Here is a 57671-nt window from a genome sequence, read left to right on the forward strand (position 1 = left end):
AGACCTCTTGCAAAAGTAGTTGTCAGACACAACGTATATTATTGAACTCTACTTACTTAATAGATATGCCAAACATAGATAAGCTACTCAAACAAAGTGACGCTGGTTTTAAACGCTACACTGGCATTCATAAAGCCACTTTTTATGACATGCTTGAGGCCATGCAAAAGCATGAAGCATCTAAGACCAAATCAGGTAGACCAAGTGTGCTCAGTCTTAAGGAGCAGATACTACTAGCCCTGACTTATTGGCGTGAATACCGCACGCTTTATCATATCAGTATGGACTTTGGTATTCATGAGTCTTCTGCTAGCCGTATCATTCGTAAAGTAGAAGACACACTGATTAACTCTGGCAAGTTTGAATTGCCCAAAAAGCTGCCTAGTCGTGTCGATGAGGACATCAATTGGTCAGTCGTCATTGTCGATGCCACCGAAACCCCAATTGAGCGTCCAAAAAAAACCAAAGAGACTACTACAGCGGCAAGAAAAAACAACACACCTTAAAAGCGCAGGTTATCGTTCATTGGCAAACCGGTTTGATACTTGATGTGCAAACCTGTAAAGGGTCCATCCACGATTTTAAGCTGTATAAAGATACTTGTCCTGATTGGTTACCTGAGAACACTAACTATCTAGCAGACAGTGGTTATCAAGGGTTAGCAAAGCGACATAACCAAACTTTCACACCATTTAAGAAACCTCGTGGTGGTCAGTTATTGGAGATATGCAAACAAGCCAATCAGTATCTGGCAAAGTTCCGTATTGTGGTTGAACACAAAATAGGCTTAATCAAGTTGTTTAAAATCGTGGCTCATAAATATCGCAACCGTCGTCAGCGCTACGATCTTAGAATGAAGCTATTTGCTGGTATCATTAATTCCGAGCTTAAACTATGACTTTTGCAAGAGGTCTACTTTATAGTTATTTTCTCAGATAAATATTTACAATATCCATCTGTGGCAATGAGCAATTCCTTGTATGCTTTTAAATAAAACCTGAATAAAAACCACAACCATATTATTTCTAGGAAGGATTATGTATCAGACTGGCTTAATGATTGGGCATTTTGAGCCGCTACATTTGGGGCAGATGCGCAGTATTCTGGATGCTGCAGGGCATGTACAGACCTTACACATCGTCATCACTGCTCACCCCTCACCACATCCAGACTTTAACATCACTCTACAAGACAAGGCCCGTTGGCTCCAGATGGCCTGTGCTGATCTGCCGTTTATTCAGATCCACACCTCTGATGAAGTCGATTTGCCCTTTCATGAGCGCTTTGCAAAAGTCACTATCGATGTGCCTGCTAGTGATGCTAAATTACAGCGTATGATGGCGACGCTAAACTTGCCCAACGATACCGTACTAGTCGTTGCAGACAACCATCCGCTGGCCTATGACGCTGCTCAAAATCAGCTGACCATGAGCGTGTTAACAACAGCCTTACATCCGGAGTTTGACTCTGACGCTATCATGCAAAACCCAGTGGCTCACTGGACAGCCATTCACCCTGAAGCACGCGGCGACTATACCAAGACTGTCGCTATCGTTGGCGGTGAGAGCTCAGGCAAAACGACTTTGGTACACAAGCTTGCAAACTATTACGGTGCTACCTTTGCGCTGGAGATGGGCAGACTGTATGTCGGTTCTGATTTGGGTGGCACAGAGGTTGGGCTACAGTATAGCGACTATGGTCCGATTGCATTGGATCATGCTCAGGCTATTCGAGAGGCAACCGCTATGGCAACGGCGCCGGTGACTATCGTTGATACTGACTTTGTGACGACGCAGGCGTTTTGTGAGGAGTATGAAGGTCGTACACATCCGTTTGTAGCGGCATCTATCGATGAGTTTCGCACTGACCATACCATCATGCTCGATAATAATGTGCCTTGGGTCGCTGATGGTATGCGCTCTTTGGGCACGCCGGATGCGCGTGGGCGTTTTGAGCAGCGTTTACTGGATATTTTCTCACGGCACAATATCAAACCGCACCTCATCGATGCCCCTGATTATGACACTCGTTACAAAGAGGCCCTTTTGTATATCGATCAGCATATTTACGGTAAAAAACCATAAAATAAAAATAACACAAGAAGGATAAGCGATGCGCATTAAACTACTGGACAATATCACTGGAAAATGGGCACTGCAATGGATTGTCATTTGGTTCATTTGCGGGGTTTTAGCGTTATCGGCAGGATTTTGGTGGACCACTGATCATACCACCCTTGATGTGTTTTATTTGGGCGTGTCATTCATTGGTTTAATTTGTGTGGTATCTCTGTCCTTCCGGAAAAACGTCTTAGGCAACGGCTTTGGTATGGCAGCAACTGCTGGAGAAGTGGTCGTACAGGCTACCTCAGGTGCTGTAGGCTTGATGCTGGCACCTCTTTTTAATTTCTTTACTCATGTTTACGGTATATTTTACTGGTCAAAGCATACCGATCTTGATGGTGATATGGTGCCCAAATCTGCTAGTAAATGGGTTTGGCTGATCACTGGCGCCTTTATCATTATTGGTCTGGCGTTATTTCCTACAGTAAACGATATACTTGCCAGCTATGGTTACGCAGTCGTAGAAAATGACAGTAGTTTGTTTTTGGGCTTTATCTCCTTTTTTTGGATTAACGTGATTGCTTTTGTTCTCTCTATAACGGCTCAAGCTGCCATGATTTTGCGCTATTCCTTCAACTGGTGGTTATGGATTGTTGTCAACTTCGTTTGGCTGCTGGTCAATCTGATGTCTGGTAACTATATTTTTGCCATTCAGACCATGATTTACCAAATCAACTCTTTTATTGGGCTTTATGAGTGGCACCGTAGTGAGCAAGACTCTGTAGAGGTATAGTCAATATAAAGAAAGCGACGACAGGCTTAGGCAGACTACTGTATATGACAACTCGCAAGAAATGACTATTAAGAAGTGACCCGCAAGAAATGACTATCAGGTTTATCGGATAAGTTGGTAGTGTGGCTAAATTAGTGCTACAACTGATAATAGGAATAAAACGCACTCATTCACTAACAAGGAGGTTAGTATGTCTCGTACGTCGCAAAAACGCCTGTCTAAGCGCACGCTAGAACAGTGGCTCAGTGAATATGCCGTTAGTCATCAAAACTTAATCAATAAAAGAATTCACTGGTTAGCAGTACCTACCATTTTTGTCAGTATCCTTGGTATGGGTATGTCGCTGTCGGTCTGGATAACACTGGTACTGAGCGCTTTGGTGCTCTTGTTTTATATACAGCTCTCCACACCATTGTTTTTGGCGATGGGTATTTTTATGCTTATCTGTTTGAGTGTGATGACACTGTTCCCGATTGGTTTTAAAATTTGGGCAAGTGTGTTTGTCGTTGCTTGGATTGGACAGTTTATTGGACATAAGATAGAAGGCAAAAAACCCTCGTTTTTTGAGGATTTACAGTTTTTGTTAATCGGTCCTGCTTGGGTAGCAGACAGTTTGATGGGTGGCAAAAAAAGGCAGAACGCCTAGCCCTGTCAGCCAAGCAGGCTACAGCCGCTCTATTTTAGACTAATTATTTCGTATTGAATGAAAAAACGTCAACCAAGGACATCTTGATTGACGCTTTTTTGTATTTGTGATTATAGAGCATGGCGATAATGTATGTATTTTATGTGATACGGATGATATCCCTACTCTAGTGTTTGCACGCCACCACCGTTGACAAATATAGTCTGACCGCTCACCCACTCTGATATTGGCGATGCAAAATACAGCATGGCACCAGCGATATCATCAGCCTCACCCAAACGCTTAATTGGGGTATGCGATAGCATTTTTTTCTCAATCTCAGGCGTTAGGACACTCTCAAGCGAGGCGGTACGAGTTGCCCCAGGACCCACCGCATTGATACGGACTTCGGGGCCAAAGTCGTGAGCGAGGTTGGCGACCATATGGTTGACTGCCGCTTTTGAGCCGGCATACCCGCTCATATTTGGGCTCTTATTGACGCTAGACATAGAAGTCGTAAAGACGATAGAACCATAGCCTGATTTTTTCATATGTGGCACACACAGTTGGCATAAACGCCAGCCACTAAAGACATTGAGCTCAAAGTCGCGGCGAATCTCATCTACTGCTATCTTTGCTGGGTTTTCACGACCTCCGCCGCCGCCACCTGCATTATTGATTAAGATATTGACTGTGCCCAGCTCTTCTACCACGTCGTCGACCATCGCCACCAAGTCGTCTTCTTTTAGGATGTTACACTCCACTGCCAAACCCTTAACGCCTAGCGCTTCTATGTCTTTTATAGCGGCCTTGGCCTCATCAAGTTTTAGATCAGCTATGGCAACATGAGCACCCGCTTCCGCTAAACGTATCGCAGTGGCTTTACCAATACCGTTAGCACCGCCTGTGACAATGGCAACCTTGCCTGACAAGTCAAACAGCTCATTAAATTTTTTGTGTTTATACTGCTGCATAAAAGCCTCTTATTCATTATTTATTTGGCGCAGGTAAAACATTTACTACTGATCAAGTGTTTCATACCTGCCAAGGCTTTATATTATGTTCGAGTAACAAAAACCTAGTATGACCCGTCAGCTACTTTTTTGTAATTAATGCCCCGCCGCTTAGTCATTGCGATAAAAAGCCGTAGAATAAAATGAAGGCGAACACTATTAATTTTTCCATAAAAAAAGCCCCACAATAAAGTGAGGCTTTTGCGCTTATTCAGCTGAATTTGGAGCGGGATAAGAGATTCGAACTCTCGACCCCAACCTTGGCAAGGTTGTGCTCTACCACTGAGCTAATCCCGCTTAGATCAAATCGTAGTGTGATAATCGTTTACCACGTCTCGATAGGTTGGCTATTCTAGCAACTATTCTGGCAGTGTCAATCCCTTTTTTTACTTTTTATCATTATTATTATTCATTATCGTGATACCAAGCACTAAAAAACACGGTACAGCATTGATATAATTACAAATTTACTAACTCTCTCGTTAGGTTATAAAATTTATAATTTATGGTCAATGGCGACTGCTATTTCACACTTTTGTCATACTGCACTTACAATCGTACTTATTATTGTTACTTTTACGGCACTGGTTTTGTGAGAGTATCGGATTTATAATTATTTACGCATTGTGCGTATGAGAGGTTTTTGACAGCGTGTGCTAAGTTTTTGTCTGATGGGTTTTTCTCACTTATCTATGCTTGGCTTAGTAGTGGTTGTGTCTGTGTTTACTTTGTTCAACTTTTATTTTTAATAATTATAGCGAGGAACTCCATGAAAAAACAACTTACTACGGCCGTGATGGCGGCATCACTGTCCGCTCTGGCTCTCGTTGGCTGCAGCAGCACCACGAGCACAGGCGCTGTCGGTGTCGATCGCCAGCAGCTACTGCTGGTATCAAGCGAACAGGTACTGCAGTTGTCCGCACAAAGCTACAATAAGAGCATCCAAGAAGCCCGTCAACGTGGGGTGCTCGATACCAATAAAGCACAAGTGAACCGTCTAAAAAATATCTCCAACCGTCTTATCGGACAAGTCGGTGTGTACCGTCCAGATGCGGCTCGCTGGCAATGGGAGGTCCATACTATTAAGTCAGACCAGCTCAACGCTTTTGTCATGCCAGGCGGTAAGATTATGTTCTATACGGGCATCATTGAGCGTCTTAATTTAACCGATGATGAAATCGCAGCTATCATGGGCCATGAGATGTCGCACGCCCTACGTGAGCACTCACGTGAGCGCCTGTCACGCGAGTATGCAACTCAGACTGGCATTGGCATTGCTGCCAGTGTTTTTGGCTTCTCCGAAGGGCAGGCAGAGCTTGCTAGCTTAGCCGGTGACTTCGGCCTGAGTCGTCCACACAGCCGAACGCAGGAATCTGAAGCAGATCGCATCGGTCTTGAGCTGATGGCACGAGCGGGCTATAACCCACAAGCTGCCATCACTCTATGGCAAAAGATGCAACGTGCCAGTCAAGGCGAGCCACCACAGTTTTTGAGCACCCACCCGAGCAGCACCAACCGTATTGCTGAGCTGCAGACTCTGATGCCCAAGGTCATGCCCCTGTATCAAAAATCACGTCGTTAACTTGATGGCTCTGCCTCTTTATTAGATATTCATTAGTAGATATTCATCTACTTTAGTAGTCGGTAGTGACAAAAGCAAAGTATGATAGACGGTTCATACTTTGCTTTTTTATGCTTTGTATTTCAGTTGGCTTGGCGTCTGCTATACTACTGACGATACATTATCGTCACCCCTTGGTATTTATCTTATTTAGGCTTGTATTAAAAAGGATCGTTATGACTACTTCCTCTGCTACCCCTACTGCGACTGCTTTATATACTGCGCTCGAAACCTTACAACCACAGCATATTGAACTGATTAATGAATCTATGGATCATGCCGGTTATTTTGAGGGCAAAGAAAGCCATTTTAAACTGACTGTCGTCAGTGAGGCGTTTACTGGTAAACGTTTGGTTGCTCGTCACCAGCTTATCTACGACTTAGTGGCCTCACTATTGACAGCACAAGGTGGTAGTGTTCATGCCTTAGCTATTCATGCCTATACCCCAGAGGAGTGGCAAGGACAAAGCCCTGACAGCCCATTGTGTGCAGGTCAAAACAAAGGTTAGGCGTGGTCGTATTTAAGCAATTTAACAAGAACTATGATTGAGCGAGGATTGGTATTTAATGAAACACTTACATATGCTGATGGCCGTATTGGTTATTGGGCTGTTTTTATATCAAAGCTATTTGGTATTAAGCTCACATAGACGAGCGCCACGAGTCGTCAAAATCTCGACCCATGTCGTTTATGCGCTGGTTATTCTCTCAGGTGCCGCAATCCTCATGAAGCTTATGAGTGCCAATGCACCGGTCCAATGGGTATTTGCGAAGATAATTTTACTCGTAGCGGCTATCAGTGCCAGTATGAAAGCCTTTCACAATCATGCTACCCCTGCCCAAAGCAAAGCGGGTATTTTTATCGCTGGTTTGGCTTATATTGGTATTTTGATATTGGCTTTTGCAAAACCTGATAATTTATTTTAAAACGGTATGACAAGGTCGATTCAAAGTACAGCAGACCCTATACATTAGACTCTAGATGCTGTATTTTTAGTAGGGCGTGTCTTCATTTTAAAATGGTCATAAAAATGAGATAAATTGCTGTCAGACAAGAAAAATAACGCAGGTAATATCGGGATATTAATCAGTTATTTGACGCAGTATGACAAAATTTAGCCATTTTTAGCCCATTTAGATATCATCATTTGAATTGAAGACACGCCCTATGGTTAGTTCTTTATTTTTGGTATCTTAATCACTAGCACTTTAGACTTATGGAGCCGTTATGAAAGCTTTTACTGCAGCGACCCTATTAGCAGCGACTGGCCTATTAGGTCTTGCTGGCTGTGCCTCTACTGGTAATATTACGCCGCAATACGTGCCTCCAAGTAACTATCAAGGCTACGACTGCCAGACACTTAGTCAAGAGTATAATCGTGTCAATCGTTATGTTGATGCCACACGCAATGAGCAATCGACCTTATCTGCCTCAGGCGTAGGCATTGGCGTCTCAGCAGGACGTTGGGGCGTCTCTCCCAATATTAGCTTTGGCGTGGGAAAAAGTAATAACACCAAAGCGCGCGATGCTAAGCTTTCACGCTTATACGGTGAACGTGACGCCATTATTCAAGCCGCTCGTGTGCAGCGCTGTCCGTTTGTGAATGGCATTAAAATCTATGGTGAGTAACACCAGCAAAGATAAACCCAGCCGCTCTAAAAAGAGCATGAAAAAAGCCAATATGTGAACTGAATACCACATATTGGCTTTTTATTATGTCCATAAAAGTCTACTAAGACGATAAGCTTTGTACCCATTGTACGATTTGATGACTTGGTAGCGCACCTGACTGTCGGGCGATCTCTTTTCCGCCTTTAAAAGCCACCATCGTCGGTAAGCTACGTATATTGTAAGGGGCGGCGGCTTGTTCGTGCTTATCCGTTTGTAGCTTGGCAAATACCACTTCTGGCAGTTGCCCTGCCGCTTCTTTGAACTGCGGCGCCATCATGATACATGGCTGACACCAACTGGCCCAAAAATCAACAATCGTTAAAACCTCATTTTTTTGGATGACTTTATTGACGGTTTGTGCTGTGAGCTCCTGCGGAGTGGCTGACAGTAACTCCTGACCACATTTGCCACAGTTGGGCTTGGCACTTAAGCGCGCACTTGGCACACGGTTGGTCGCTTGGCAGTGTGGGCAGACTAAATGCATACTCTGTTCACTCATAGAATCATTTCCTCTTAATCAGTAGCGGTCAGCTATCATCAATCAAAACAGTGTCTTTTATCAGCTCAATTAATGATAGCTGTTTCACTTAGCGTTTGCAGGTATTGATACCAAGCATCGTGTATAAAGGACAAAAACGCAACAATCCTGTAAATAAAGGTATTAAGCCAATTGCGCCCCATAAGCTTTGATAATACACACCCAACGCAATAATAATGATACCGGCTGCAATACGTAACACTCTCTCAGTATTTCCAATGTTTGCTTTCATCACTAACTCCTTCAGTTTTCTTATTGAGGGCTTATTACAGACCAGTCATGAGCTTTGCAGCCTAGACCGGTATTGTTGTAAATGGTCTATCTATCACACTACTATTACGTAAGCGCATTAATCGGTACTTTTAGATAGCGCACGCCATTGTCTTCAGGCTGTGGCAGATGCCCTGCATCGATGTTGACTTGAACAGACGGTATGATCAGGCGTGGCATCGCAAGTGTGGCGTCACGGCGCTCACGCATCTGCACAAACTCAGCTTCATTGATGCCATCTTTGACATGGATATTACCTAGCTTTTGGGCAGCGACACTGGTTGTTGGGCAGTGCTTACGACCTTTACTTGGATAGTCATGACACAGATACATCACGGTGTCCTCATCAAGTGCCAGCAGCCTTTGGATAGAGTGATATAGTGTTTTGGCGTCACCACCTGGAAAGTCGCAGCGTGCTGTCCCTACATCAGGCGCAAATAAGGTATCACCGACAAACACCACTGTTTTTTCATCATCAGCAGCGATATATGCCATGTCGGCAGGTGTATGCCCTGGCACGTGCATAGCAGTAATGGTAATATCACCAAGCGCTAGGGTATCGCCTTCGTCTGTCAAAATATCAAACTGACTGGCGTCGGTACGAAAGCTGGTATCGAAGTTAAAAATTTGTTTGAATATTTTTTGGACTTCGGTAATATGACAACCCATTACCAACTGTCCACCTAGTGTCTCTTTTAGATGGATAGCACCTGACAGATGATCGGCATGTGCATGCGTCTCGATGATATATACCAACTCCCAATCATGCTCACGTACAAACTCAATCACTGTATCGACATCAGCCGTATTGGTATGTCCTGATTTGGCATCAAAATCCAAAACAGGGTCGATAACTGCGCATTGCTTATTTTTGGCGTCTACAAGTACGTGGGTATAGGTCTCTGTATCACTGTGCAAAAACGAATGGACTTCCATAGGTACCTCTCTATTTATATACTCTAATTTATTTATCTGCTTTAATATTTAGATTTAAATAATGATTGGTATTAATATAGCAACTACTATACACTTTATCAATTTATATAATGTAAATGAAGATAATTTGCTATATTCTGCTATACAATAGATAATTAACAACACATGATCATCAATACTATAATGATCACTACAAATCAAACACCAATGCAGCGATGCTTTTTGCCGCTGTATATAGGAGCTCACTATTATGACTTCTGTATCAGAACTCAGCCCAACCTCAACCAACGATGCACTTAGTGCAGAAACAGAAACTCAAGACATGACTGGCTTTGCGCCGACAGATCTTGCCAAACAAATGCAGCAAGCCTCCATGCAAGCCAGTCAGCTACTTAAGTCACTGTCACATCCGGATCGTCTACTGCTCTTATGTCAGCTGACGCAAGGTGAATACTGCGTAGGCGAGCTTGAAGACTTGGTCGGTGTCGGACAGCCAAGCCTGTCACAACAACTGGGTATCTTGCGTAAAGATCAGCTGGTCTCGACCCGCCGTGAAGGCAAGCAAATCTACTACAGTATCGCAAGCGATGATGCTTTAGCAGTCCTACAACTACTATATCAGCGCTTCTGTGCCAAGATAGACTAATCGCTTGCCTAATACTTGCCTAATAATAGTGATATTCGATGATAAACCTAAAGGTGCGCTAGTGATTGCCCATCTCTATGTCTGCCTTATTCCTTGATGTGATGATGAATTGATATGTCTTCTATCGCTGCTCGCTTGATTCCTGCTTGGCTGCGTCAATACCAACTGACTGACCTACCGACTGATGTCGTCGCAGGGCTGGTAGTGGGCGTATTGGTCATCCCACAAAGTCTAGGCTATGCTGTCCTCGCAGGTCTGCCTCCGGTCTATGGCCTATATGCAGCGATCGTCCCTGTCATCGTCTATGCGTGGGCAGGCTCCAGTAACATACAAGCAGTCGGCCCAGTAGCCATCACTGCTATCATGACCGCCAGCAGCTTGTATCCCTATGCTGAACAGGGCTCTGAGCAGTACATATTGATGGCCAGTCTATTGGCGTTGATGGTTGGTGCTCTGCTGTGGATAGCAGGGCAGCTCAAACTTGGCTGGATTATGCAGTTTATCAGTCGCGGGGTCACAGCAGGGTTTGTCAGTGGTGCTGCCGTATTGATATTTGTCAGTCAGATCAAGTATCTAACCGACATTCCTATCTCAGGCAGTAGCTTGGTCGATTATGTAGGGAGTATGATCACGCAGACCAATCAGCTGCATCCACAAACACTGATCATTGGTGTGATTGCTTTTTGTCTTTTGGTTGCCAATCGTTATGGCAAAAAGTGGCTTTGGCACTCTTGGTTATCAGCGTCTTATGCTAAGTGGGCGGAGCGCTTGTTTCCGCTCATTTTACTGATTATCGCCATAGTCCTTAGCATGAGCTTACAATGGGGTGCGCTTGGGGTGGCCATCATCGGTGAGATACCGCAAGGACTTCCAAGCTTTACGCTGCCGCCTATACCAGATGTTAGTGAAGCCCTAAATCTACTCCCAACCGCAGGACTGATGGCGCTAATTGCGTTTGTCTCGAGCAGTTCGGTCGCCAGCACGTATGCTCGTAAGCGTGGAGAGAGCTTTGATGCCAACCGTGAGCTAACAGGACTTGGGCTGGCTAATCTTGTTGGTGGGTTTTTTCAGAGCTTTGCCGTAGCAGGCGGGTTTTCTCGTACGGCCATCAACGTTGATTCTGGCGCAAAAACCCCGATCGCCAGTCTGGTCACTGTACTGGTCATGATAGCCGCTTTGGTAGCTTTTGGTAGCGCCCTTGCGCCTCTGCCCTATGCGTTACTTGGCGCCACGATCATGTCCTCTATCATCGGGCTGATTGATGTGGCGACATTAAGGTCGGCTTGGCAGCGTGATCGCTTGGATGCGCTGAGCTTTTTGGCAGCCTTTTTTGGGGTATTGATATTTGGGCTCAATACGGGCTTGGTCATTGGACTAATGGTGTCATTTGCCAGCTTGATTTTGCAATCCAGTCAGCCACATGTGGCTGTCGTCGGCCAACTGGGTGGCAGCGGACACTTTCGTAATATCAATCGTCATGATGTCGTTACTTTTACTAATTTATTGATATTACGCATTGATGAGAGTTTATTTTTTGGTAATAGCGAGTCTGTACATCGTCGTATCTTGCAAGCGACCAAAGACTATCCAAACGCCAAAGAGATCATCTTGATTATGGCGGCGGTCAACCACATTGACCTGACGGCACAGGAGATGCTTAGCACTCTTAATCAGGAGTTGGCAGAGCAAGACAAGCGCTTGCATTTTAGCTTTATTAAAGGCCCTGTCATGGATATTATTGGTCATACGCCGCTTATCAATGAGCTTTCTGGACAGGTCTACCTTAGTACCATAGAAGCGGTCAGAGACCTTGAAAAGGGCTAATCATTATTCAGGCTTATTAGGATTGTCAGCAGCGTGACAGTAAAACTGTACCAACTATAAACATACAATAGTTGTGGTCAGTAGGAAAATATCGTTATGATAAGTGTTATATTATGCTAGATTGGCACTCTATCGCTAGCGTTGATACTTGATAAGCTCAGCGCTTTATCGTAGATGGCTAGCCAACTATTGAACTTTTTTAAACTCATAACTGATATTACTTATGACTGATGATTTAACGATTTACAGGCAGATCTACCCCCATCAATGTATTAAAATTGCTGAGCTGGGGTATCGATCAGTACTGAATGTGCGCCCTGATGACGAAGCAGACATGCAGCCCAACAGCTGTGACTTTACTGTAGCGACTGAACGGGCTAACCTAACTTATCATTATCTACCATTCGATGATGAGCGCCTGAGTACGATGACTGTGGAGCAGTTTGCGACCTACTATCACGCCATGCCCAAACCTATATTAATGTTCTGTGGTACTGGCGCACGTGCAAAGCTGCTGTATCAAAGTGCGCTTATGCAAGGCCTATTGTAGGCTTTTATAGGTAAAAATAAGCCGCAGATATGTCTGACTGACACCGGAGTAATTGCAGCACATATATGCTTCTTACGCCCCACTATACTTTATAGGCCTTTAAGCTTTATAAGCACTTAAAAACAATAGATACTTAAAGAGAATAACGCTTTAAACGCTATAACCACCTTTAAATAAACTGATAAAAAAGGAGCTCTTATGAGCCACCAAGTGAGTATTGCTGGACAAATCACCCCTGATCAGGTGCCAACGATTGCTGAAAACGGTTTTAAAACCATCATCAACAACCGTCCTGATGGTGAGGAGCCAGGACAACCAACCAGCGCTGATATCGCTGCTGCTGCCAAGCAAGCGGGCATTGCGTATAAAGAAATATCATTTGCAGGTAGTGAGCTCAATCAAACGCATGTCGAACGGTTTGCTGAGTTTTTTAACGAGGCTGAGCAGCCTATCTTGATATTTTGCCGTACAGGCAACCGCTCATCAGGCATCTATGAAGCGGCTAAGCAGATGGACTTGTTGGATGACTAACTGATCACATGTCTTAACGATTGACTTTGCTATAAAATAGTAGGCCCATGTAATGATATGGGCTTTTATACTATTTAAGGCATATGGATTAAGGCATATTGAACCTACTTATGATCACTGCATTACCACAAGGAATGTGATCACTTAAAAAGTCACTTTATGATGACCTTTAATTTTACAAGGACTGTTTCATGAGTAATACCGTATTGGCTTTACTCCCATTGGCGCTCGCCTATATCATGTTTACTTTAGGAACAGGATTAAAACCTAGCGACTTCAAGGTTATCATTAATCATCCTAAAGCATTTTTTGTTGGTTTGATTAACCAAGTCATCTTCGTACCCTTAGTTGCTTTGGCCATAATTTTAGTGATGGGTCCACCGCCTGCCATTGCTTTTGGTATCTTGCTGATTAGCTTTTGTCCGGGTGGCGTGACCAGCAACATGCTGACCTATTATGCCAAGGGCAACGTTGCTCTATCCATTGCGCTGACTGGCGTGGTCAGTTTGCTATCAGTCATTACTTTACCTGTTTTTATCACTCTGGCATTTAACCACTTTATGCAAGATCAAGCGGGCTCTATTAGCGCAGTCAAGATTGGTATGGTGATGTTTTTGCTGACGACTTTGCCTGTTTCCTTAGGTATGTTTGCGCGGCATAAGTTCAATCGACTGATGATACGTAAAAGCGGTATGCTAAATGGTTTAGCCAGCCTATTTTTTGTGTTGGTCGTCCTCGCCGCTATGATCTCTAATTGGGCGCTTCTAAAATCACAATTAAACTCCATGGGACTTGAGCTGATGCTCATCATTATGGCTTTATTTGTATTGAGTATCTTGACGTCTAAAGCCTTTAGGTTGAGTTGGTTTGATACTAAGACCATCTCTATAGAAACCAGTATTCAAAACAGTACCACTGCGATTACTTTAGCGCCCATTATTATGGGTTCCACTGTAGGCTTACCGGCTATCGCTTTGCCTGCTGCTGTCTATGGCGTGCTCATGTATGTGATTGCGTTGCCAGTGATTGCGCTCATCCGTAACAAAAACTGAGTCTACCTAACGCAAAAAGCCACCTCTTAGAGGTGGCTTTTTAAACTAACATTAGAGCTGATTGGCTTACTGCATAACCAAGTATTCAAACGCTGACAATGCTGCTTTACTACCCTCACCCATCGCAATATTGATCTGTTTGAACGGTACAGTGGTCACATCACCACAAGCGAAGATACCTTTGCGATCTGTACGGCAGCGCTCATCAATCTCAATCTCACCAAAGCGATTTAGATCGACAAAGCCTTTGACAAAATCAGTATTCGGCATCAAACCAATCTGGACAAACACCCCTGACAAATCACGCTCATGCATCTCTTCTGTGCTACGATCTTGGTAGACGATAGAAGTCACCTTGCCATCAGTCGCCTTGATCTCTTGGGTTGCCGCATTAGTGATAAACTCGATATTGTCTTGTTCTTTGGCTTTATTGATCAATACCTGATCAGCTTTTAGCTCATCAGCGAACTCGAGTACGGTCACATGATTGACGATACCTGCCAAATCAAGGGCTGCTTCTATACCTGAGTTACCGCCGCCGATGACAGAGATGTCTTTACCTTTAAAGAAAGGCCCATCACAGTGTGCACAGTAAGCCACGCCCTTACCGATGTTTTCTTCCTCCCCTGGAACACCAAGCTTACGCCACTGTGCACCGGTCGCAAGAATAATACTACGGGTCTCAAATGTCTCACCGGTATTGAGATGGATGCTGTAGTTTTCTTCTACGGTTTCGCCGATCTCCTTGACACTGACATGCTCTTTTAGAGTAATGTCGTATTCATGCAAGTGTTTTTCAAAGTTGGCTGACAACTCATTACCCGTCGTCAAGGGTACAGAAATCAAGTTTTCGATATCTTGCGTGTCTTTGACCTGTCCACCAATACGATCAGCGACCATGGTTACTTTTAGGCCTTTACGCGCTGTATAAATTGCCGCAGCCACGCCAGCAGGACCGGCACCGATAATCGTCACGTCTTGCTGCTCTAACTGCTCAGCATCAGCGTCCGCCTCACTCAGTAGATCAGGGAACTGCTCTTGTAGCTTTTCAATCAGTTTAGCCGTATCGATCAAGCCATTAGCGAACGGTTCACCATTCAAAAATACCGCTGGTACACCTTGGATATTATTCGCCTCTACTTGCTCCTGAAACAGCGCCCCATCGATCATCTCATTACTGATGCCATCGTTGAGTAGAGAAAACTGGTTTAGCGCTTGCACGACTTCTGGACAGCTGTGGCAAGACAGTGACACATAAGTCTGAAACACTAACGGCTTTTGAATACGCTTAATCAGACTTTGAATGCCTTCGTCTAGCTTTAGGGTATGACCACCAGCCTGCAGAATGGCCAAAATCAGCGAGGTGAACTCATGACCACCTGGGATACCACTAAATACGATACCTGTATCAACTAAAGCACCATCGATATGACTAAGTACCGCAAAACTAATCGGACTTGGTAAGCTGTCATCATTGGTGTCGGCATCGAAGTTAATCTTATCGGTAGTGCCTGCGATTTTGGTTAAAAAATCAATCAGCTCACCGCGTTTTTCATGCTCACCACTGCCCAATACAAAGCTGATTGGGCGGGTCATGTTTTCGCTATAGCTTTTAACGGCGTCTAATAAACTTTGATCTATCATGTTTGTTCCTCATTATTACTGTATATGTAACGGCAACGGTAATATTGCACGTTCAAATCTGATTTATTTATTACTGATAATAGTATTAAAAATGTGATAGGCAGTATGCTTTTGCCTTTTGATGTCTCTATTATCATAGGTTTGAAGGGTTTGAGCAAGCTGAGAAATTTAAACCTTAAGTTTTATAAAACCAATCGATATCCTTGACTATTAATTAAAATTAAAACTATATAAAAACGATGGGCATGGTATCCATGGTCTTTTTTCGCTACAATCAAATGGAGCTAATAAGAAAGATTCTTATTTGTTTCGCACCCTCATTGATGCCAGTGTTTGAGTCATTCACTACCAGATACCTCATGACACTGCGTCAATACGTTACCTACATAGGCCAGTTTTATGTAAACGTTTAACTATCAAGGATGAACATATGAGAAAGACAGATACCCTGCAAGACAACAGAGATATCATCGCTAAGCTTAAACAAACAGACAGCCACTTTGCTGTTATTTTTGATGAGCACACGACACTTGATCAGCAGATTAACCAACTAGAAAAAGATAGGGTCAAGCACGCCAGTCGTGATGAAGAGATTGAACACATGAAACGCCGAAAGCTACAGCTCAAAGACGAGATATACAAGATGATCGATAAAAATAAAAATACAGTCTAGCTAGGGCGTGTCTTCATTTTAAAAATAGTCATAAAAATGAGATAAATTGCTGTCAGACAAGGAAAATGACGCAGATAATATCGGGATATTAACCAGTTATTTGACGCAGTATGACAAAATTTAGCCATTTTTAGCCCATTTAGATATCATCATTTGAATTGAAGACACGCTCTAGTATGGACTGTTATACCAGTTCCAAAAAACAAGGCAGTAAGAAAAAACAAGTACATGTATCATCATTAATAAAAGATACGAGTTTGATACTTGTAATTAATCAATGCTATAAACCGCCCTTTTATGATTTAATACTAGCGCACCAAAAGGCCCCATCAATGGTTATTGATGGGGCCTTCCTGATAGTTGATAGTACTGATATTATATAGACTTCTATATAATATTGACTACACAGTACTCTAAACGTATCTAATTGATTAGACTGCTAGTTAGATTTTACCGACAAGATCAAGACTTGGCTTTAGAGTGTCGCCGCCTTGTTCCCAAGCTGCTGGGCAAACTTCACCGTCGTTTTCACGCACGTATTGGGCAGCTTTAACTTTGCGTACCATGTCTTTAGCGCTACGGCCGATACCGCCAGCGTGAATTTCAGCGACCTGAATCAGACCATCAGGATCCACTAAGAACGTACCACGCTCAGCCAGACCTGCTTCTTCAATCATGACATTGAAGCCACGAGTGATACGACCTGTTGGGTCACCGATCATTGGGAAAGTAACTTTACCAATGGCTTCTGAAGAATCATGCCATGCTTTGTGCGTGAAATGAGTGTCAGTTGATACTGAGTATACTTCTACGCCTAGGCCTTGCAGCTCTTCGTACTGAGCTGCCATGTCTTCTAGTTCTGTTGGGCAGACAAACGTGAAGTCTGCTGGATAAAACATGAAGATAGCCCATTTACCTTTGACGTCTTCTGATGTGATGGTTTTGAACTCGCCATTTACAAATGCGTCTGCTGAAAACTCTGGGATTTCCTGATTGATAATAGATGCCATTTTGGGCTCCTTTATTGTTAAGATAAATAAAAATATAAATGATTGGGATGTCTTTAAGACTAAAACGAACTTTCTATTAAGCCTTTATCTATCTGGGCTACATGACTAACTATACCCGAATCTGATGGTTAATCCAGTTAAAAGTTTTTAATGTGATGTTTTGTTTTATTAATCTTGTTAAACTATTATCTCTCGTTTTTATTATGAGTACGCTACGTGCAAGCTATCGCTTGACAGTCAGTCTATAGCTCACATAAACCCGCTCAAAACAGTGTTAAAAAAACCATTAATAAAGAGGTTTTATGATTACCTTACGTCAACTTGAATTCGCTTTAGCCGTCGCCAAACATCGTCACTTCAAACGCGCAGCAGAAGACTGCAATATCTCACAATCTGCTCTAAGCTTAGGTATTGCAGAGCTTGAAAAACAGCTTGATACACAGATTTTTGAGCGTAATAATAAACAGGTCCTGATCACTCCTATTGGTGAGGAGATTTTGACACGAGCCCAGCGGATATTTTCTGAAGTCAACGATTTGACTACCCGAGCCCACAGCCATCAGACGCCGCTGGCTTATCCGATGACGGTCGGTATTATTCCAACGATTGCGCCTTATCTGCTACCCAAAGTCTTGCCAGCATTACGAACGCAATATCCGAGCTTTCGTATGACGATTATCGAGCAGCAGACAGAGCGCCTGCTAGAACAAGTGCGCTACGGACATATCGACACTGCGATTATTGCGCTGCCTTATGCAATAGAGGGCTTACATACCTTTGAATTTTGGGCAGAGGATTTCTTTGCTGTATTTCCAAAGGACGATGTACACGCCAAGCTAGATAGCATCAGCTCTAACGAGCTAGCGACCGCCAATTTGATGCTGCTTGGAGAGGGTCATTGCCTAACGGATCAGACCTTATCCGTCTGTGAGTTTGATCGTACAGAAATGAAATCCAGCTTTTCTGACGCCAGTTTAAACACACTGATACAAATGGCGCTTGCCAATATGGGCACGACGCTGGTACCAGAAATGGCGCTGAATCAGCTGCATCTACAAAACCAAAATGCCGTCGCTGTCCCCTTGGCAGAGGCAGGTCCGCACCGTCATATCGCCTTTGTGACTCGCCTCAATTATGCCCGTGTCGATGACGTCAATCTACTCGGCGAGCTGTTTAGAAAGGCTTTTGAAGAGGCTGCTAGTACCGATAAATCCTAAATTTGAAGCGATAGTTTATCGGACGATGCCATATAGTAGACTCACTTTATAAGTGTCTATGATCGTTTTTTAACTGACTGTATAGACCTGTCATGAGCACAAGAACAGGTTGCACATAAAGTAGGTGAGGTATGAACGAGTTGCCACTAGCCGCTGCCGCTCTTGGCGAGCAGTTTGCGCTATACTTATCTGCGTTGAGCAACAATATCGAGCCTGCACAAGCCAGACTGCTCTGGCAAGATATCGCAGCTCAATATGGCGCCACTCAACGTGCTTACCATGACTTAAACCATCTGCGCCAGTTGTTTGTGCAGTTTGAACAAGTCAAGCACGACCTACATGCGCCCTCTATCATCGCTCTCGCACTCTATTACCATGATGTGATATATGAGCCCAGTCGTTCAGACAATGAGCTTAGAAGTGCTGAATATGCGTTTGCGGCATTACGCCCTTATCTCAGGCTTCCTCAATGCCAACATGTTTATGCGCTTATCATGATGACAGCGACCCATCAGCTCGGTGAACTCTCGGACCCTGATAAAGTCAGTGATACAGCTTATATGCTTGATATGGACTTGAGTATCTTAGGCACACCTTGGCACGAGTACCAACAGTACGCACAAGCGGTGCGTCAAGAGTACCATCAGGTTCCATTGGCAGATTATCGCCTCGGACGGACTCAAGTACTCACAGCTCTGCTCTCTCGTTCTAGACTGTACCTAACCGATTATTATTATCAGCGCCTAGAGATACAAGCACGGGACAATATCAAACGTGAAATAAGCCTGCTACTTAACTTGTAGCTTCAGAAACAGCTCACTTCCCTGCCTAGCGGGATGGGAGTTCGTACTGGTTTCCATGATATCGATATCAAAATAAGGCGCAAAAAGCTTTAAATATTCTGCTTTTGAGCCACCAAAAGGGATGCCATCACCGCCAAAGTCCTTATCAAACAACAAACCTATCAGCTTGCCCTGAGGCTTGAGTAGCGCTGCCATCTTCTGCACATACTCATCACGGCGTGAGGGGGTTATCGCACAAAAAAACGTCTGCTCAAGTATCCAGTCAAACTGATACGTTTCAGGCGATAACTCAAAGAAATCAGCGCAGACTAGATGCTCAGACGGAAAATCTGGATAGCGCTCAGAAAAATCTTCAATCGGTGCAGGAGCAAAGTCAACCAAAATGACATTGGTAAACCCTTGTTCGTGCAAATACCCCACTTCGTAAGCATTGCCTGCACCTGGCACCAATATCCTTTGATTTTTTGCTGACTGTGGCAATTGATCAATATAAGCTTTAAGTGGTGGTGAGACCTGCCCCATATCCCACTGTATACTACCCGACTCGTAACGCTGCTGCCAGAACTCAGCTTGATTGACACTATCCATATGCTGTTTCTCCCTATTATTTGCTCACTGTATGTTTGATTGTTTTTAAACAATACATTTCGTCCCATTATGACTTATCATAACAGCTTATACAGGTTGTTTACCTATATTATTGCAGCGTTAACTCTTATTGGTAGGCAAGCCAATATCGTTAACCCTAAATAAAACTGGCACCTTCTGTGTCATGTGCTGCCAACATATCATGCCAATATCGATAGTCCGGCATTGCAGCAGCTACCGTTTGCCAAAACGCAGGGCTATGATTGGCGTGATGCAAATGGCACAGCTCATGGACGACCACGTATTCGGTACACTCAATCGGATAGGCCGGCAGATAAACCGATAGCCAAATTCGCTTTGCGTGAGTATTACAGCTGCCCCAGCGGGTGTGCATCTTTTTAATACGGGTCTCATGAGCTTGAGCACCGACAACGGGCTGCCACTTGTCAAATAAGGACGCCATAATATCGCCAAGCTGTTGGCGATAGTAAGCTATCTTTTCATCATGACTTAAGACGAGAGATTGCGGCACACCCCATAGCAAGACAGGGCGAGCACTAGATAAAGATGAAGCCATTTTATGCTGATGTTGCGCCAATACTTGCGCATGGTGGCTGATCGCCCAAGGTACACGCTTAGCGACAGCCTGGGCAGTTTGGGCGGTACTCATAAACATGGGTACGGATACCCTCAGTGTGTATGGCAAGAGACGGAAATTAACGTTTTTGACTCGCTTTTTTGTCACCTGTAGCTCAATACCTGCCGCTGCTAACTGCTGATTTATACTTTGTAGTAGCGCTGTACTCATCAGCAAACCGCCTGCAGATGATTATCAAAAGACATTTTGTGCCCTTTGCTATGTTTGATAAGGTGCTGAGCGGTTTTGCTGTGAGCCACTTTTCTTGGGCTGGCTGATGCGCTGGACAGCGCTAGTGTCGTCAATTGACCTTGCCCATCGCTGACGATAAAGCCTGCCTGTTTATCATTGGCTAAGGGTAGCACTGATGCCCCAGCGCAATCTGGCAAATTAACAGCATCAACCAATGCTCGAGTATTTAAGTCGTAAATCGCCGCACAGCCGCCAATTGGTGTGGTCACGCACAATAAGTTATGTGTGCTATCCACTGCCACACTGGCAATATACTGATGAAAGCGCTGCCACTGGTCATTAGGCATAATAAGCGGTTTAAGGTCAGTATCACCGCGCTGGTGCGTCAGCACTAATGGCACATTGAGATGGCGCTCGCCTTGAAACTGAACCCCTATCATCACGGTGCCATCATCATGTATGGCGAGATGACGGATACTCATCTGATTATGTTGTGGGGTGATTTGCTCAAGCAGTGTGCCATCATAACGATTTAAGTAAGTCAATGAGGGACGCATACTATCAAGATTAAGCTCCTCGCGTGATGCCTGCTCGGTTTTAATACCACCATTAGCTATCACTAGCGCCTCCCCATCAGGATGCATAATCAGCTCGTGGGGACCGATACCGCGTGCCTCGAACTCGCTTACCTTTTTGTAAGCATCATGAGCATCATACACACCAATTTTGCCCTCTAAACTCACCGTATCATTTTCAGTCACGTAAAGCAGCTTACCATCTAAGCTATAGCAAGCATGACCATAAAAATGACGCTGAGCTGCCGCTTGTATAGCGAGCTTGACCTGTCCTGTCGCCGCATCCAATACCCAAAACCGCTCGCTGGGACGACGACCCATGACCACCACATCACGGTTATGCTTATGAATATGACACTCCTCTTTGGGTATTACGGCAGGCTGCACGACGATATCATGAACACGCTCAGGCATAGTAGTCTGCCAGACAAGCTCTCTATCGGCGTCAATACCGACCACACCAAAGTCGTTTTCGGGCGGTGTCTCATCATTAGGGGTAGCAATACTGTTTTTTGGCATAGAGGCGACGCCACTTACCCAGCACACTGGGCGTGCCAACATGGTAGTGGTATGCAAGGCGCTCAAATCTGGCGTCTCTTCTGCTTGCTGATAAGCGTGCCGCCACGTCTGCCATCGAGCATAGGCGCCCGTCATATAATCTTGCCAACGGGCATTGGGCTGGTGCTGCTTACGATAACGATGATGAATGGCGATTAATGCTGCCGTACCAATCAGCGTACCAGAGAGCGTTTCCATGGCTGTTTTTAAAGCAGGCAGTTTTGTGGTCCTTTGTGTCATTATCAGTCGCCATCGGTACTATTGAAGCCCACACGAATACCAAGTGCTGGGATCAATTGGCGCTTAATAATACGAGTCATGGTGGTCAGATGATCGTATAACTCCTGCTGAGCAGCGCTATCAGCATCAGCGATATCTTCAGGCATTTGCGCCAGTAGGCCTGTGGTTTGGGCGAGTATGGTAGATAAGCTATTCCCGACTTCACTATTATCACTATCCGTTAATATCTTGGTTAGTATGGGATCGGTCAGCGTTTGATTAAGGACGGCCAGTTTGGCATTGATGATGGCACGGCTCTGACCAGCAGTCGCAGCTGGCAGATGACCTTTGGCTTTACCTGTGAGGCCCAAAGGCTGATCAATGGCGCTAGATTTCATAGTCTCAACCAATGACAGCAACGAATTAAACCATTGGTTCAAGCCTTGATCACTCTCTGCTGTCTGGTCAATTGCCAACAGCGTCGTCGCATTTTGTTGCCAACTGCTTTCGATATCTTGTAGGCGTGTGCTCAACGCACCACTTGCGCTGATCACATAAGCACATTGACCTGCATCTAGGCGGTCATTGGCGTACAGTGCTTCTTCTAATCCTGGTACACCTTGGACAATAGCACTTTCGTTTGCCAGCTGTGCGGCGGTGAGGTTTGGATTGGTGGCGATCAGATCAGCGACACCATCATGCACCAGTCCTCGCTCATCTGGATAGTAATTGATGTACAGATTGCTCATACTGGCGGTGGCAGGGCCGAAGTTAATTGCCTCAGCACGTGCCCATGCTTGTGCCAGCATCAGCCATTGGTCTCGCAGCGCTTGTAGCTCCTGGCCGCTTACTGGCGCTTGCTGACAATGCTTCTTTGCCAACTCATGTAACAGGCTACTCTGCTTCGCTGCATCAGCATACGCTGGAATGACGATATCATCAGCAACATGTGTCAGGTAGGATGTTTGGGTATCGGCGCTGATGTCAACTGCGACAATGTCAGCTGCACTATCCTTTATAGTGTCGACAGACTCTATACTTGAGGCAACTTCTTGGTTGTCTGTCTCTACTGCTTTATTTTCTTCGGCAGGTTTGACGCAGCTGATCAGTAAGCCTGCGCTGAGCGCTGATAGCGCCATGGCTAAAGCATGGTTTATTTTCATAGTTTTCTCGTGTGTTTTGCGCAGGCATTTGCATTCTGCGCAACGTTATTTCAGTGTTATAGCGATTGCAAAAAGGCAGTTAACTCAGCACGCCCTTGTTTGTCTAGCTGTAGTACATTTTGCTTTTGTTTTTCGGCTTCCCCGCCGTGCCAGAGCACTGCTTCCATCAGGGTGCGAGCACGACCATCATGCAAGAATGTCGCTTGCGGATCAACCGTTTGCGCCAGGCCAATACCCCACAGGGCCGGTGTTCGCCATTCATACGAGTTGGCCAAAAACTCGACTTGTAAATCTTTTGATGGCAGTTTGCCTGCAATCGTCCGATCAGCAAGATCATCACCCATATCATGGAGTAGTAGATCAGTATAAGGATAAATCACTTGTCCATGCTGCTCAAGGTGATCATCAGGGGTTTTTGGCAACTGATATCTTGGCGTATGACAGCTGTGACAGCCCATATCATAAAAGCGTTTTTTGCCCGCTAAGACCAGCGCATCATCAGCATTACGACGGTGTGGCACAGCCAAGTTACGTGTATAAAACTCCACAAACCTCGCCACCTCGTCATTGACTTCAACAGGCGGCTTACCATTACCTTGCTCGTCAGCGCCAGTAGGGGCATTTAAACAAGCCGTCTGTGCAGGCATGCAGGACTCATGAGGGCGGATGTTTGAGGTTAGCCCCATATCTTCATTAAAGGCACTTTGGTTTTGAGTCAACAGCTTGGTTTGCCCAGCTTTCCAGCCAAAGCGTCCTAGAGCAACCTTACCCGTTTGTGGGTCCATAGCAAGATTAAACTTGCCATAAATGCCATCACCATCTTGATCCATACTATCGGCTTGTTTTTTGATGTCATCGTCAGGTATTTGCTCTAGCAAGCCAAGTCCTATCATCGGTAGTGCCACGCGTGGCGAGACCATCAGCGTTTCATCAAAGTCACCATAACCCAGATTGGTTAAGTGAAAAGTTGGCGCTCGCAAGGTTTCGACATGACCATCAGTAAAGGTGACGGGTTTGTCTGTCCATTGCACACTAATACGCGCTTCAGCGGGTACGCCTTGAATACCACGGTCCTGTAACTGGCCACCATAGACAGGATGGACAACTTTTTCGATCAACGAATTTTTTAATTGTTCTCGCTCTTTATCTGTGGTCGCCGGCATCGCCAGTCGAATCAGCAAGCTATCAGCATCATCGTCGCTAGTCATAGGCGCATGACCACGACCATCTTTGATGTGACAGGACTGACAAGCAGCGACATTGAATAGCGCCCCAAGACCGTCACGGCTATCGGTACTGGCAGGCGCCACCACCCACGGCTGCTTAAAAAATGCATTGCCGATGAAAAAGTCGCCTTTACGAGAGGCCGTTAGGTTAGACGAAGGCTTGGAGTAACTTTCACTACTGGTGATGCTAATGCCAGTATCCCCACCTTGCTTAATCTCTTGTGGATCAAAAGTTGCCAGCTGTGTCATCGGCACGCCGGCCAGCGCTTCAATCGTCTCGACCCGTTTGGGCGCTACTGCTTGAGTGGCTTCTTCATGGTTTGTTACTCCATTAGACGCCTTGTCAGTAGGCTGACAAGCACTGAGAGCCACTGTACTGATAAGCATTAAAGTAAGTTTGTACATGCTATTTTTTGAGGATAAAACAGAGAAAAATACGGCAGAAGGCTTGGCAGGAGTAAAGCTCATAGAGGTTGCCTTTGTTTGCAAGTGAAGCCAATAAAACCATTACAGTCATGTGACTGTGGTTCAAGCTTCCAACAGACCTTGTTTTTGTAAAGTACGCTGCCAACCCTTGTTAGCAACGTATGCATAGCGTCTGATTGATGCTTTAGCAGCAGATATAGACCAGCTTAAAACTGCGAGCCAGCATCTGCATCTAGATTATCAATACCTACTGCTTTTGCAGCATTTTCGATACCATCTGTCAGCTGCTGTAAGCTGGTAATACCTGCCTCAATCCAACCACGGCGCTTGTTTTGTTCTTCAGCTGAGATGCCTTCTTTACTCGCTTGGCCGACGGTTGCTATCATTTGATCGACCTTAATCCCGTCTTTCTCGCCTTTTTCGACGATAACATTAAAGGCATCTTCTACCTGTTTAAAGTCAGCAGCAAGCTTATCTGCCGCTTCTGTGTGACCATTGTCGATCAAATACTGTTTAATACCATAACCGCCGATGGTATCACCAGCAACTGTCTTATAGCTGCCATTAAAGACATTTTGGATGCCACGCGCATTATTGGCATAACTCAAATGAGTCAGATCACTAAAGCACTCATGCTCATCTTCGGTAGATCCTGTAACAAAGGCCACCTGCATGCGCTCCGAAGCAAGCTCTCCTAGCGCAAGACTACCCATCTGATACATAATCTGACGCAGGGCATTGTCATCTTTACGCGCCATTAAATCGCTACGAAGGGTGTTTTCACTTTCAGGTTGCCACTGAGCTTCCATTGCTGTTAAGTCGTCCACTAGTAACTGAGCGGCAGCCTTCAAATACTCACCACGGCGCTCACAAACAGCAGCATCTTCATTGACCGTATCACCGCTAGTGCATTGTCCTGCTTCGCTCATATAATCAGTCACAGGACGATTTCCTGCGCCCTCGCCCACGCCATTGGTATCTTGACCCCATAGCATAAACTCAATCGCATGATAGCCAGTCGTCACATTCGCCTCACTCCCACCGATCTCATTCATGTCTGCAAGCAGCTCAGGCGTGATCTCGCTGGTGTCTTGCTTAACACTACCGACAGTGATGCTATCGCTATTGATGATATTGTCTTGGCTATTGTACTCGCCTTGATAGCTGTCACTGACATAGTCGATTAAAGCCTCATCGAGTGGCCATGCATTCACCTGACCTTCCCAACCATCGACACTGCCGATTGCGCGCTTTTCATTAGCGGTAACAAACCCTTCATCGAAACGAAATACTTCAGTTTGTGAGTACGGTTGACGAGCCGTCTTATAAGCCGCTTGCGCTGCCTCTAAACTGGCTGGTGTTGGCGACTCTACATAGGCCTCTACCGCTGCTTGTAGGGCTTTGGCGGTTTCAAGCGAATCCTTGTAAACGGCATGAGCCATATCAGCATAACTAATGACCAGTCTATCGATGTGAGCCTGCTCGGTCGCGGACACTTCATTTTTATCCGCTGATGGGGTGCTTTGTATCTCTGCCTGTGTACTGGTGTCAACATTCTCTTCACTTTGTTTGGTGCAGCCTGACACCATCAATAGTCCTGCTAAAGCAGCAGCTAAAGTAGTGGGTAAACATTTACGGCTCGTCACGGTAGTCATCGTCATACACATCCTCAAAAGATATCGCAAAATTATTATCAATGCCTTATAAATGTCATGAACAGAGGCTACAAATTGTCTAAATAGCTGATCTCATTACACTCATGGCACAACTTAAAACACTCACAAATTATAGAGTTATTGATAATCATTATCAATGATTAATTTATAATTATATAAATGCGTTTAATAAAAAAAGAGCCGACAAGACGTCAGCTCTTTTATAAATAATTTTAAGATAAATCAGGCTAAAAATTAGTTCACGCTCTGTGGTGAATTAATGGTTAACTCGACGCGGCGGTTTTGTTGACGGCCATAGTCAGTACTGTTGTCAGCAACTGGGCGTGACTCACCATAAGCAACGACGTTGATACGGTTTGAAGACACACCACGTGCGCTTAAGTAGTTGGCGACTGAATAAGCACGATCACGTGACAGACGCATGTTATAAGCTTCTGCACCTCGGCTGTCCGTATGACCTGCGATATTGACAGTTGTTTGATTATACTGGCTCATCGTTGAAGCAAGCTTATCAAGCGTGGGCTTGAATGAAGAACTTAGTGTAGCGTCATCAAAGGCAAAAGTAATGTTACCTGGCATCACAAGATCGATGTTACCAGTGGTTGGGTTCTGCTCAACCGTCACCCCTGTACCTGCCATTTGCTGCTCAAGCTGTCTTGCTTGACGCTCCATGTAATAACCAACACCAGTGCCTAATGCAGCACCAATCAAGGCATCACGGCCCGTCTTATCGCCACCTGTTGCTTTAGAAATCGTCGCACCACCTGCTGCACCTGCTAGACCACCGATGGCTGCTTTATTTAAGCGTTGCTGCCCAGTGTTTGGGTCTGTCACACAACCAGTAAGGGCTAGGCCTGAAGCGACTGCGGCAATCATTAATTTATTACGCATAATTAAATCCTCTTAAGTTATCAGTTAATTCTACAAATTCTAATTTATTTTACTTTAATTTTTAAATACCAAACGTGCCATTTATATCAACGAGTGTATAAACAAAACTGTTGTATAAAATAGTCACTAAGTGCAAAGCACACCTGTCTTATTATGCCAATACCCTTCTATCTATATGTAATATTTTGTCACACCTATGTATGGAAACTGCACAAGGCTTACTCAGTACATGATGCTTAATAGCGATAAATATCTAACATACAGTTGATCTACTTTAAAACCGATACAGTGCTGTTGGGATGAGTTTTGCAGTTTCTGTGTAAACAGTACGCAAAAAAAGACTATTCAAATAGTACGACTCTAGAACCGTATCAATTCTATTTCGACTTGACATCATAAAGCAAGTATACGTCACTTAGCATGCCTGAATGAGCGCATCCTGACAACATTTAATCCCATTATTTACATCCAAGGCTATTAGGGCGTGTCTTCATTTTGAAAATGGTCATAAAAATGGGATAAATTGAAGACACGCCCTAAGCTTAATTAAAGCGCTGAATGACAAAACGATGGTGTAAAACATCAAACCGACAAATATAGCGGGTGTTGTTATTTGCTATCATCAGTCACGTTAACAGTCGTACACTGTGATTGTTTTCTGCTAAAATTAGTCGTTGCTGACATTACCATGATTAAAACGAAGCTCGTTTGTGATTTATAAATTGAATGACTTATCAATTGAACATCGACTAAAAATAAATATCCAAAAGGACTTAACATGCGACTGAGCGCTACCATTGAAAAGCTGCATGAACGTGCGCCTAAACTTGGCAAAGCTGTTTCTCTTATGACCGCTACTGGTGTGATCGCTGGTAATAGCATAGGCGGCAGTATCCCGATCTGGCTCATGGGGACGGCCAAAATGATCACAGGATCAGATATCGCTGATAAGACAGTGATCAAAATTGCCAATCACTGGATCAAGAGCAACAATGCGGTTATCAATTATATCTTACCGAAAAAAGACTGGCGTATTGACTTGCCCGACGATGTCCATATGGATGGCAAGTATTTATTGGTGAGCAACCATCAATCATGGGTGGATACCAGTATCGTACAATATATCAGCGAAAACCGGTTACCACTGACCCGTTTTTTTACCAAATTTGAGCTGATTTATATCCCTGTAGTTGGGCAAACCTTTTATTTTTTAGACTTTCCAATGATGCGTAGGCACTCCAAAGAAGCGCTTGCCAAAAATCCTGAGCTCAAAGGCAAGGATTTACTAGAGGCTCAACGTGCCTGCGCTTTGTTAAAAGACAAGCCTTTTACGCTACTCAACTACTTAGAAGGTACCCGCTTCACCAAAGCCAAACATGATAAACAGAACTCCCCCTATACTCATCTGCTCAAACCACGGGCCGGTGGCCTTTCATTGGCGATCAACGCTTTGGGTGAAGATATTGATGGTATTTTAGATATGACTATCGTGTACCCTGATGGTATACCAAACTATAGTGACTTATGGAAAGGTAACATCAAGCGTCTGGGAGTAAATGTACGACATATTGAGATGCCAGATGCGCTATTTACTGCCATCCAAAACGGTGGCTATCAAGATGACGACGCCATCAAAAAACAAATGTTTGATTGGATCGATAATATATGGCAACAAAAAGATGCGCTTATCGATGATATGTTGGCTGACTTTGACAATAAACCACAGGTCTCAAAAGCTTAGCCATTTATCTTTGATCTAACTGGCTTTTACCCAACTGGCTTTGCTTTATAATAGCGGGATAACCCTGCTATGTTATGCAAACCGCTACGCTACAAGCGATAATGATCACATACCTACTGACATAAGGGATGACTGTGTCTGCCTCTACTGCTTCCGACCCTGCTATAAAACAAAAACCACTCTCCAGCGTCTCTACAGGCTCGCAGCATCCGAAACGCCCAACGCCCAACCGTAAAAAGCTGATTTATGATATTTTGATGTTGATCGTTATCAGTATTGATTTACTGCTCATCGGGCTTGATGCCATCTTGATGAGTAATTTTAGTAGTGAAGTTGCCAACTGGCTGGCATTGAGTGACGGGCTGAACTGGTATAAAAGTGTTTTGCATGATCCATTGCGCACTGCTGGTGGGTTTTTTACTCTGTTCTTGATTACCGAGCTGCTGATACGCTGGGCAATCGCCATTAAAGAGCGGGTATACTACCGTTGGTTTTTCTTTCCCTTTGTCCATTGGTATGAGGTGCTTGGCTGCTTCCCACAGCTGCGAGCATTACGTCTGTTTCGCGCTGTCATCATCGGTCGACGTTTGTATCAGCTCGGCTATCAAGTGCTACCACAGCCTTGGCTTAACCGTATCAAGTTCTACATCGACTTATTGTTAGAAGAGCTATCTGACCGAGTGATACTAACCACCATTGCCAATTATCGACAGCAATTAACAGATCCTAAGATGCAAAAGTCGCTGATAGAGTCAACGATTACTCGCAACCGTGATGAGATTGAAGCAGTGATACTATCGTTGCTACGTAAAGAGCTGATACCGCAATTACAAAGACTAAATGATCAAAGTGCAGAAGGTAACCTGTTGGCGAATGAGGTCGGCAAGGCCATTCAAGACGGTCTGGCAAACACCCCAGAACTACGTCGCTACCTGAGGCTGATTCCCATTGCTGGCAGCCTAATCGAGTCTGAACTGCAGCAGATCGGACAGAGTATTGGCGAGAATTCTATTATTTCTCTTAATGAGCGCTTATTAGATACAGAGATTCTTGATAAACTCATGCAAGCGATCGCCCATGGAGTGACGAATATCGATACTTCAGATACGCTGCTTGAAGCCTTGATCGCCACTATCATCTCTGATAGCTTGTCGGAGCTTGAAGAGCAGGTCAAAGTACAGCAGTGGAAGCATCGCGAGATGTTGCCTTTATAAACAGGCTTAAGTATAGATATCATAAACATACTTGAGCGTTTTTTGGCGATATTTATGTTGCTCAGGGGTTGTTAAACTTTGGCATCTCTTAGTACACTGCATAATAACCGCCAAGTCTTGATGACTAACTGACGGATAACGACATGACAAATGATAAGTGACTGATGATAAAGTGCTCGGTGACATACCTATAATAATAACTGCGCCATGATTACAGCAATATAGGTATCTTCCAGATAGGTATCTTTTAAGGATTTATATTATGACGACCTCGGATACAAACAGCCAAGTAACGGCCAATCAGCCTGCGATAAGCTTCTACGGCAAGATGCTGACATTTTCGCGCCTGCAGCTACATACAGATGACCCAGCAGCAATCGAAGAGCACTTAGCCGGTTTGGTTAGTAACAAAAACAGCAATATTCCAGTCGTTATCGACAGTAGCGTTGAGCAAGACTTATCCGCTTTAGTAGATCTGCTTTGGTCGTGGGGATTGCAGCCTATCGGTGTGGTCACAGGCTTGCTTGATGAACAAGCCCGCCTACAAAGGCTGGCCATTTTTCCAAGTGATGGCAAACGTATCGAACGTATATTGCCAACGAAAAAACCAAAAACTGAAATCAATCAAACCACTGAGCCCAAAACCTCACAAGACTCGACGACAAACAGTGAACAAAATACTTCCTTGTCAGAGGCCGACACCCCTTCCAAGCCTGCAGCAGCCTTGTCTACTGATACAGTAGAGAGTGCAGATCATATAACCAGTTTGATCTATGATCAAATGCTACGCTCTGGACAAAGCATTAATCATGTTGGTGGTGATCTCATCTTGACCAATAGTGTCAATAGTGGCGCTGAAGCAATCACAGACAATAGCCTTCATGTCTATGGTCGAGCTCAGGGCAGACTGGTAGCAGGCGCTACAGGTGACAAAGACGCCCGTATTTTTTGCCAAGTTTTTAACCCTTCCCTAGTCTCTGTCGCTGGCACCTACTGCTTACGAGATAACCTACCTGAGGAAACCATTGATAAGCCGGTACAGGTGCGTTTCGTTGAGGGCCAAGGGTTGGTGTTTACCGTAATGGATAATCTATAATCGCACTGGTTAATCTGCCTGTTTTCTGTTTTAATATTCAGGAAAGTTAATTTAACAAAAAAACGCTACGATAAATTTGTAACTCAGCCACTATTGATGATAACAATCGTATATAAGCAGTGGCTTACAATGTGTCAGTACTTATTCAGCAAGATACGACCCTGTCACAATAACCCTGCTATAAATTGTGATTTATTTATGCTAGGCTTACGCTCGCAGATAGTAGTCGTAGCGTAACGGTGCGGTTTAGTTATAAGCATTTATTTAAAGAACTGAGTGGCCCTGTTTTCGAGGCTACAACAGACAGTGATAACACGCATACATATGTTATCAAACGATTTTTATCTATCAGATATTCCAATGAACTATAGGAGTGTGCCATTGTGGCGAAGATTGTTGTAATCACTTCAGGTAAAGGCGGTGTGGGTAAAACCACAACAAGCGCGTCTTTTGCCGCCGGCTTAGCATTACGTGGCTATAAAACCGTTGTTATCGATTTTGATGTCGGCTTACGTAATCTAGACTTGATTATGGGCTGTGAAAATCGCATTGTGTACGACTTTGTTGACGTGATTAACGGCAATGCTCGTTTGTCACAAGCACTAGTAAAAGACAAGCAGCTAGAGAATTTATATATTTTACCTGCCAGTCAGACCCGTGACAAAGATGCATTGACAGATGAAGGGGTTAGCGAGGTTATGGATGAGCTGTCAAAGCAGTTTGACTATATCATCTGTGACTCGCCTGCCGGTATTGAGCGTGGTGCACAGCTAGCGATGTATCATGCTGATGAAGCCATCATCGTCACCAACCCTGAAATCTCTTCAGTACGTGACTCTGATCGCATCATTGGTATCTTGCAGAGCCGCACCAAAAAAGCGGAAGAAGGCCAAGGGGCGGTTCGAGAGCATCTAGTGGTCACCCGTTACAATGCCGAACGTGCCGCAGCCAACGAGATGATGGATATTGATACCATTTCTAATGATATCCTCAAGGTGCCTTTATTGGGTGTCATTCCTGAAAGTGACGCTGTACTTGAAGCGTCTAACCATGGTGAGCCAGTCATTCACTATTCTGACTCGGTTGCTGGCCAATGCTATGACGATATGGTTGCTCGCTTCTTAGGAGAAGAGCGTCCGCTACGTCATCTTGATGTCAAGAAAAAGAGTCTACTACAGCGTTGGTTTGGGGGTTAATGATGAGTAAGAAAAAAGGATTCTGGAGCAGCCTATTTGGCACTGACGACAAAAACAGCGCCGGTAGTGCCAATATGGCCACTGAGCGCTTAAAGGTTATCGTTGCCAGCGAAAATAGGTTAAATAACCGCCTAACGACTGACCGTATTGAAAAGATGAAACGTGAGATATTAGAAGTCGTTAATAAATACGTAAACGGTGTACAAATGGATGATGTAAATATCAATCATCGCTCTGAAGACAGCCTGGATGTATTAGAGATGAACATCAGCCTGCCTGAACATAAGAAGTAGCTTTACCAAAAACTAAAGTCAGGTTCATGCTCTATGATCTAGACCACTGATATGTATAACTGATAGAGGTCTGTATTTTATAGAGAAGCGCTAAGCGGAATGCTTGGCGTTTTTTATATCAAATCTAAAGTGTAACTGAACACCTTTATAGCGCCATATCACTCTCAGCGCTGTTGTGTGTTGTCAGCTATCTAAATCGACCAACTGGTGGGCAATTTTGTCTAAGTCTGGCACCAAGTAATGTACATTATCAATCATAACTGTCTGAAACATATAAGAAGTCACGACATTTTCTCTAAAGCGGTTTGCTGTCACTTCTAGCTCAGTGTCATTGAAGCCATCACTAGCAGATTGTTGATGCTGCGACCCTTCTTCACTGCTGTGGATAGCAGCGCTATTACTCTGGGCCTGTTGCCGGTACACGTCAGGCAGTTCAGCGTCTTCAACATCTGAGATACGCACCTGCATTTGCCGTATCTCACCTGCCGTCTGTAGAGCCAATCGGTGAGCTACCGTATTGCCTTCTAATACGATGATTGTATCAACCTGCTGATCATCTGGAACCAAGTGAAACACAGCGACTTCCTGCTGCTGCCACAAGTAGGTCAAAATATGCTCATCATAGGCATCGACACTTAATATCAAGCTGCTAGGAATGATCCAATCGGGCTGATTTAGCGCGGGTATAACAGTCACTTCAAGCATACCTTTACTGGTTGTCAATAAACTGACAGCTTCAAATGAATGCTTCATGATTTGCTTCATAAATCGATCACCGTAGATAAAGAAGGGGTTGCCACTCTCTCACCGATATACTCGGTAAGCTTTTGGGCCAGTGCTTTGGGACTGCCAACAAACTGACAGTATCCTGAATCAATAATAGCCTGTGGTTGATTGGGGTACTTACTCAGACTCGGATCTTGTGCCCAGATCTGACTATTGTTATCTTGAATGGCGTCTAAGTGCTGGACACCATCATTACCCATACCAGAAAAAACAATACTTATGAGCTCACTACCATAGACGTCACTGGTGTTTTTGAGTAGCTGACCGATCGAGGGTTGGTACTCTTCTGGCCACTTTTGCTCTGTCAAGATCACTCTACCATGAGAGTCACAGACAATCTGTCGATCAATAGGTGCTATCAGGCAATACCCAGAGCGCAGTCTCTGACTCATAGAGATCACTTGATATTGCCAATCATTATGATGATTTAATATACGTGGTAAGGTCTCGATCATATCTTGATTGAAGTGCTGTGCCAACAAAATACAAATCGGCAATGAGGGCGACAAATTATCCAAAAAGGCTTTGATCGCACTAGGACCGCCTGCTGATGAGCCTAAAAAAACCACAAACTTCCACGGAGGCGTTGACCCATCATAAGTGCTGTTTTGCAGCAGGGCAGGTTTATTAAGTAGCTGAGCCAGCTTGCGCTTTAGCTTACGCTGCCATTGGGCATAACGATACACTTCATTAAGATGTGGTGCTGGGCTAAACCCAACTAGAACCACACTTGAGTTAGAGGCCTTAATTGCCATAGCAATCGTGTCATCATACTCACTATCAATCAACCAAATATCAACTTGGACCTGATAAGGTTGAGGTTTATCTTGCAGTTGCTGACGCGACAAGCAATCAACCAGCACCAAATCGCAACTGCGTACCGTGTCACTGAATGCCAGCCTTTGATGCTGATTTTCTGCTATCACTAGTACTCTAATAGCGCTGCTCTCCTTAGTGCCTAGATGTGAGGTGACCATATTATCCATTTTGACTTAAGCTAATGCTATATCCTAATTGCGCTTCAATTTTATCCAACAACTCGTTTTCTTGGAATGGCTTACCCATATAGTCATTGACGCCGAGCTTAAAGGCACGCTCTTGATGTTTTTCACCAGTACGTGAAGTGATCATGATAATAGGTATATCACGCAAACGCTTATTGTGACGCACCTGCGTCGTCACTTCAAAACCATCCATACGCGGCATCTCGATATCTAGCAGGATAAGATCTGGCGTCATCTCTTGTAGTATCTCGATAGCATCGATACCGTCTTTGGCAACAGCAACATTGATCCCTTGACGCTCTAGTAAGCGTGAAGTAACTTTGCGCACGGTGACTGAGTCATCAACAACCAATATTCTAGTTTGTGACGACTTATCCTCTCTCTTAACTTTGATGTCTTTCTTGACATCCTTGACAACTGGAGCGTTACGCATCAGAGCCATCGGATCCAAAATAGGCAGTACAGAACCGTCACCCATAATGGTAGCCGCTGAAATACCTGCAAGGTTTGCAAGCTGGCGACCTAGAGGCTTTACCACCACTTCGATACGTGATCCTGCGATCTGATCGACCTGAAGCGCGGTTTTTTGACCAGTACGATTTTTGATCACAATCACCGGCAAGCTGGTATTGGTACTGACCATTAACTCATTGAGTTTATTGCCAGATAAAATCTCATTGAGATAGCGAATACGATAATCTTCGCCTTCAATTCTTAAACTGCTCACGCCAGACTCGTAATAGTCATAAAGGCTTTCAGGATTGACACGAATGACCCGCTCAATCTGTACCAGAGGTATGGCGTAATAACGATCTGCAGCACGTACCACTAAGGCATCTGATATGGCGACAGTCAACGGCATACGAATCGTAAAGCGAGAGCCTTTGCCTTCCTCAGAGCTGACCGATACCGAGCCACCCAATTGACGAATCTCACTTATCACTACGTTCATTCCAACGCCGCGCCCTGAGATTTGTGTGACTCTTTTATTGGTCGTTAGACCCGCATTAAAGATATACTGCATAATATCTAGGTCGCTAAGACTGTCATCGTCAGCGGCAATCAAGCCTTGTTCAATGGCTTTATTTTTTACCGCTTCGACATTAATGCCATGACCATCATCGGATAAATGAATGACAATCTCACTGCCTTCCCGTATGACGTCTAAATTGATTTGACCGCTACGGGCTTTCCCGGCTCTTAAGCGTGCTTGAGTGTTTTCGATGCCATGGTCGATGGCGTTACGTAACATGTGCTCAAGAGGTGAAGTGATGCGCTCAAGAATGGTTCTATCAATCTCATCATCGGCATTTACAATGTTTAGCTCTACTGACTTATTAAGCTCATGAGCGGTTTGTCTGACAATACGCTCAAGGCGTGGTACTACTCGGGTAAACGGTACCATACGTGAGTTCATAAGCCCGTCTTGTAGCTCAGCTTGAGTACGTGAAAGCTGTAATAACAGACTTTCGTTATCACGTGTTTTTTCGAGCAAGGTTCCTTTAATATCAATCAAGTCAGAAGCGGACTCTGTCAAAGATTTTGACAGTTGGTTCAAGGATGAGTATTGGTCCATTTCTAGTGGATCAAACCCTTCTTCGTTCATTAATGACCTATCATCAATCTGCGATAGGATTTGCTCTTCAAGCTCGGTTTCCATTCGACGTAACTGGTCGGCCAGACGTTGAACTGTAGTCCCCATCTCTTCGATGCTGTTGGTCAGGCTACTCATTCCCATATCGATACGAGCACGGTTGATTGCTGACTCACCTGATAGGTTAATCATATGTTCAACCAGGCTGCCTGATATACGAACGACCTCATTATAATTGTCGCTTTTTTCCTGCGTCTCAAAGCTGCCAGTCATGGGGGGCATGTCATTAATATCAACTGTCACCCGCCCTCTTTGCTGCTGCTTAGCAGCTGAAATCATACTGCGCTGCTCTTGCAAAGACTCTCTAGGGACATGCTGCAAATTATCAGGGTTCTTACTAAACTGCTTTAATGCCGCAATCAAAGCTGTCGGTAGCGGCGGGTTTACTTTTTGCTTGAGAATATAAACCGCATCAGCTAACCAGTCATGACAAGCCATAAGCAGCTGCGAGACCATCTTTGTCGCTGGGCGACGGCGAATCGCCAACTCTTCGTATACGGTTTCCATCTCATGAGCCAGATCAGCGATACCGTTAGCAGTCACCATACGTGCACCACCTTTGATGGTGTGCAAATCTCTTTGCAATGCTTGTAAAGCAGCCACATCACTAATATTACTCAAAAACAGCTGCAGGTATTTGTTGCTGCTTTCAATAATCTCATCAGCTTCTTCTAAAAACACCTCTAAAATATCAGCATCAGGCAGCTCGCCTGCCCAAGACTCCGCAATGATGTCAGCCAGACTGTCTGTTTTGACAGCATGGTCAGTATCTGCAGTGTCAGCTTCAGCCAAGTCCTCATCACTGTCTTTATACAAGGCAGGTAAAATAAGGGTTATGGCTGTTGGCAGCTCATTAGCTCGCTGAAAGCCTTGTAACTGCTCAATAAGCTCGTTGGCAAAAAACGACTCTTGATAGCGCTCTACATAGTCAATTTGCAAGGACAGCGTGTCGTGCAATATCTGCATGATCGTGAGCCACTGAGGCGTCGGCTGCAATTCCTGCTCGTCAAATGCTTCGTAAATATTCTCTGCCATATGCGTCAAGTCACCGATACTGCGGATCCCTGCCATTTGTGCACCACCTTTAATGGTATGCATATGACGCTGTAGAGTTTTTAAGGTAGTATGATTACTGAGGTCAGTTCGCCACTTATTGAACGTCTGAGCCACAACACCGTCTAGTTCCTGTGTTTCTTCTAAGAATATCTCTAACAGCTCAATATCGGTATTGATTGCTTCAGTCTGTAGCGTCTCTGCTTGAGTACTATCTACACTTGGCTCAACGACCTCGACATCGACATCAATATTTTCTGGCATAGCAGCAGCTAAACTCTCATCACTATCGGTGATGGCTTTTAAGTCTATGAGCACTTGCTGATCTACTTTTAAGGACATACCTGCTGCAATGGCATCGAATAAGCTGATCAATTGCTGATGACCGGCGAGCAGCGCTTGCTGTAACTGTACGCCTTCGGCAATATCAGGATAGGCTCTAATCTGCTTATAGGCTGCATGCAAAGCATTTAGCACCGAAGTAAACTTTGGTGAGTCAGTAGTCTGCTCTATTAGTTGTTCGATTTGGTAGATTTGTTGTTCAGCATAGTCTTGTACCGCAGTCGTGCTTTCACTAGCCAGTTTATCTTGCAGCTGCCATTCAGCATCAAGCAAACCATCAACATCAGCCTCTAAAAGATTAGCAACCACTAACTCATTGTTTACAGCGGTTTCGGTCTCATCAGGCTCGCCAAGCATCACTTGTAAAGAAACCAAGTCATCTTGGTTTTGAAGTGTGGCAACTGGTACGTCCTGCTGATTGACATCCTGCGTATAATTATTCAGATAGTTTTCAATCAATAACACTGATTGACACAGCGCCTGTAAATGCTGAGCACTCATAAGGATATCTTGTTGCTGCAGCTGCATTAAGCTTTGTTCTATTGTGGCGCTGATCTGACTGACAGCAGACAATGCACTCGAGCCAGAAGACGAGCGCAAGGTATGAAATGCTCGCACTATCTCATCTGCAACTTCAACCTCACTGTCTTCACGATGGGCATTGACAAAGTCTTTGACATCTTGCAGCAGCTCTTGCGCCTCTTCGATAAATATGGCGCAAAACGCTTGCTCTTCACTGCTTTGAGGGGTAGTTATTGCTGAAGCATCAGCCATCATCTCATTGACAGAATGAATAGACGCTAAAGCAGGATCAGGGCTAACACTTTCATTGACAGGACTGTCCACAATATCAGAGCAATACCTAGTGCTATCTGTCTTTGCATTATCAGCACTGAGATTAGTGTCGCTCTTCGCAGGCACACGCTTACGTAAGGCAGCATAGCTAAACTCATCACCATATTGCTTACTATAAGCACCAGCACAGGCAATCCACAACGATACTATCTCGGGATAGTCAGCGTCCTGACTGCTACTACTGCGGGCAAAAATGTCTACTAAGTTAGGATAAGCCAGCAAAACGTCATCTATCAGCTGAATAACACCTGCAGACACGTCGATACTATGCTCTAAAATACGATTGAGCATATTTTCTATGGCCCAAGCCAACTCACCTGTATAGTGTGCGCCAACCATACGGCCAGAGCCTTTGAGTGTATGAAAGCCGCGTCGTACTTCTTTTAGTTTGGTTAGATCAGCAGTATCATCACACCAGCGGTTATAAAGAGGTATGATTTCAGCCAACACCTCTTCTGCTTCTTCAATAAATATCTCTTTGATATCGGCATCTATATCATGGTCATCGGCAGGTGACTGCAAAGCCTCTTGCATGAACGGCTCAAGCACAGCAGGTATAGCAGAATCGGTCGGAGCGAGGCTTGACTGCGCTGTAGCCTCATTTATCACATGACCATGAGTAGCATCAGACTGACTGGCTGACGTCAGAGGGGCTTCTGTTGAATGGCTGGACTGATTTGCATCAGACTCAGCGAGCACTGGCTGCTCTGTATTTTGGTCTAATGCTTGGCCAGTTGCAAGATTGTTGATTTGTAGAATAATAGTAGCAGGGTCTGTATGAGGCGCTTGTTTTGCTAAAAAACTGGCGACCATGGTGGGCAGTTGCGCTGTTGTCTCTACGACCCGCCCTACCATCTCGTCAGTTATCGCCAACGACATATCTAAGGCTTTGTTAAGCAGGCTTTCTAGAGCCCATGCTATCTCACTGATACTGTAAGCCCCTGCCTGACGGCCTGCTCCTTTTAGAGAATGAAAGCCACGGCGCACTTCTATTAATGGCGTCAGATCCTGCGCATCTTGTTGCCAAATAGAGACAAAATCATCAAGATCTTCGATAATCTCCGCAGCCTCTTCAGCAAAAATATCTCGGATATCCTCACTCACTTCAAAATCATCGGACTGTATCGAGGTATATGACGGATGTAATGCCTTGCTATCAGCGTCAATCATCGGCAACACATCAGACGTCGTCTCAGCTTCAGCTGTCTGGTTTTTATCAGCTGCCTCTAGGACTGCTTTACCGTCAAGATCATCTAGGGTGCTATCCAAGGTTGAGTCATTAGGTGCTATCTCTCCTGTGTCATCGTAACGCACCTCATTAGAAGCTGTAGTTACGGCAAACTGATAGGTATCCGTCACCGTATCAGGTGCTGTGATTAGCACATCCAAAAGCTCGCCTGCCTTTTCTAGTTGTGCGTCTATCTTTGCCAACAACTGCTGATCAAGGACCTGATGTCCCAAATAACTGAGCAATAGCTCAAAGGAGGCGATTCCTTGCACTAATACTTCAACGAGCTCTTTGCTAAGGCGCTCTACTTTATGCTCGGCCATCTGTGCAAATAAATCTGCCATCTGATTATTTATTTGTCGTATTAAAGGCAGTTCTAGATTATCTAGTACCTCACCGATTTCTACAAAAGCCTCTGAGATAGCTAATAAATAAGTCTGCTTATGCGGCTGCTGTAAGTATTGCTTAAAGTTGTTTTTGACGTCTTCTAGAGCAAGGCGCAGATGGCGCAGCGTACTAGCAAACGTCATCTCAAAAGAGACAGACTTTGCATCGATAGAGTTATCACCAGATACAGTGGCTTCGGATGAAGGTGCTGTCGTCTCGTCGATATTGGTTTGGATAAGCTGCTCAGTGTTATAAATAGAGCTATATGACTCTTGCAACTGACGCTCAATTTGCCACTGCATTTGTGCAAACGCGTCTTCAGAGCTTAGACTGCTGTCAATATCAGACAAGATCTGATCTATATGTGATTCGTACTGTACCCAGCCTCGTTGTCCTAGCTGCCTTTTAATATCTTGCAATGGTCTGGTGAGTGCTTGCGGCTCTTCGAGATCAAAGATCACAGATTCAAGATCAGCCAAGATGCGAGGTAAAAAACGCATCGTACTGTCATGTTTTGATAATGAGTGGCTGATTAAGCTTTGTGTTGACAGATTAAGGCTCTTTAGCAGGTTGAGCTGAATAAAGATATCGGCAATCAGGCCTTCAATATCTTCTTGCTGTATATCGCTGTTTGTCTGACCGTCTGTAGCCAAAGCTTGTCGATGGCGCTTTACAATGACTTGCTCTAAACGTGACAGCAGATGAGCATAGCTTGCTGGTATCGGCGAGTCATTATCCAGCATATTTTGCAACCAAAGCGCTGTCAGATACCATAGACGTTGCTGATTCTGACTTGTACTGGTCTGCCATAAGTAATGGCTGGCCTTTTCTAGGCTGGCTAACGTTTCAACTTGATTACGATTGGTGGCGAGCAGTTGTTGCGTCTGTTGGCGCCATGCCAGTAATAGCTGCTGATACTGCTCAGGCTGCATAGGTAGCAAGACGGTATCCTTAGATACGTCTATGTTTATACTTTCTTGAGCATGTTGGCTTTGGTAAGCACTGACCAGCAACGCTGGGTCATTATTGTTTGACCCGTCTTGTGGTTTTAGATCTTGAGCAAGCTGCTGGATAACTCGATGCAGTAGTACCTCATGACAAGCGCCTGTTTGCACCGTATATGTCAGCTCATATCGCAGCAATTGATGCGCAAACTGTACCAGACGGTACCCTATACCAGTATCAACCTCCGTACCGACTACTTTAACAGACCAGCGTAGCTGAGAGGCTAAGGCTGCTAATAAAGGCAGGTTTATCATGGTTAAGGTGTTGCTGATCTGATGATAAGACTGTGCCATAAGATCAAAGTCAGGATGAGCATCTGCTTGCCAACCATCAGATACAATTGATAACTGCTGATCGAGTAATGGTAGCAACCACTCTCGCCTTACCATTTCATTAGGCTGGTTATTCATAAGGTTATCCTGACTCATTTATACACTTGATTTATGCATTTGTGCTTACCATAGCAACAACCGCTGTATCACATCACTATCTAATCATGGCTTTAGTAAATCTCAGCAACAGCTTCTAAATGCTCTTCTTCATCTGAGAGCTTAAAGCCTGTTACTGATTCTTGTAGAGCTGCTGCCATCTCATTTAACTCGCCAATAGAGCGTGCTGTTGCCATAGTACCTGATGAGGTTTGTGAGGTGATGTCCTGAATGATGTTCATGGTATTGGAGATACTACCGGCAGACTTGGCCTGCTGCTGTGCGGCATCTGAGATATTTTGAATCAAGTCTGCTAGAGTGTTCGATACACTTTGGACTTCTTCTAGCGCTTCACCAGCATCCTTTGCTAAGCGCGCCCCGCGTACTACTTCAGAAGTGGTCGACTCCATAGACATGACCGCTTCACTGGTATCTGCCTGAATGGTTTTAACCAAGGTTTCAATCTGTTTGGTGGCGTTGGCTGAACGTTCTGCCAGACGCTGAACCTCATCGGCAACGACTGCAAAACCACGCCCTGCCTCACCAGCCATAGAGGCCTGAATGGCAGCGTTCAAGGCCAATACGTTGGTCTGATCAGCAATATCATTAATCAAGCTAACAATATCACCAATCTCTTGTGATGACTCACCTAAGCGTTTGATTCGTTTTGACGTTTCTTGAATCTGATCACGAATGACGTTCATGCCCTCGATTGAGCGCTGTACTACCTCTGCTCCATTATGCGCAATCACAACTGATCTTTGGGCAACAGCCGCTGATTCAGTTGCGTTATCCGATACTTGGTCAATAGATATGGCCATCTGATTAATTGCGCTAGATACGCCGTCAATCTCCTGAGCTTGGTGCTCAGACGCTTCAGCCAGCTCGACAGCGTTCATCTGAGTCTGCTGAGATGATTGCGAGACACGATCAGCAGTACTGTTGATGACCAATACCAGTTGGCGCAATTGGTCAATAGCGAAGTTGACTGAGTCAGCGATTGCACCCGTAAAGTCTTCTGAGACGGTAGCGTTAACGGTCAAGTCACCTTCAGCCAAGTCACCAAGCTCATCAAGTAGGCGCAAAATCGCCATCTGGTTACGCTCGTTTTCTTCTTGGATTTGGCGGGCACGCTCAGACTCAGTTTCTGACTCTTGACGCCGACGTAAGGTTTCTTTTTCAATCAGTATACGCTCAGCACCACCACGGTTTTTAAATAACTGCGTTAGGACCAGTAGCATTCCAAGTAAGCCGATCAAAAATAAAATAGCTGGCCATACTATGCTACCACTGGTTAAGAGTTCACGCTCAACATCACTTAAGTAATGGCTTACCGTTGCGAGCGAGTTGATTAACCAAGCTAAAAAAACAACACTCACTAAGGCAAAAAGCCCTAATAAAATCTTCCACTTCCTATTGGAGTCCTCAACACCTAGCGTACTTGTACTCACACTAGCTGTAGGGCTTTTTGTAACATCACTCATTGTGTTCATTCCTTCCAAACAGTCGTTTAAGTCGTATCATGACTAGCTTTGCATCACCTGACTCAAAACAAGCAATTAGCTATATTTATTGTTGGTAGTAACTATTTAGCACTGCACCTTATATCGCTGCATCAATATATCGCCCATCTTTAGCCAACAGGCTTGGCATAAAGACAAACCACTCTTGCTGATCTTTTACAAACTTGCCATGATTATAAGGGGCGAATGGTGAGTCGCTATCGATGGCTTCAGCACGATACTGACCATGTGTAAACTGCTCAATACCGAGCACTTTATCTACGACTAGACCAGAAAACACAGTACTATTATCAATCACCAAAACCTTACGCAGGCTTTTTTTCTGACGACTTGGTACATTCAAAAACTGCGGCAAGTCCGTTAAAGGCAATAAGCGTCCACGTATATTAGCAATACCTAGTAGCCATGGCTCTACCATAGGGATATGGGTATATTCAGGTATGCTTAACACCTCAAAAACCTCTCCCATCGGTGCCACTAAGCGTTGGTCGCCAACCTCAAACACCACACCTCGCCAGTCATAGTCTTTACCACTTTGAAGACCACGGCTACGGGCTTTGGCTAGATCGGCCAAACGTAAAAGCTCAATAAATCCTTTAGAGGCCACAGGTTACTCCGTTACCGATTGGATAACATGCATCAGCTCAGATTCGTTAACTGGCTTGGTAAGATATTCTTTTGCCCCTTGGCGTTTACCCCACACTCGATCAGTTTCTTGATTTTTGGTGCTAATCATAATCACTGGGATATGGGCGGTGGTTTTACCACGGGTGATCTTACGGGTCGCTTGGAAACCGTTCATTTCTGGCATGACCACATCCATTAAAATGACGTCGGGTAAGTGCTCTTCTGCCATCTTGCAGCCGTGCTCACCGTTAGCCGCTTCTAATACCTGAAAGTCGTTTCTGGCAAGCATGTCACGGAATTTCGCCATCTCTGATGGTGAGTCGTCAATGACTAGTACAGTCTTCATGGTGTTTCCTTTATATTTTGACATCCACTAGGATATTTTTTGTTGTTGCAGACAGTAACTGTTAAATACAGTGGCTGTTACTAAAGGCAAATGATTGCTTTTTTACGATTTATATATAATCAGTGCGCAACAGTACTATCGTTGTCACTATTCATCTGTGTCAGTGCTTAGTGCTAAATAACATCAACCAAAGTGACAAAAATTGGCAATGACTAGCGATACTGCTCAATTGCGTCAAACAGCTCATTTTTACTAAAAGGTTTGGTTAAATATTCGTCAGAACCGACAATACGGCCACGAGCCTTATCAAACAGTCCATCTTTTGAAGACAACATAATGACGGGCTTTTCGGCATAATCAGGATTGTTTTTGATCAAAGCGCAAGTCTGATAGCCATCAAGGCGTGGCATCATAATGTCAACGAAGATAATATCTGGATTGTTATCAACGATTTTTGCTAATGCATCAAAACCATCAATAGCGGTAACGACTTCACAGCCCACTTTTTGTAATAAAGTCTCAGCAGTACGGCGAATGGTCTTTGAGTCATCAATCACCATAACCTTCAACCCTTCAAAGTTATTTTCCATTATCATTGTCCTATGAACGCCTAATTAATCTTAAGATAGCCATGATGACCATCTCAGCTCTTTATTTCAAATATTGTAGGGAAGTGTTTTTATAACCCAACTCTTTATCTAACCACAAACTTTAATGAAAGCGTATGTCAATCCTAGCCTGCAGCTTAACCAAACAAAACTCATTATAATGACTGCATGCATTATTCATGCCAATTAAGTCTGTGTTAAAAACTGTCATAAGCACTATTTATCAGCACCCCACTTTACTGGTTATTAAGTATTAGCGTAAGATAATGTTCATAGTTATCGAACCTTATGGCTATTGTCTATATAATAAAATAACGTTTATAGTGGTGGTCGATGATGAAAAAACTAAAACCTTCTACATGGTTTAAATACAGCGCTGTTGTCATGACAGTGTTGTCTATAAGTGCTTGTCAGCCACCTTCCTCTACTGATACCCAATTACCCCCTGAAGAGAGCGATCAGGCAAGCTCACCCCTATCTATCAGTGCTGACACGGTGAGTATGACATCAGACTATATACTCAGTACAAAACCGTCTCGCTATCAGCCCAGTCTTGGATTACAAGGTACCATCACCCCTGACAAGCAGTCACGCTTTGTTACTACTCGTAATGTCATAGTCCAAAAAGTTCTGGTTAAAAAAGGCCAGTGGGTAGAAAAAGGCGCACCTTTGGTTATCTTAAAACAACAAAGCAGTGCAAATACAGCAGCGCCTTTAGAGGTTAATGATGATAATTCTGAGCGGCTATCGGTGCGCCAAACAAATGAAGCTGCATCTAAACAAGTCAATGACGATAAAGAAGACAGCGCAAGCGATACTAATACGACAAACACTGAAGGCAGACGAAACGAGACAACCACTAACGCCTCAAAGGATAACAATGACATTGAAAATAGCTCGCTGATCAAGACATCGGCTGAATCTAGTGACACGGATGCGATTGTCGATCATACTGAGCCCACTGTCGATGGTGAGCCTCCCATTGTGGTCTATGCCAGCTTTTCAGGACGTATAGACGCCCTGTATGTCGACGCTCTGCAACAGGTGGCTGCTGGCAAGCCATTATTACTATTAAGCAATGATGACAACTTACGCTTTATCGCCACTGTACCTAGTCGAGCAGAGTCTCAGCTGTCAGTAGGTCAGACCGTCAACTTCTTAACGAAAGAGCTGGCAAAGACTTTTACCGGACAAATCAGCAAACTCAGCAAAGATGCGCAATCAGATGATCTAAAAGTCTACGTCAGTGTGGTAAAAAACGAGGCCAGCCGCAGTAACCTAAAGCCTGGTATGCCCGTGACAGGCCGCGTTGATTATGGTCAAATCGCTGTCGGCAATATCGTCCCTAAACAGGCGCTTCATGATGTGGACCTCTCCTCTCTGCAGAGCCCACCTTATCAACCATTGACACCGCTAACCGCTCATGTCTGGATCATAGAACAAAACCAACGCCTAACTCGGCAATCCGTTGAGGTCATTGAATATGATCCCAGCACTGGCAAGTATCTTATTGCTGGCATCAGCAATGACAGTTTGATTTGTTTGGCTGACTTGCCGATTGACGCTGTTGGCAAAAAAGTAGTGGTTTCTTAATAAAGCCATTAAATTGTGGCAATCGCACTATCAAGCTACTGTCGGTCGGTAGACTGAATTGATCATTGGCTAGACCAGTTATCCACGGACCCTAATGCCTATATTAAAAGATGGGCATTAAAAGATGGATATTGAGAGATGGGTCGAAACATGGATTGTTACATTCTGTAGAAACATTAACAAAGGCTGTCTTGTTTGGTAACGTCAATATTAGGCAAAATAGACATATTGACCCTATAATTAATTAACCCTATAACTGTAAATCATATTAATAACAATCACTATAACCATGACTAGAGGACATTTTATGAGTAAGCAAATCCTATTGATTGAAGACGACCCTGACTTAGCAGAGCTTATCAGCGACTATTTGACCATGAACTACTATGACGTGCATCATGCCGGGCTTGGACAAGAAGGCCTTGATATTTTGGATGCCAAAGAACGTGATATCGACTTGGTCGTCTTAGACTTGATGCTACCTGATATGGATGGTATGCAAGTCTGTCAAAAGATTCGTGGTAATAAGAGCAATATGACCAATAAAGTGCCCATCATTATGCTGACAGCTAAAGGAGATACTACTGATCGGGTCTTAGGATTAGAGATGGGTGCTGACGATTACATCGCCAAGCCATTTGAGCCTCGTGAGCTTTTGGCTCGTATTCGGGCCGTGATTCGCCGCCATGAACAACCAAATCAAGCTGACAGCCAGTCTGATAGCTTGACATTTGGGCGTCTCAGCGTGTTCCCTGACAGCCATGAAGTGACCATTGATGAGCAACCTGTGCGCTTGACCACTCACCAGTTCCAATTGCTGCATTATTTCGCTACCCATGCAGGTAAAGTACTCAACCGTGAGCAGCTATGGCAGGCCATGCCAAATGATGACAGCTCTGATAATATCGATCGAGCCATTGATGTACATATCTCACGTCTGCGGGCACTGATCGAAGATAACCCTCGTCAACCGAAACGTATCATCACAGTACGCGGCGTTGGCTATCAGTTTGCCACTGATCAAGTCTGATTGCGTCAAACAACGCTTGCTTAGCCGCTAAGATATTTATAAGATTCCAAGTGCTTTATACTATAAAGTACTGTCTTTATTAACGACGGCCAGCTCGTCGTCGACTTTGAGTATCTACCATTAGAGATCAATGCATGCAACAACTGGGTTTTCGCTCTGTTTTCGCTAAGTTATTTGCCAGTGTCATGCTGGCACTTATCTTATTTGCCATAGCGATGGTGCTATTGACGCAGTTGGTTCATGACAAAGACGCAGGCATTCGCTCCGAGGTGGTTGCCACGCAAATATTAGGGCAAATAGATCCTTTTTTACAAGAGCTAAACGTTGCTGTTAGTAAAGACAATCGACTACAAGCACGCTTTATGCTCGCTGTGGTCAAAAAGAGCTTTGATATTTTTGATGAGTCATTACAGGCTAAGATGGGCTTGTATGATAATACTGGACACTTGCTCATGCAGACAGACAATAGTGATCTACCACTAGAGCTGCCTGATACGCCCTCGTTACTGACTCGTGTTTTTCCTTCTTTTTCAGACACACCAGCTACCCAGCAAGCGCAAGTATATAGCAGCACAGGGTACACTTTGTTGTATGAGTCGCGCTTAACTCCCAAGAAACCTGCCTTATCTGCCGCTTTAAATTTATTTACTGGCACACTGCTGCTGCTGCTGATTATGGCAGGCGTTTTATGGTTAATCGCCCGCACCATGACTTGGCGTATCAATCAGATGAGTCAGCAGATGGCTCAATTGGGTGATGGTGATTTTACGGTGCGTGTCAACAGCCGTGGTAATGATGAAATCGCTTCGCTGGCACGGGGGTTTAACCAAGCAGCACAAAAGATCGAACACCTTGTCAATGCCAATAGTCTACTACTGGCTCACGCCTCACATGAGCTACGTACCCCCATCACTCGCATTCGATTACAGATTGAGATGATGGATATGCTGGCAAGGAGTATGCCCAATGATATTAAAGAAAAGTTTGATAAACGGGCACAAGCTATTAATCGTGACCTCTCTGGCTTAAATGATTTGGTAGAGAGCATCTTGTTGGTCAGTCGCTTGGATGCTGGTCATGCTATGCAGCAAATTGAGCGGGTAGACTTTTATGACCTGATCAATCAAGAGCGTCAACATTACTCTGAAGCCACCTTGATTGGTGAGCATATTGTGATTGATGGTCAACCAGCCATGCTGACTCACTTGATTCGCAATTTACTAAATAACGCCATGCTGCATGGGGTGCCACCCGTGACTGTCTTGCTTTATGGCGTACAGGATAGAGCGGATGCAGACACCATACCTGACTATCTACTGCAATCAATAGTAGACAGCAGTTTTGCAGACTATAACTGCTTAACTGATGCCGATGAAGACACGCTGCTTGATACAAGCTTGGCATTGCTGAATGATGACTCTGATACTGCTGATAACGTAACCAAGTCAAAGTCTGACCCGCTGGCTTTAGGTGAGCACTTAGACGCTCAAGACGCTTTATCAGCGCCCGTCATCTACCGAAATGGCGAGACGCTGACGCCCCCGAGTGATGACGAGAAAGGCCCCGATCAGCTTGCCAGCCCAAAGACAGTAGACTCCGCCTCTGGCGCTACCTTTGACACCAGCACTCGCAATGATGAGGGTGACGCTGATACTACCGCAGCTGTAAAAGAACCCCGCTTTTCTGCTGCATCACACGGTGTGCCGACGGAGGTCATGGCGCTTGATAAAGCCATATTTAGCCCTGCCCCTGATGATACAAGTATCAGCCTTCTCACTAACACTACAACCGTCCAAAGCGTCCAAAATAACGCCAAGGCGGATGGTGCAGATAAGCCCGACGGTCTCAACGATAACGACGCAAACAACGAGCCTCGTAAAGAAAGCTTGTTTTTAAAGCATTTAAAGAAAACCAAGCCTGAACCAGCACGCCCATTACCAAAGTATGCTGTGCTCGCTGTGATAGATGAAGGTGCAGGTATACCAGAGGATAAACGTGAGGAGATCTTCAGTCCCTTTGTACGCTTACAGCAAAAAAACAAAGGGTCTGGCCTTGGTCTATCTTTGGTCTCACAAATCGTTAGTGCCCATCAAGGCCACATTATTAATGATACGATTAATGGTCATACTCGGTTTTTGGTCATCCTACCCGTCAAGCATGATCCACATTATCACTCGCCAGACGAGCATGATTAACTACTTATCACTCGCAAATATCATCAACTATAGGTCTCACTTCGACCTATAGTCTGTCTTATGGCAATATTGTCATAAGTGGGTCACGGATGTGCATATCCAAACCCCTGTATAATGTGCTATATTATCGCCCCTTATTACATAGTTAATGATAGCAAACCTCAATATTGACGCTGTCACCTTAAGGTTTAGCTATCAGCAGTCCCATCTAACTCATACCAACCCAAAATCAGTGCTGCGCCTAGTAGACCAAGCGAGTTTGTTACTGCCAACCATAGTTTTGGGTTCAGTATAAATCTATTAAATTTCGAGCATTCCATGAGTGACATGATCGTCCTAAATGATGTGACCAAACGCTTTTTGAGCGACCGATCTATAAAAGATAAAAACGGTAAGCCTCATTGGTTTACAGCTGTTGAGCCGACATCAATATCTGTAAAGCAAGGTGAAATTTTCGGCCTCATGGGCTATTCAGGTGCGGGGAAATCTACCCTACTGCGTCTGATTAATCTACTTGAGCGTCCAGATAGTGGCCAAGTCATCATCGATGGCGTGGATTTGACCAGCTTGTCAGCCAGTGAGTTACGTGTCGCTCGCCATAATATCGGTATGATTTTTCAGCAGTTCAACTTGATGTCTAACCGCACCGTCTTTGACAATGTGGCATTTAATTTGACTGTGGCCGGCTACCCTAGTCGTGATATTCATAAGCGGGTGATGGAATGCCTTGAGATCGTTGATTTGACAGATCGTGCCAGTCATTATCCAGCACAGCTATCAGGTGGGCAAAAGCAGCGAGTCGGCATAGCTCGAGCAATCGCTCCAAGTCCAAAAGTATTGTTGGCTGACGAGCCGACCAGTGCTCTTGACCCAGCGACCACCCGCAGTCTGCTCACCTGCCTGCGTGATATCAATGAGCAGCTTGGTGTGACCATAGTGATTGTTACCCATGAGATGAGCGTCATACGTAGGCTGTGTGATCGAGCAGCACTGTTACATCAGGGTCAACTATTAGAGGTCGCTGATGTTCGAGACGGTCTGATTCAGGCCACCACCCCGATTGGCCAAGGCTTAATCGTCGAGGACTAACAAGTCAGGAGAAATAGATATGTTGACTGGTGCTGAATTATCCGCCTCAATCGATAAGCTGATCGCACTGCGTAAAGAGATTTGGCAAGCTTCGGTAGATACCTTTGTCATGCTCGGTATTTCCACCACTGCCGCTGTCACTATTGGCGGTCTCTTTGGCGTGTTCTTATTTTTGTCCAGTGATCGGCAGTTTTTACAAAACAAAGGGCTATACGCCATTTTGGGCGGTATTACCAACTTTATGCGCGCCTTCCCGTTTGTCATTCTGATGATTGCCATGAGCCCTTTTACCAAGGCGATTGTCGGTACCGGAATTGGCCCAATCGCTGCATCACTGGTATTGGCGATTGCCGGTTCGTTTTATTTTGCACGTTTGGTTGAACAAAACCTACGAGAAGTGCCACGTGGTATTATAGAGGCTACTGAATCTATGGGGGCTAAGCCTTTTACGATTATCAAGGTATTGCTCAACGAAGCACGTTCAGGTTTGGTATTGTCAGTGACCATCCTTTGTATTAGCCTGCTTTCTTATTCAGCAGCTGCCGGTATGATTGGTGGTGGTGGCCTTGGTGACTTGGCCATTCGCTACGGTTATTATCGCTATCAAACCGAAGTCATGGTATTTATCGTTATCATGCTGTCTATCATGGTTATCTCGATTCAGGCCTTTGGTAACTGGTTGGCAAGTCGTCTAGACAAACGTTAATTGACTGGCACTAAATATGAATATTTTTCAAGGTTTAATGCTTTTTATTCATAACTAAACTGCTTGATTTTGTCACAAAAACCATATAACTTTGTATCATTCACGCAATTTTCTATGCAGCAACATTACTCTATTTAATGTTGCTTTTTTAACGCCTGTGCTTAGGGTTCGTTAAATGCATAATTTTTACTACTTTCATTTGTAAGGGAACGCTATGAAATTAACAGATATCAGCCGTCAGTTGGCAACCGCTTTTGCCGCTGTGGGTGTATCAAGCTTGGTTTTGGTTGGCTGTAATAACTCATCTGCACCAGAAGCCACTAAAGAGCCGGTTACTGAAGGCGCAACCTCCGAGACAGCTGCTAATGATATCGATCCTGAGCATAGCAAAATCGTCATCGGCACCACAGAAGGCGACTTTGCAGATATGGTGCGCAACCAAGTAAAAGGCTCTCTAGAAGCTCAAGGCTATGAAGTTGAGCTGGTGACCTTTACAGATTATGTACGTCCTAACTTGGCGTTGGCTGATGGTGATTTAGACATCAATATCTTTCAGCATAAGCCGTACTTAGATACGTTTAAGACAGAAAACGATCTTGATTTGGTCGAAGTATTCCAAGTACCCACGGCCCCGCTTGGTATCTATACGGGCAAAAAAACCACACTTGATGAAGCCTACAAAGGTATGAGCGTATCAGCGCCAAACGACCCCAGTAACTTCGCTCGTGCCTTGGTGATGATGGATGATTTGGGTTGGCTGACGCTAAAAGAGGATATCGACCCATTAACCGCATCAAAAACAGATATCGCTGACAATAGCAAGTATGACATCAAAATCGTTGAGCTAGAAGCAGCACAGCTACCCCGTGCCCGTGATGAAGTTGATTTTGCTGTAATCAATGGCAACTATGCAACCGATGCTGGCATTGAGCTCACTGATGCGCTGTTTCAAGAGCCAAGCTTTGCTTATGTCAACTGGTCAGCGATTAAAGCGGCAGATAATGGTAAAAAATGGGTAGAAGATGTTACAGAAGCCTATAACTCTGACGACTTCAAAAAGTACGCTCATGAGACTTTCCCAGGTTATAAATATCCAAAAATCTGGAATACTGCTGGTCAAGCAGATACAGTAACAGCGACGGATGGCACTGCCAGCGCTGAGGCGACGGTCGCTGCTGAATAATCAGCTCGGTTTTCTCTCAGCGATTCAGCAATAAAAAACGCCCGTTACCGACTGGTATAGGGCGTTTTTTTACGGGTTTTATTTATTAGGGCATGCCATCATTTAGATGATGAGGCTTAAAGTATGTATATGTGCCAATGGGTGACACACCCTAAGGCCTATTCAACAGGCCTTATATTCATTTATTTTGTTTTTCTAAATACATCCAATTCAATCTCATAGCTTGGCTCAGGCTTTTTAAACAGATGCTGACCATTACGGATAGAGGCCAGTACATCTGCACGTTGGCGCACTGCCTCAAACGGAGTATCAGCGTCCAGTACCAAGAAATTTGCTGCACGTCCTACCTCAATACCATAATCGTCTGCAATATTGAGCGTTTTAGCGCCATTAAAGGTAATGAGGTCGAGACAGACATCCAGCTGCGGTAGCGACATGGTTTGTGCCAGATGAATACCATTGTCGAGAATATTCATCAAATTACCATTACCTGCTGGGTACCAAGGATCATTGATAGAGTCTTGACCGAAACTGACGTTGATACCACTTTCCCAAAACTCTTTTACTCGTGTCAGACCACGGCGTTTAGGATAGGTGTCTTGACGACCTTGTAGATAGGCGTTTTCGGTGGGTAGTGCGATAAAGTTCATGCCCGACTGCTCAAACAAGCCCATCATGCGAAACGCATAAGCATCATCTGCTGAACCAAACGAGCAAGTATGACTCGCTGCTGTGCGCTCGCCGATGCCTTCGATCATTACTAAAGCATTCAACAGCTGCACATGGCGACTCATCGGATCATCAGTTTCATCACAGTGGACGTCGATAAGCTTGTCATACTTCATCGCCAGCTCAACCGTTTTGCGTACCGAGTCTTGACCAAACTCATATGCCCACTCAAAGTGTGGAATGCCGCCCACACAGTCTGCACCCATTTTTAGCGCCTCTTCCATCAGCTCATCAGCACCTTTATAGGCATACATACCTTCTTGTGGAAAAGCGACAATCTGAATGGTGACATTGTCTTTGAGCGCTTCACGCAGCTCCAGCATAGCTTTGAGTCCCGTTAGATCAGGATCACAAACGTCAATGTGCGTACGGATATACTGTACGCCTTTGGACACCTCTTCTTGGATACCTTTTAACATTCGCTGCTTGGCATCTTCGAAGGTTTGGTTTTTTTTGACATCATGCCAGCGAGCGATACCTTCAAACAGCGTACCCGAGGCGTTTTTGGCATCATCACCACCGCCAGTATAGACATAGTCAAGATGTAAATGTGAGTCAACATAAGGCGGTACGATCAAGCGACCTTTGAGATCAATCTCTTCATCAGCGGCTGGCAAGTTATGACCTATCTGCTCGATGATCCCATTTTTGACCAAGATTTCACTGGCATCACTATTGCGATAGATATTGGCATTGGTAAATTTAATCATTATAAACTCCTGTTTTTATAAGGCTTATTTAGCAAAATCTGTTATGCGGTAGGGGCATCTAGAGTCTTTTTGGATATAAAAGTAATGATGACGGCAGGAATAAAACATAGGATAGACAGATAGACAATGCCAAGCACGCCTGTCTCTGGCATATGTACCAAAATCAATCCAGCAATCCAAGTAGCAATCATGATTGAGAAATTAAAGACACTGGACTGGACTGAGGTCGCCACTGCCTTGGCTTCATCGACTTGATGGCTGACAGCCGTTTGAAACATCGTCACTAACGGACCAAACGCAAGACCCCATAATAAAAAGGCAATATGCGCCACACCATTAGTCCCTCTAAAGAACACAAACAGTCCCATCGCTATCAGACCACACGCCAGCATACTGACGATAAGACCGCGCAAATGAGTGTCAATAACCCGAGCTGATAGAATGACTGAGATAACTGACCCGATACCAAAAATCAGCAGCGCCAAACTGATACCACCGACGAACTCTAGTGTTTCAACCAATAGCGTAATATAAGTATAAGTGCTGTAATGCGCCACGACCGCCAAAAACGTCAAGGCCAACACAATCCAAACCCCAGGTATCTTAAGGACTGCTATGGGTGAATTGCTTTGGGTCAGTTTTTCGCCCTCGACAGAAGGTAAAAACTTTATTGCCAACAAAGCAATTGCAGCCCCTAATAACCCAAGAACGATAAATGACATACGCCAACCCACCTGCGTACCGATAAACGTCATCACCGGCAAACCAAGACTGACGCCAAACGTATTGCCTGCCATGATGATAGTAATGGCTCTACCATGCATGTTTTCAGGTACGAGTGCCGTACCATAAGCGGCAATCATCGGCCACATAATACCGGCACAGATACCGCCAAGAATACGCATAGCGACGATAAGATAATACGATGAGGTCATACCGACGACGATGTTAGAGACAGCAAAGCCAGTCAACAAAGCCAATAATAGAATTTTTCGATTGATCCATAACGTCATACTGATTAAGGGAATCGCAAAAATCGCCGACGCTAAGGCATAAATACCGACTAAAAACCCCACTTGGGTCTGTTCAACACCAAGACCAGCTGTCATCTGCGGCAAGATTCCTGATGGCATCAGCTCGGATAAAATACCAACGAAAGTCACACTGGCCATAAGTCCAAAGATGAACCATGAGATGGGGCTTTGTCCAGTACCGTTGCCTGACAGACTGTTGGTTGCCTGATTACTATTTGAAAGACTAGACACATCCTCTCCTAAAAATGAAAAGGTAATCATTTTTTTAAGTTTTGAGATCTATGTAAGGGGGTTTTAATTGAGCGCTTTTTTAACTCGGAGCGCTTTTAACTTAGCAGTTATTTAATATTGTTTGTCTTGAACCTAGCTAGCTATTATGGATAGAGGGTGTGAGATACACCTTTTATGACGGATCAGCTATGGCTTAGCCTTTAATACTACCTCAGTATATCCATGATATTAGTAAGGAATTGTGTGTTGAAGTAAATATTTGTTTGATGGCAAGTTATTTGATCGTTATTTGCAGCATAAAAAGACAAGCAAACTGTCAAAACAGTCTTTAGCAAAAAAATAGCCACTGACGTTACAGCCTGTGTATGCTTTGTAGAAAACCGTCACTAACCATTTCTCTTAATACTGATTTTTTTTATAGTGATTAAGTGACCTAGAGCAATAAGCGCTCTCTAAAATCAAAACACTCTATAGCCAATGCACTTTAAAAATGACATAAGGATAATAATATGCACGCCAAAAACTATAATATCCGCACCGCAGGACTTGCCAATATCCCGGTATTAGGCCTGGGCACATGGCAATCAAAAGGACAAGACTGTATCGATATCGTCAGTCAAGCGCTACAAATGGGTTATGAACATATTGATACGGCACAAGCTTACGACAATGAAAAGGAGGTTGGACAAGGTATCAAGCAATCAGGTGTCTCACGTGATAAGTTCTTTTTGACCACTAAGATTTTCCCTGATGATATGAAGTTTGAACCAGAGAAACTACAAGCAGCCGCCAAGCGTTCATTAGAAAACCTAGACACTGACTATGTTGATCTATTACTACTGCACTGGCCAGATGACCGTGTGCCATTATCTGAGACCATGCCGGCATTATGTGACCTACAAAAACAAGGATTAACCCGTCATATCGGTGTTTCTAACTTTAATATCGCCAATCTTATGGAAGCCAAAAAACACGCTGACGTGCCGATCGTGGTCAACCAAGTTGAGTTTCACCCCTTTATTAAACAAAATACCTTACAGACGTTTTTGCATAATCATCATATTTTGTTAGAGGCGTATTCACCACTGGCACGTGGTGATGTGTTTGATAACGAAACCATCAAAGAAATCGCTGATAAGCATGGCGTAACGCCTGCACAGGTATCACTGGCTTGGATATTGTCAGACAAAGAGCGCCTTGCTATTCCAAAGACTTCTAACCCTGATCACTTGCAGGGCAATTTAGACGCTATAAATATTGAGCTGAGTGCCGAGGAGTTAGAAAAGATTGGCAGCTTGGCTCGTAGTGATGGTCGCAAGATTGAGCATCCTGACTACACGCCAGTATGGGACGATTAGGGTCTGTGGCGCATTAAACAATGGTACCGACGGTAATAAACATTTCTAAATGCCGTCATTACTGCTCAGAATAAACCACAAAAGCCACTGATTATCAGTGGCTTTTTGCTACTTAGTAATGAGGTGCTTTACTTTATTGGTAAGCGTATTAGGCTGTTCGATAGCTTATGATTATTGCTGTAACGTTTGCGTCTCACGTATCGGTTCAGCAGGATTATACTGCTCTGATGCGGGGATAGCACCGCTACGATTGTGCTCTTTTAGCGACTTGGCAACCTCTGGTGGCATATAGTTTTCATCGTGTTTGGCCAGTACCTCACCTGCGACAAAGGTCTCACCTTGCATCTTACCTGTCGCTACCACACCTGAGTTTTCAGCGAACAAGTCAGGCAAAATTCCTTGATAAGTCACAGGTACTGTCGAAGCAAAATCAGTGATCGCAAATTCAACACTTAAAGGGTCGCTAGGCGAGCGCTGTACGCTGCCTGCTACTACCATGCCGCCAGCACGAATGCGTTTGTCTTGCGGTGCTTCACCTTGAGCAATGGCTGTAGCGTCAAAATAATAATCGGTCTGCTGCCCAATAGCATAAATAACCAACACCACGGCTATCGCAGCGCCTGCAAGCGTAAACATAACCCACATTAGTTTTTTGCGACGAACTGCATTCATGTCACCACCTCATTCACGAGTGATTAATAGACCAATAAAAGATGATAAAAAAAGGGACCTAATAGCATCGCCATCAAATCCCATTGATATGAATGATATGATAGCATTTTTTTTCGACATCAA

The 57671-nt window shown here is 44.5% G+C and carries 50 protein-coding genes, 1 tRNA gene and 2 pseudogenes; 29 read left to right on the top strand and 24 right to left on the bottom strand.

The features are described 5' to 3' along the window. The 5 genes and pseudogenes from J3492_RS09790 to J3492_RS09810 all read left to right on the top strand — a co-directional run. The coding region (locus J3492_RS09790) for a transposase family protein (protein ID WP_207988982.1) at nucleotides 1-506 on the top strand (506 nt) is incomplete at its 5' end. An 8-nt stretch (nucleotides 507-514) separates the two neighbouring features. Then, nucleotides 515-898, top strand: a pseudogene (locus J3492_RS09795) (transposase family protein); the annotation flags it as partial. Nucleotides 899-1037: 139 nt separating this feature from the next. Continuing rightward, nucleotides 1038-2084, top strand: coding sequence for a multifunctional transcriptional regulator/nicotinamide-nucleotide adenylyltransferase/ribosylnicotinamide kinase NadR (nadR, locus tag J3492_RS09800; RefSeq protein ID WP_207991872.1), 1047 nt, complete (start codon nucleotides 1038-1040; stop codon nucleotides 2082-2084). A 28-nt stretch (nucleotides 2085-2112) separates the two neighbouring features. Further along, entirely contained in the window at nucleotides 2113-2856 is a 744-nt protein-coding gene (pnuC, locus tag J3492_RS09805; RefSeq protein WP_207991873.1) for a nicotinamide riboside transporter PnuC, read from the top strand. A gap of 190 nt (nucleotides 2857-3046) precedes the next feature. Beyond that, nucleotides 3047-3502, top strand: coding sequence for an Mpo1 family 2-hydroxy fatty acid dioxygenase (locus tag J3492_RS09810; protein ID WP_207991874.1), 456 nt, complete (start codon nucleotides 3047-3049; stop codon nucleotides 3500-3502). Nucleotides 3503-3663: 161 nt separating this feature from the next. Here J3492_RS09810 and J3492_RS09815 read toward each other — a convergent pair whose 3' ends face one another. After that, complete coding sequence (locus J3492_RS09815; protein ID WP_207991875.1) at nucleotides 3664-4455, bottom strand: glucose 1-dehydrogenase; 792 nt, start codon at nucleotides 4453-4455, stop codon at nucleotides 3664-3666. Nucleotides 4456-4716: 261 nt separating this feature from the next. Continuing rightward, nucleotides 4717-4791: transfer RNA gene (locus J3492_RS09820), tRNA-Gly, on the bottom strand. A gap of 472 nt (nucleotides 4792-5263) precedes the next feature. Between J3492_RS09820 and J3492_RS09825 the strand changes: the two genes are divergently transcribed. From J3492_RS09825 to J3492_RS09840, 4 genes are all read left to right on the top strand, one after another. Continuing rightward, a complete protein-coding gene (locus J3492_RS09825) occupies nucleotides 5264-6076 on the top strand; it encodes a M48 family metallopeptidase (protein WP_207991876.1) in 813 nt (270 codons plus the stop codon). A gap of 215 nt (nucleotides 6077-6291) precedes the next feature. Then, nucleotides 6292-6624, top strand: a complete 333-nt coding sequence (locus J3492_RS09830) for a BolA family protein (RefSeq protein ID WP_207991877.1) — start codon at nucleotides 6292-6294, stop codon at nucleotides 6622-6624. Between the two features lie 58 nt (nucleotides 6625-6682). Beyond that, nucleotides 6683-7042 carry a SirB2 family protein gene (locus tag J3492_RS09835; protein ID WP_207991878.1) on the top strand — a complete coding sequence of 120 codons (360 nt, stop codon included), beginning with the start codon at nucleotides 6683-6685 and terminating at the stop codon, nucleotides 7040-7042. A gap of 301 nt (nucleotides 7043-7343) precedes the next feature. Next, complete coding sequence (locus J3492_RS09840) at nucleotides 7344-7745, top strand: hypothetical protein (protein ID WP_207991879.1); 402 nt, start codon at nucleotides 7344-7346, stop codon at nucleotides 7743-7745. A 103-nt stretch (nucleotides 7746-7848) separates the two neighbouring features. Here the strand turns inward: J3492_RS09840 and trxC are convergent, their stop codons facing one another. The 3 genes from trxC to J3492_RS09855 all read right to left on the bottom strand — a co-directional run bounded on the left by trxC (nucleotide 7849) and on the right by J3492_RS09855 (nucleotide 9531). Then, the gene (gene trxC, locus J3492_RS09845; protein WP_207991880.1) at nucleotides 7849-8286 is read right to left on the bottom strand and encodes a thioredoxin TrxC; all 438 of its coding nucleotides are present in this window, start codon (nucleotides 8284-8286) and stop codon (nucleotides 7849-7851) included. Nucleotides 8287-8374: 88 nt separating this feature from the next. Further along, nucleotides 8375-8557 carry a YgaP family membrane protein gene (locus J3492_RS09850; protein WP_207991881.1) on the bottom strand — a complete coding sequence of 61 codons (183 nt, stop codon included), beginning with the start codon at nucleotides 8555-8557 and terminating at the stop codon, nucleotides 8375-8377. Between the two features lie 104 nt (nucleotides 8558-8661). Then, entirely contained in the window at nucleotides 8662-9531 is an 870-nt protein-coding gene (locus J3492_RS09855; protein WP_207991882.1) for an MBL fold metallo-hydrolase, read from the bottom strand. 250 nt (nucleotides 9532-9781) lie between these two features. Between J3492_RS09855 and J3492_RS09860 the strand changes: the two genes are divergently transcribed. The 5 genes from J3492_RS09860 (at nucleotide 9782) to J3492_RS09880 (ending at nucleotide 14134) form a co-directional block, all read left to right on the top strand. Next, the gene (locus J3492_RS09860; RefSeq protein ID WP_424108397.1) at nucleotides 9782-10177 is read left to right on the top strand and encodes an ArsR/SmtB family transcription factor; all 396 of its coding nucleotides are present in this window, start codon (nucleotides 9782-9784) and stop codon (nucleotides 10175-10177) included. Between the two features lie 114 nt (nucleotides 10178-10291). Continuing rightward, a complete protein-coding gene (locus tag J3492_RS09865) occupies nucleotides 10292-12001 on the top strand; it encodes a SulP family inorganic anion transporter (RefSeq protein WP_207991883.1) in 1710 nt (569 codons plus the stop codon). A 223-nt stretch (nucleotides 12002-12224) separates the two neighbouring features. Next, on the top strand, nucleotides 12225-12551 hold the full coding sequence (locus J3492_RS09870) for a protein tyrosine phosphatase family protein (protein WP_207991884.1): 327 nt from the start codon (nucleotides 12225-12227) through the stop codon (nucleotides 12549-12551). Between the two features lie 198 nt (nucleotides 12552-12749). Further along, on the top strand, nucleotides 12750-13082 hold the full coding sequence (locus J3492_RS09875; protein WP_207991885.1) for a protein tyrosine phosphatase family protein: 333 nt from the start codon (nucleotides 12750-12752) through the stop codon (nucleotides 13080-13082). 191 nt (nucleotides 13083-13273) lie between these two features. Then, nucleotides 13274-14134 (top strand): bile acid:sodium symporter family protein, encoded by an 861-nt coding sequence (locus J3492_RS09880; protein WP_207991886.1) that lies wholly within the window; start codon nucleotides 13274-13276, stop codon nucleotides 14132-14134. Between the two features lie 66 nt (nucleotides 14135-14200). On the opposite strand, the gene ahpF is transcribed toward J3492_RS09880, so the two are convergent. Further along, on the bottom strand, nucleotides 14201-15778 hold the full coding sequence (gene ahpF, locus J3492_RS09885; RefSeq protein ID WP_207991887.1) for an alkyl hydroperoxide reductase subunit F: 1578 nt from the start codon (nucleotides 15776-15778) through the stop codon (nucleotides 14201-14203). Between the two features lie 430 nt (nucleotides 15779-16208). Between ahpF and J3492_RS09890 the strand changes: the two genes are divergently transcribed. Further along, entirely contained in the window at nucleotides 16209-16451 is a 243-nt protein-coding gene (locus J3492_RS09890) for an HP1242/YdcH family protein (RefSeq protein ID WP_207991888.1), read from the top strand. Between the two features lie 443 nt (nucleotides 16452-16894). On the opposite strand, the gene ahpC is transcribed toward J3492_RS09890, so the two are convergent. After that, the gene (gene ahpC, locus J3492_RS09895) at nucleotides 16895-17461 is read right to left on the bottom strand and encodes an alkyl hydroperoxide reductase subunit C (protein ID WP_207991889.1); all 567 of its coding nucleotides are present in this window, start codon (nucleotides 17459-17461) and stop codon (nucleotides 16895-16897) included. A gap of 302 nt (nucleotides 17462-17763) precedes the next feature. Between ahpC and J3492_RS09900 the strand changes: the two genes are divergently transcribed. Both J3492_RS09900 and J3492_RS09905 read left to right on the top strand, forming a co-directional pair. Beyond that, a complete protein-coding gene (locus J3492_RS09900) occupies nucleotides 17764-18678 on the top strand; it encodes a hydrogen peroxide-inducible genes activator (protein WP_207991890.1) in 915 nt (304 codons plus the stop codon). A 131-nt stretch (nucleotides 18679-18809) separates the two neighbouring features. Continuing rightward, nucleotides 18810-19481 (top strand): HD domain-containing protein, encoded by a 672-nt coding sequence (locus tag J3492_RS09905; protein WP_207991891.1) that lies wholly within the window; start codon nucleotides 18810-18812, stop codon nucleotides 19479-19481. Here J3492_RS09905 and J3492_RS09910 read toward each other — a convergent pair. The 7 genes from J3492_RS09910 to J3492_RS09940 all read right to left on the bottom strand — a co-directional run bounded on the left by J3492_RS09910 (nucleotide 19467) and on the right by J3492_RS09940 (nucleotide 27632). Then, nucleotides 19467-20069, bottom strand: a complete 603-nt coding sequence (locus J3492_RS09910; protein ID WP_207991892.1) for a methyltransferase domain-containing protein — start codon at nucleotides 20067-20069, stop codon at nucleotides 19467-19469. The two genes, J3492_RS09905 and J3492_RS09910, sit on opposite strands and share 15 nt — an antisense overlap. A gap of 157 nt (nucleotides 20070-20226) precedes the next feature. After that, nucleotides 20227-20877: a M48 family metallopeptidase gene (locus J3492_RS09915; protein ID WP_207991893.1), complete on the bottom strand. Its 651-nt coding sequence runs from the start codon at nucleotides 20875-20877 to the stop codon at nucleotides 20227-20229. Next, nucleotides 20877-22271, bottom strand: coding sequence for a DUF1513 domain-containing protein (locus tag J3492_RS09920; protein WP_207991894.1), 1395 nt, complete (start codon nucleotides 22269-22271; stop codon nucleotides 20877-20879). Before J3492_RS09920 ends, J3492_RS09915 begins: the two co-directional genes overlap by 1 nt. A gap of 2 nt (nucleotides 22272-22273) precedes the next feature. Continuing rightward, nucleotides 22274-23413, bottom strand: coding sequence for an imelysin family protein (locus J3492_RS09925; RefSeq protein WP_207991895.1), 1140 nt, complete (start codon nucleotides 23411-23413; stop codon nucleotides 22274-22276). A 56-nt stretch (nucleotides 23414-23469) separates the two neighbouring features. Continuing rightward, nucleotides 23470-25044 carry a di-heme oxidoreductase family protein gene (locus tag J3492_RS09930; protein WP_424108399.1) on the bottom strand — a complete coding sequence of 525 codons (1575 nt, stop codon included), beginning with the start codon at nucleotides 25042-25044 and terminating at the stop codon, nucleotides 23470-23472. A 227-nt stretch (nucleotides 25045-25271) separates the two neighbouring features. Next, entirely contained in the window at nucleotides 25272-26726 is a 1455-nt protein-coding gene (locus J3492_RS09935) for an imelysin family protein (protein WP_207991897.1), read from the bottom strand. A gap of 249 nt (nucleotides 26727-26975) precedes the next feature. Next, entirely contained in the window at nucleotides 26976-27632 is a 657-nt protein-coding gene (locus J3492_RS09940) for a YiaD family glycine zipper/OmpA-like lipoprotein (protein WP_207991898.1), read from the bottom strand. A 778-nt stretch (nucleotides 27633-28410) separates the two neighbouring features. On the opposite strand from J3492_RS09940, the gene J3492_RS09945 reads away from it, so the two are divergent. From J3492_RS09945 to minE, 5 genes are all read left to right on the top strand, one after another. Next, complete coding sequence (locus J3492_RS09945) at nucleotides 28411-29373, top strand: acyltransferase (protein WP_207991899.1); 963 nt, start codon at nucleotides 28411-28413, stop codon at nucleotides 29371-29373. A gap of 134 nt (nucleotides 29374-29507) precedes the next feature. Next, a complete protein-coding gene (locus tag J3492_RS09950; RefSeq protein ID WP_243453211.1) occupies nucleotides 29508-30587 on the top strand; it encodes a DUF445 domain-containing protein in 1080 nt (359 codons plus the stop codon). A gap of 262 nt (nucleotides 30588-30849) precedes the next feature. Further along, the gene (minC, locus tag J3492_RS09955; RefSeq protein WP_207991900.1) at nucleotides 30850-31683 is read left to right on the top strand and encodes a septum site-determining protein MinC; all 834 of its coding nucleotides are present in this window, start codon (nucleotides 30850-30852) and stop codon (nucleotides 31681-31683) included. 383 nt (nucleotides 31684-32066) lie between these two features. Next, nucleotides 32067-32879 carry a septum site-determining protein MinD gene (gene minD / locus J3492_RS09960; RefSeq protein ID WP_207991901.1) on the top strand — a complete coding sequence of 271 codons (813 nt, stop codon included), beginning with the start codon at nucleotides 32067-32069 and terminating at the stop codon, nucleotides 32877-32879. 2 nt (nucleotides 32880-32881) lie between these two features. After that, the gene (minE, locus tag J3492_RS09965) at nucleotides 32882-33172 is read left to right on the top strand and encodes a cell division topological specificity factor MinE (protein ID WP_207991902.1); all 291 of its coding nucleotides are present in this window, start codon (nucleotides 32882-32884) and stop codon (nucleotides 33170-33172) included. A gap of 183 nt (nucleotides 33173-33355) precedes the next feature. Here the strand turns inward: minE and J3492_RS09970 are convergent, their stop codons facing one another. The 7 genes and pseudogenes from J3492_RS09970 to pilG all read right to left on the bottom strand — a co-directional run bounded on the left by J3492_RS09970 (nucleotide 33356) and on the right by pilG (nucleotide 45000). Beyond that, a complete protein-coding gene (locus J3492_RS09970; protein ID WP_243453212.1) occupies nucleotides 33356-33925 on the bottom strand; it encodes a hypothetical protein in 570 nt (189 codons plus the stop codon). Nucleotides 33926-33933: 8 nt separating this feature from the next. Next, nucleotides 33934-34935 carry a chemotaxis protein CheB gene (locus tag J3492_RS09975; protein WP_207991904.1) on the bottom strand — a complete coding sequence of 334 codons (1002 nt, stop codon included), beginning with the start codon at nucleotides 34933-34935 and terminating at the stop codon, nucleotides 33934-33936. A gap of 1 nt (nucleotide 34936) precedes the next feature. Next, nucleotides 34937-41896 (bottom strand): Hpt domain-containing protein, encoded by a 6960-nt coding sequence (locus J3492_RS09980; protein WP_207991905.1) that lies wholly within the window; start codon nucleotides 41894-41896, stop codon nucleotides 34937-34939. A gap of 92 nt (nucleotides 41897-41988) precedes the next feature. After that, nucleotides 41989-43026: pseudogene (locus J3492_RS09985) on the bottom strand (methyl-accepting chemotaxis protein); the annotation flags it as partial. A gap of 490 nt (nucleotides 43027-43516) precedes the next feature. Continuing rightward, entirely contained in the window at nucleotides 43517-44044 is a 528-nt protein-coding gene (locus tag J3492_RS09990) for a chemotaxis protein CheW (RefSeq protein ID WP_207991907.1), read from the bottom strand. 3 nt (nucleotides 44045-44047) lie between these two features. Continuing rightward, nucleotides 44048-44410: a response regulator gene (locus J3492_RS09995; protein WP_207991908.1), complete on the bottom strand. Its 363-nt coding sequence runs from the start codon at nucleotides 44408-44410 to the stop codon at nucleotides 44048-44050. A 212-nt stretch (nucleotides 44411-44622) separates the two neighbouring features. Then, nucleotides 44623-45000 (bottom strand): twitching motility response regulator PilG, encoded by a 378-nt coding sequence (pilG, locus tag J3492_RS10000; protein WP_207991909.1) that lies wholly within the window; start codon nucleotides 44998-45000, stop codon nucleotides 44623-44625. A gap of 354 nt (nucleotides 45001-45354) precedes the next feature. Here pilG and J3492_RS10005 point away from each other — a divergent pair, with 354 nt between their 5' ends. From J3492_RS10005 to J3492_RS10030, 6 genes are all read left to right on the top strand, one after another. After that, a complete protein-coding gene (locus J3492_RS10005; RefSeq protein WP_207991910.1) occupies nucleotides 45355-46611 on the top strand; it encodes an efflux RND transporter periplasmic adaptor subunit in 1257 nt (418 codons plus the stop codon). Between the two features lie 307 nt (nucleotides 46612-46918). Further along, nucleotides 46919-47641: a response regulator transcription factor gene (locus J3492_RS10010; protein ID WP_207991911.1), complete on the top strand. Its 723-nt coding sequence runs from the start codon at nucleotides 46919-46921 to the stop codon at nucleotides 47639-47641. Between the two features lie 134 nt (nucleotides 47642-47775). Then, a complete protein-coding gene (locus J3492_RS10015; RefSeq protein ID WP_207991912.1) occupies nucleotides 47776-49836 on the top strand; it encodes a HAMP domain-containing sensor histidine kinase in 2061 nt (686 codons plus the stop codon). Between the two features lie 318 nt (nucleotides 49837-50154). Continuing rightward, complete coding sequence (locus J3492_RS10020) at nucleotides 50155-50925, top strand: methionine ABC transporter ATP-binding protein (protein ID WP_207991913.1); 771 nt, start codon at nucleotides 50155-50157, stop codon at nucleotides 50923-50925. A gap of 19 nt (nucleotides 50926-50944) precedes the next feature. Continuing rightward, nucleotides 50945-51631 carry a methionine ABC transporter permease gene (locus tag J3492_RS10025; protein WP_424108398.1) on the top strand — a complete coding sequence of 229 codons (687 nt, stop codon included), beginning with the start codon at nucleotides 50945-50947 and terminating at the stop codon, nucleotides 51629-51631. Between the two features lie 214 nt (nucleotides 51632-51845). Then, nucleotides 51846-52814, top strand: a complete 969-nt coding sequence (locus J3492_RS10030) for a MetQ/NlpA family ABC transporter substrate-binding protein (RefSeq protein ID WP_207991914.1) — start codon at nucleotides 51846-51848, stop codon at nucleotides 52812-52814. 182 nt (nucleotides 52815-52996) lie between these two features. Here the strand turns inward: J3492_RS10030 and J3492_RS10035 are convergent, their stop codons facing one another. Together J3492_RS10035 and J3492_RS10040 are read right to left on the bottom strand one after the other, a co-directional pair. Next, a complete protein-coding gene (locus tag J3492_RS10035) occupies nucleotides 52997-54253 on the bottom strand; it encodes an amidohydrolase family protein (RefSeq protein ID WP_207991915.1) in 1257 nt (418 codons plus the stop codon). Nucleotides 54254-54294: 41 nt separating this feature from the next. Beyond that, on the bottom strand, nucleotides 54295-55518 hold the full coding sequence (locus tag J3492_RS10040) for an MFS transporter (protein WP_341534118.1): 1224 nt from the start codon (nucleotides 55516-55518) through the stop codon (nucleotides 54295-54297). A 509-nt stretch (nucleotides 55519-56027) separates the two neighbouring features. On the opposite strand from J3492_RS10040, the gene J3492_RS10045 reads away from it, so the two are divergent. Beyond that, the gene (locus tag J3492_RS10045; protein WP_207991917.1) at nucleotides 56028-56876 is read left to right on the top strand and encodes an aldo/keto reductase; all 849 of its coding nucleotides are present in this window, start codon (nucleotides 56028-56030) and stop codon (nucleotides 56874-56876) included. A 171-nt stretch (nucleotides 56877-57047) separates the two neighbouring features. On the opposite strand, the gene ccmE is transcribed toward J3492_RS10045, so the two are convergent. Beyond that, complete coding sequence (gene ccmE, locus J3492_RS10050; protein WP_207991918.1) at nucleotides 57048-57548, bottom strand: cytochrome c maturation protein CcmE; 501 nt, start codon at nucleotides 57546-57548, stop codon at nucleotides 57048-57050. Between the last annotated feature and the right edge of the window lie 123 nt (nucleotides 57549-57671).

This window comes from Psychrobacter coccoides, from assembly GCF_017498085.1.
Taxonomy (GTDB): domain Bacteria; phylum Pseudomonadota; class Gammaproteobacteria; order Pseudomonadales; family Moraxellaceae; genus Psychrobacter; species Psychrobacter coccoides.

Coding starts and splice junctions, on each gene's coding strand:
- J3492_RS09810 (WP_207991874.1), top strand. CDS start 3,047: ATGTCTCGTACGTCGCAAAAACGCCTGTCTAAGCGCACGCTAGAACAG.
- J3492_RS10020 (WP_207991913.1), top strand. CDS start 50,155: ATGAGTGACATGATCGTCCTAAATGATGTGACCAAACGCTTTTTGAGC.
- J3492_RS10030 (WP_207991914.1), top strand. CDS start 51,846: ATGAAATTAACAGATATCAGCCGTCAGTTGGCAACCGCTTTTGCCGCT.
- ahpF (WP_207991887.1), bottom strand. CDS start 15,778: ATGATAGATCAAAGTTTATTAGACGCCGTTAAAAGCTATAGCGAAAAC.
- J3492_RS09930 (WP_424108399.1), bottom strand. CDS start 25,044: ATGTACAAACTTACTTTAATGCTTATCAGTACAGTGGCTCTCAGTGCT.
- J3492_RS09905 (WP_207991891.1), top strand. CDS start 18,810: ATGAACGAGTTGCCACTAGCCGCTGCCGCTCTTGGCGAGCAGTTTGCG.
- J3492_RS09910 (WP_207991892.1), bottom strand. CDS start 20,069: ATGGATAGTGTCAATCAAGCTGAGTTCTGGCAGCAGCGTTACGAGTCG.
- J3492_RS10045 (WP_207991917.1), top strand. CDS start 56,028: ATGCACGCCAAAAACTATAATATCCGCACCGCAGGACTTGCCAATATC.
- J3492_RS09830 (WP_207991877.1), top strand. CDS start 6,292: ATGACTACTTCCTCTGCTACCCCTACTGCGACTGCTTTATATACTGCG.
- J3492_RS09860 (WP_424108397.1), top strand. CDS start 9,782: ATGACTTCTGTATCAGAACTCAGCCCAACCTCAACCAACGATGCACTT.
- J3492_RS09870 (WP_207991884.1), top strand. CDS start 12,225: ATGACTGATGATTTAACGATTTACAGGCAGATCTACCCCCATCAATGT.
- J3492_RS09915 (WP_207991893.1), bottom strand. CDS start 20,877: ATGAGTACAGCGCTACTACAAAGTATAAATCAGCAGTTAGCAGCGGCA.
- J3492_RS09935 (WP_207991897.1), bottom strand. CDS start 26,726: ATGACGATGACTACCGTGACGAGCCGTAAATGTTTACCCACTACTTTA.
- J3492_RS10010 (WP_207991911.1), top strand. CDS start 46,919: ATGAGTAAGCAAATCCTATTGATTGAAGACGACCCTGACTTAGCAGAG.
- J3492_RS10025 (WP_424108398.1), top strand. CDS start 50,945: ATGTTGACTGGTGCTGAATTATCCGCCTCAATCGATAAGCTGATCGCA.
- J3492_RS09855 (WP_207991882.1), bottom strand. CDS start 9,531: ATGGAAGTCCATTCGTTTTTGCACAGTGATACAGAGACCTATACCCAC.
- pnuC (WP_207991873.1), top strand. CDS start 2,113: ATGCGCATTAAACTACTGGACAATATCACTGGAAAATGGGCACTGCAA.
- J3492_RS09880 (WP_207991886.1), top strand. CDS start 13,274: ATGAGTAATACCGTATTGGCTTTACTCCCATTGGCGCTCGCCTATATC.
- J3492_RS09975 (WP_207991904.1), bottom strand. CDS start 34,935: ATGGTCACCTCACATCTAGGCACTAAGGAGAGCAGCGCTATTAGAGTA.
- J3492_RS09840 (WP_207991879.1), top strand. CDS start 7,344: ATGAAAGCTTTTACTGCAGCGACCCTATTAGCAGCGACTGGCCTATTA.
- J3492_RS09900 (WP_207991890.1), top strand. CDS start 17,764: ATGATTACCTTACGTCAACTTGAATTCGCTTTAGCCGTCGCCAAACAT.
- J3492_RS10005 (WP_207991910.1), top strand. CDS start 45,355: ATGAAAAAACTAAAACCTTCTACATGGTTTAAATACAGCGCTGTTGTC.
- J3492_RS10015 (WP_207991912.1), top strand. CDS start 47,776: ATGCAACAACTGGGTTTTCGCTCTGTTTTCGCTAAGTTATTTGCCAGT.
- J3492_RS09835 (WP_207991878.1), top strand. CDS start 6,683: ATGAAACACTTACATATGCTGATGGCCGTATTGGTTATTGGGCTGTTT.
- J3492_RS09980 (WP_207991905.1), bottom strand. CDS start 41,896: ATGAATAACCAGCCTAATGAAATGGTAAGGCGAGAGTGGTTGCTACCA.
- J3492_RS09890 (WP_207991888.1), top strand. CDS start 16,209: ATGAGAAAGACAGATACCCTGCAAGACAACAGAGATATCATCGCTAAG.
- J3492_RS09940 (WP_207991898.1), bottom strand. CDS start 27,632: ATGCGTAATAAATTAATGATTGCCGCAGTCGCTTCAGGCCTAGCCCTT.
- trxC (WP_207991880.1), bottom strand. CDS start 8,286: ATGAGTGAACAGAGTATGCATTTAGTCTGCCCACACTGCCAAGCGACC.
- minC (WP_207991900.1), top strand. CDS start 30,850: ATGACGACCTCGGATACAAACAGCCAAGTAACGGCCAATCAGCCTGCG.
- J3492_RS09825 (WP_207991876.1), top strand. CDS start 5,264: ATGAAAAAACAACTTACTACGGCCGTGATGGCGGCATCACTGTCCGCT.
- minE (WP_207991902.1), top strand. CDS start 32,882: ATGAGTAAGAAAAAAGGATTCTGGAGCAGCCTATTTGGCACTGACGAC.
- J3492_RS09875 (WP_207991885.1), top strand. CDS start 12,750: ATGAGCCACCAAGTGAGTATTGCTGGACAAATCACCCCTGATCAGGTG.
- J3492_RS09995 (WP_207991908.1), bottom strand. CDS start 44,410: ATGAAGACTGTACTAGTCATTGACGACTCACCATCAGAGATGGCGAAA.
- J3492_RS09850 (WP_207991881.1), bottom strand. CDS start 8,557: ATGAAAGCAAACATTGGAAATACTGAGAGAGTGTTACGTATTGCAGCC.
- J3492_RS09865 (WP_207991883.1), top strand. CDS start 10,292: ATGTCTTCTATCGCTGCTCGCTTGATTCCTGCTTGGCTGCGTCAATAC.
- ccmE (WP_207991918.1), bottom strand. CDS start 57,548: ATGAATGCAGTTCGTCGCAAAAAACTAATGTGGGTTATGTTTACGCTT.
- ahpC (WP_207991889.1), bottom strand. CDS start 17,461: ATGGCATCTATTATCAATCAGGAAATCCCAGAGTTTTCAGCAGACGCA.
- J3492_RS09945 (WP_207991899.1), top strand. CDS start 28,411: ATGCGACTGAGCGCTACCATTGAAAAGCTGCATGAACGTGCGCCTAAA.
- J3492_RS09920 (WP_207991894.1), bottom strand. CDS start 22,271: ATGACACAAAGGACCACAAAACTGCCTGCTTTAAAAACAGCCATGGAA.
- pilG (WP_207991909.1), bottom strand. CDS start 45,000: ATGGAAAATAACTTTGAAGGGTTGAAGGTTATGGTGATTGATGACTCA.
- nadR (WP_207991872.1), top strand. CDS start 1,038: ATGTATCAGACTGGCTTAATGATTGGGCATTTTGAGCCGCTACATTTG.
- J3492_RS10035 (WP_207991915.1), bottom strand. CDS start 54,253: ATGATTAAATTTACCAATGCCAATATCTATCGCAATAGTGATGCCAGT.
- J3492_RS09970 (WP_243453212.1), bottom strand. CDS start 33,925: ATGAAGCATTCATTTGAAGCTGTCAGTTTATTGACAACCAGTAAAGGT.
- J3492_RS09925 (WP_207991895.1), bottom strand. CDS start 23,413: ATGAAAATAAACCATGCTTTAGCCATGGCGCTATCAGCGCTCAGCGCA.
- J3492_RS09815 (WP_207991875.1), bottom strand. CDS start 4,455: ATGCAGCAGTATAAACACAAAAAATTTAATGAGCTGTTTGACTTGTCA.